The organism is Pseudoalteromonas sp. SR44-2 (assembly GCF_014163745.1).
Lineage (GTDB): Bacteria > Pseudomonadota > Gammaproteobacteria > Enterobacterales > Alteromonadaceae > Pseudoalteromonas > Pseudoalteromonas distincta.
On record NZ_JACJDW010000005.1, the window covers coordinates 1 to 57,671 of the forward strand.

Sequence of the window (57,671 nt, forward strand, 5' to 3'; positions counted from 1 at the left end):
GGTCTTATTTAAGCTTCCAGCTAGACGAGAGGATAGAAGATATCCCCGATGGGTTAAGCCAAAACCATCTAAGTATCCCCATAAAAAGAAAGATGCCAGTCAGCTTAACTGACTGGCATTAGCCTCAAGGCTCCTTTTTTTGTTTTTAATTTTAACTTTTTTGCATCCAGTTTCATTTTATAGCCGTTATTGATATGAGGTTAACATGTAAATAATCGGTGCCGCTTAGTCTATGCCTTATGAGCAAGCGCGTTATTTACCTACATTTGATGGAATATTTAAAAGGTAAAAATGATGAATAAAGCTAATTTAACAACTCATTCAGCACAAAAAAACACACTTAAACACACGCTTAGTTTTTCAGCTTTAACACTTGCAGTATTAATCGGCATTACAGGCTGTAGCTCAGACGATGGTGAAAACGGCGTAGATGGTATTGCAGGCACCGATGGACAAAACGGTACCGACGGTACAAATGGCAACCCTGGCTTTGCATCAGCCACATTAATTTTGGCAAACAATGGCGAGAGCAATACAGGCACTATCGATTTAATTAACCAAAACGCCTCTAAACTAAAAACCTTTAATACAACAGCTAACGAAGGCGTTGCATTTGATAGCTTAGGTAATTTATTGCAAGCAAGCGACAGCGAAAATGGCAGTATTAAAACTATTTGCCAGCTTGCAAATCGTAGTGACGGCGCAACCTATACAGCTAATACAGATCGCGAAATAACAGGTACTAACACAACACTGGTAAACCCTAAAGGAATAGCTGTAGCACAAAAGAGTGGCCTTGTTTTTATTGCTGACTTTGGCGCTATGCAAGTAACGACTTTTGGCGCTACAGCCGCGGGCGATGCAGCGCCTTTAGGCACAACTATTACAGAAGCGGCGCCGTGGGATGTTGATTATGATGAATCTAACGACCGCCTTTATGTAGCACTAACAAATGGTGATGTAGCCGTTTATGATAATTTTGTTGGTGGTGAATTTGCCGCAATGCCAAGCCGCACAATTACTCCAAGTAATAATGATGGCACGCAAATATCTGTAAATATTCACGGCATTGTTTATGACTCAAATACTAATAAACTTGTTTTGTCTGATGTAGGCAGTGCCTCAGACGCAACCGATGGTTCGTTATTTGTAATTAATAATGCTTCAACTGCAGAGGGCTTAGTAAGCGTTGCACGAAGTATTGCCGGTCCAGCAACAATGCTTGGTAACCCAGTTGATATTAGCCTTGAAGGTAGTGACTTACGTGTAGCTGAAAAATCAAATGATGCTGTTCTTGTGTTCAGCAATATATTTTCAGGTGAGAGCGGCAATATCACTCCTGATTTAGTTACCTCAACAATTAAACCTGAGTCAATTACTAAACTGGGTATACAAAATGAGATGGCTGATATTTCAGATAGTGATACCGCTAATATGGCGCTGCTAGGTGTTGCTGTAAGTAGTAATCCGGGCACTGCAGGTGAAACAACTGGGCAAATTAGTCGATTAAGTTCACAACTTAACACAGAAATTGGCAACTATAATGCAAGTCAAACTATCGAAAGTGTAACTTTTGATAAAGCGGGTAATAGTTATACAACGTTCGATAACAGTACAACCTCAATTGGCGGTATTATTATTTCAAATAAAGTGGCAATAAACAGAGATGGGCAAACTTATAATACGAACCAAGACAGCATTATTACTGGTTCGAATACAGGCCTTATATCTCCTAAAGGTCTTGATGTGGCTTCTGATAGCGGTATGATTTTAGTTGCAGAAAATAATGCAGATACTCCAAGTATTTCAATATTTTCAACTTGCACCACAGGGGATGCAAGCCCATTAATGACGCTTACGTTTGCAAACGATGCTCGCCCTTGGGATGTTGATTACGATGCAAACACTGATCGAGCTTTTGTAGCACTAACAAATGGAACCGTTGCTGTATTTGACGAAGTTAAAAGCAAACTAATGGCTGGTAGTACTAATATTGCAGTTGAGGATAGGCTTATAACGCCAGCAAATGCAGGTACAGCAGTAGCAGCACCAAGCAACATGCACGGCATCGACTACGACTCGCTAAGTGGCTCGCTAATACTCTCTGATGTTGGTAGCGCAGCAGTTGCTGACGATGGCAAAATATACGTATTGAATAACGTAGCAACGGCATCGGGCTTGGTAAACATAAGTACCACTATTAGCGGTCCAAATACCCTACTGGGTAACCCTGTTGATATTATGTATACCGGAACAGATTTATACGTAGCTGAGAAGTCAAATAATGTGGTTATGCGATTTAATAATATTTTAAGCAGTGCAGGCGGTGATATAAGCGCCGATACCAGTACGGCATTTACAGCCCCTGAGTCGATTGCAATATTACCAGCTTGGCTTAACAAATAGAGTTAACCTCACCATGCCTGACCAATAACCTTGGTCGGGCATTATCGCATCCACACTTTTATATCTGCCAAGCCATTACTTTGTAAAATACCTAATTGCTGATCAACATTAGAGTTTTGTTCAAACTCGAATGCATCGAGCTGCTCATCAAACGTAATATTAGCCACACCATCACCACCGCGTTTTTTAACTTGATGCAATGCTATATCTGCTAAGTTAATAGAGGTTTCCCAGCTAATTACCTGCCCGCCTAATAAAGGTAATGGATAAAATGACCAACCAATTGATGCCGTGATATTAGTTGTTTTTCCATTTGGTAATTGGAACGAATTAGCCGCTATTACTTTACAAAGTTCTGAAGCATAGCTGTCTATTTTATTGCATTTAAAGTCACGTAATAATAATAAAAACTCATCACCACTCCAACGTGCCACATAGTCAGAGCCCTGCGTACGCGAATTTAACAATGCAGCCATTTGCTGTAAGCAGCTATCACCTGCAATTGGGCCATACGCATCGTTAATACGGCTGAAGTTATCAAAGTTAATAATTACCAGCACCAGTGACTTACCTTGTGCCTGCAGCGACTGTGAATTACGTTGAAAGTGCTCAATATCTTTAGGGAGTTGATCAAACAAAAAGCGGCGACTACGTAGCCCTGTTAGCTCATCTGAGTGACTCACTAATTTAAGCTGTGAATTCACTTGGCCTAATTTATCATTAGCTTGGCGAAGCTCTAAGGTACGCTCAGTGATTAAGCCCTCTAATGCTTCTTGTTTTCTGCGCTCTTGTGCTCTAAACACCCAAAAAATGAGATAAAAAAGCAAAATAAAACCACTGGTAATTAAAAGCCTAAAGTAAATTGTTTCGTCAAAGCGCTCAGGCACTACAAAACCGTATTCTACATCTTGCGCTTTAGCCCAGTCTTCACCTTGGCGCTTAGCTTCTAATTGAAACAAAAACGAGCCAGGAGGCAAGTTAGTATAAATAGCTTCACGTCGCGTATTTGCATAGCGCCAGTCACTATCTAAGCCACTTAGTTTATATCTAAATTCAATGCTGTTTGGTGCATAGTAATCAATAGCTGTGTAAGTTAGCGTTATATCACGCTCGTCTGTTTCTAATGATGGTTTTTTACCAAGCGCAGCGGTAGTTAAATGACGAAGTGGCGTTGTTATTGTCTCTATTGTTGGCTTTAATGCAAGCACACCAAATAGCTCTACATTTTTAGGTATTTCAACAACACCTTGTAAGCTTGGGTACCAAATAGAATTTCCGGTGTCTGCTACCGCATCATGCCCAAGTCCACTACAACATTGATTCGCTTTACCATCAAGTTGACGGTCAAAAGATGAAATTACTTCTTCAACTTTTAAGCTTTTTATTTCTGTTTTAAATTGCTCTACAGGCATTCTGTAAACACCTTTCATGGTGCTTACCCAAACATGCTTTAACTTTTCATCATATTCTAGGCTAAATATAGAACCATACGGTAAACCATTAGCTGCATCGAGCTGACGCCATTGCCCTTGCGTACTTCTGTAAAAAAGCCCGTCGTTAAGAGAGCCGATTAAAATACCCACGCCATCTATATGTAGCACGCTAGTTACGTATGCGCTTTCAAGTGTTGTTTGGTCGCCAATTTTTTCAATGCCACGGTCTGTAAAGTAATATGCGCCCTTACTAGTACCAATCACACCAAAGTTTGTTTTATCTAATACGTAGGTAATAAACTTACTACCTAAAAAAGCGTTATAGGCAAAAGGCGTTAAACCAGCATAATTTAATCGATATAAACCGCGTCCGGTACCAATCCAAAAGCCGCCTTTACTAGAGCGACTTATTGCAAATACCGGATTATCGCGAAGTGCTCGACCAGGGACGGTGTAAAGTGTCTTGTTTTCAAAAACAAATAAGCCGCGCCCTGTGGCTATATATAATCGCTCACCATCAAATTGTAGATCGTGTACTGATGCGTATCCATATTTACTACTTGGGACTAAATTAATAAAACTTTTATCTAAATCAAAATAACCAATGCCGCTTTTATTCGCAACCCACAGTTTACCATCAGGTGCTTGGCTAATAGCCATAACAGATTCGGTCATGTTTGAAACTGCTGAATGTCTTTCTACTCGCCCTTCATGAGCAAGCCACAAGCCTTCACTAAAGCTTGCTAACCAAACGTTATTTTTATCATCTCTAAAAATATCAGCAAACCATATACTTTGATCAAGTTGGCTAGGCTCTACCCATTGCCACTCACCGGTTTTATCTCTGAATAATAAGCGCCCATAGGTCGAAACCCACAAACCACCATCCGTATCACTCATAAACTTATAAACGGCTGAGTTATTTGCATTAGGTAAAGGAAAAGGTCTTAGCTCGTCATCTAAATCTAAAAAGTATGCACCTAGCTCAGAGGCTATGTACAAATTACCATTTAAAAATGATAAATCGTGCACTATGGTTTGCGCTAAGCGCTCTGGTAAAGATATTTTTGCGGTAAGCTCTAAACGTAGTTTAGAAAAGTCTGATGAGTTTTTTGTAAGGCGCAATAAATGACGATCATTAACCAACCAAATGCCTTCAGGAGAGAGTGCCATTTGGCTAACAGAGCCAACTATTTGTGTTATCACCGTAGCATTAACAATAGGTAGAGGACCATTTACTTCAGTGCGTAAATCAACTTGCCCTCTATCTACATAGTATAAGCCGTTGGCCGCAATCCATATGCTACCTTTAGAGTCCTCAAGAATATCTCTTACAGGACCTTTAATATTAAATTCTTGTGCTGCAAATGTGGCTGGGTTAATAACTACCAAGCCACTTTTAGTGCCTACCCATAACAAACCACTAGAATCGACTAAAAGCTTATTAACACCATTACTAGGCAAGAATGGACTATTTTGCGTGTTGTAATTTGTAAATGTTGTACCATCAAAACGGCTTAAACCAAATTGCGTACCAAGCCACATATAGCCTTGCTGATCTTGCACAACACTTTTAAGTGATTGCGACGGTAGGCCATCTTTTATATTCCATTGCTTAACTACGTAATCAGTAATTGAAGCCCAACTTGGCGTCGCGCACAACATAAGTACACAAACCAGTAAAAATCGCATCATATTGCTGCCACCTAGTTAAACAAATCAAATATAAAAATTAAAAGGGCAATAAACCCACTTTTATTAACGCTTGCAAACATATAAGCGAAAAAATACCCGCAAGTATATCGTCGGCCATTATACCTAAACCGCCATGTACTCGTTTGTCTAGCATACGGATTGGGCCGGGTTTTGCTATATCAAAAAAGCGAAATAACAAAAAACCTACGAGTAATGTTTGCCAGCTAAGTGCTGCGCCAATCATGGTGATGTAATAACCCGCCACTTCATCCCATACAATAGCAGGATGATCGTGCACGCCTAGATCATCAGCCGTTTTACCACACGCCCATATACCAAATATACTGATCACTACAGCAAATACAATTTGCAGCCATAGTGGATAATACATGGTCATAAAAATGAATGGCAAGGCAGCAAATGTACCAAATGTACCGGGCGCTTTAGGGGCAAGCCCTGTCCCAAAGCCCAGACCAAAAAACTGATGTGGACGCTTTAAATTAAACTTGCGGTTATTGTTCAAACCAGCTCCTTTGCAAAATGCTCAAAACCCTGCGGTTCAAAATCAAACTTTTCACCGTTGTGTAAAAGCTCAATTTGGCCATCGCCACTTTTAACTTGGCCAATGCATGTTGCATCTACACCATACTGGCGTAGCTTTATTTCTAACATACTTTTATTGCTATCAGGGACCGTAAAAATTAACTCGTAATCATCACCGTAACTAAGAATAAATGGCAGCTGCTGATTAAAATTAAGGCTTGCTTGCATCGCATCTGAAGTTGGAATACTTTCAATATTGACCACTGCACTTACTTGTGACATATCTAGTATATGACTTAAATCAGCGATTAAGCCGTCCGACACATCGATAGCTGATGATGCAAGGCCTCGTAATACCTGTCCTGCAGCAACACGTGGGGTTGGAAAGTTAAAGCGTTTATTTACGTACTTTAAATGTTCTGGATCAATACTTATACCTTGTTTGCGAGACTCAATCGCAAGTCCAGCGTCACCTAGCGGACCCGTAACATAAATCCAATTACCCACTTTTGCGCCACTACGACGAAGTGCAGTACCTTCGGGTACAGTCCCTTTCGCACAAATAGTGATGGTTAATGGGCCCTGAGTTGTATCGCCACCTATAATCTGCACATTAAAATATTCAGCAATTTCATGCATGCCATCAGTAAACTCTTCAATCCACTGTGGGTCAATACTTGGCAAAGTTAACGCAACTGAAACCCAAGTTGGCTCAGCGCCCATGGCCGCTAAATCACTTAAATTAACAGCAAGCGCTCTGTGACCTAATGCACGAGGGGAAATATCATCAAAAAAGTGTACGCCAGCAACAAGAGTGTCTGTTGTAACGGCAAGTTGGCAGTTTTGTGGAACGGTTACTAAAGCGCAATCATCCCCTATACCTAGGTTTACATCACGACGGGTGATACCGCGACCTTTAAAGTAGCGGTTAATTAATTCAAATTCCTTCATACACAAAAAAGCCGGCCTATGCCGGCTCCCCTCTTTAACGGTTTACTTACTTGCGTAAATGCTTAACAGCTTTATCAAGTACACCGTTTACAAATTTATGGCTGTCTTCAGCGCCAAAAATTTTGGCCAGCTCAATACCTTCGTTAATAGCAACTTTATAAGGTACGTCTTCACGGAACTTAAGCTCATAGCTGCTTAAACGTAAAATTGCACGCTCAACCATATCTAAGTCATCAAACGGACGTGTTAAATGTGGTGATACAGCTTCGTCTAGTTGCTTGTAATTTACAGCAACACCTGTCGCTAGATCTTTAAAGTATTCAACATCAATTTTAGTAACGTCTGTTTCGATCAACATTTGTTGTTCGATATCGGCAATTAAATTGCCACTTATTTGCCAAGAATAAACGGCTTGGAGTGCTAAGATACGTGCTTTACGTCTTGCTGCTGGTTTCACAAAAATTCCTTAAACTTAAATTTTATCTAACACATTAACCATTTCAAGCGCGCCTAAAGCAGCTTCGCCGCCTTTATTGCCCATTTTGGTGCCAGCACGCTCAATTGCTTGTTCAATGCTTTCTGTGGTTAATACGCCAAATGCAACCGGGATATCATACTCAAGTGATACTTGCGCAAGACCTTTGTTTGATTCGCCAGCAACTAGGTCAAAGTGTGGTGTACCACCTCTGATCACTACGCCTAATGCGATGATTGCATCATACTCTTTTTTTGCCGCAACGCGTTTAGCCGCTAAAGGTAATTCTACTGCGCCTGGCACATAAATAACGGTAATATCGTCATCTGATACGCCACCTGTGCGTTTTAGCTCATCAACAGCACCTGCAAGGAGGCTGCTACCAATAAAGTCATTAAAACGAGAAATGACAATGGCAAATTTTTTGCCTGGAGCGTACTTATTACCTTCAATAATTTTCATTTGATAACCCTAAAAATAAGTTCAAGCGGTTGCGATTGCGCAAAAATTGCTGCGCATCATACCATAAAAATAAAATAATAGCCTAGTTTAAGCGTGATGCTTATTGTGGCTCAACGTAATCAACAACTTCTAAATGAAAGCCCGAAAGTGCATGGTACTTTTTAGGGCGACTCATTAATCGCATTTGTTTAATTCCAAGATCGGCAAGTATTTGCGAACCTACGCCAACAGTACGAGATGTACCTTTGAATTTACGTGGCGTAACGCTTTCGCCTGCATCAGCTGCTGCAAATGCTTTCACAGTTGCCTCTAACTCTTCAGTGCTTTCTTGCTTACCTAAAATAACTAAAGCACCTTCATTTTTAGCAATATAGGCCATTGCTTCAGAAAGACCCCAGCTACGGTCAGCACTTCTGTCTGAAAGTAGAATATCGTTAAAGGTACTTTGTAAATGTACACGTACATTTGTCGGCTCTTGATCTTTTATATCGCCTTTGAGCAATACGTAATGTAATTGGCCGTCAATTGTGTCTTTGTAAGTAACTAAATCAAATTCACCATGAACAGTTGGTAACTTACATTTTGCTACTTGCTCAATTGTTGTTTCGTTTAAGTTGCGGTATTCGATTAAATCAGCAATGGTGCCAATTTTAATATCGTGCTCTTTCGCAAAAACTTCTAAATCAGGGCGACGTGCCATAGTGCCGTCAGCATTAAGTATTTCAACAATAACAGATGATGCTTCAAGCCCAGCTAAACGCGCTAAATCACAGCCAGCTTCAGTGTGTCCTGCGCGAGTTAATACGCCACCAGGTTGCGCCATAATAGGAAAAATATGACCAGGCTGAACAATATCACTTGGGACTGCGCCTTTAGCTATAGCCGCTTGCACTGTACGCGCTCTATCTGCTGCTGAAATACCGGTTGTAACACCTTTTGATGCTTCTATCGACATTGTAAAGTTAGTCGAAAATGCTGCACCATTGTTTTTAACCATTAACGGTAAATCAAGTTGCTCGCAACGCTCTTGCGTCATGGTTAAACAAATTAAACCACGGCCATGGGTAGCCATGAAATTAATCGCTTCTGCGCTAATATGCTCAGCAGCTATTATTAAATCGCCTTCATTTTCTCTATCTTCATCATCCATTAAAATAACCATTTTACCGGCTTTAATATCGTCGATGATTTCTTGCGCGCTGTGTAAATTCATAAATTTGCTCGTGTAAGTTGTCAGTTTCGTTATTTAATAAAACCCGCTTTAGCGAGTAAGCTCATCGAAATATCAGAGCCCGTTGGTTGCTCTGCACCCTTTATAAGGCGCTCTAAATAACGTGCAATTTGATCTACCTCTAAATTAACTTGAGTACCTACTTTAAAATGAGCAATTGTGGTTTGCTCACTCGTGTGTGGGACAATTGTTAATTTGAATTTATTGCCCTCTACAGCGTTTACTGTCAGGCTTATACCATCAATACATACCGAACCTTTGTACGGAATGTATTTCATTAAATTTTCGTCAGTTGTAAGCCAATATTCTGTTGCTCTGGCGTTTGCTGTAATACTTGTAATTGTTGCGATACCATCAACATGGCCAGATACTAAATGACCGCCTAAACGAGAAACAGGTTGCATGGCTTTTTCAAGATTCACCGTTTGTCCTAAAGCATAGTGAGCAAAACCGGTCAAACTAATCGTCTCATTAGATAAATCCGCACTAAAACCATCAATATGTTTATCAACTACAGTTAAGCAAACACCATTAGTTGCAATGCTGTCACCTAACTTTACGTCTGTCATATCAAGATCAGTACTTTGGATACGAATGGCTAAGTCGCCTTGTTTTTTTTGTAATAAAGCAATTTTGCCTGTGGCTTCTATTATCCCAGTAAACATAGCACTACTCTTTTTATTAAGTGATTTTAATGAGTTTTAACGCGGTGATACGTAAATCGTCACCAATGCGCGCACATTCATTAAATGTTAAATCAACGGTGTTTTGCATACTCGTCAATTCAGGAAAATTAACTAAACTTTTTGCATCATGGCCCATTAGTTTAGGCGCTAAATAAAAAACAAACTCGTCAACTAAATTAAGCTCTGCCATTTTACCAGCAAGTGTTGCGCCAGCTTCAAGCCAAACATTATTAAACTGCAGTTGCCCAAGTTTTTCTAAAACGGCTTGTAAATCAACTTTACCGTTACTTTCACTGACTTCAATATGCTTTACAAAATGCGGCCATTGCAATGATTTATCAACCTTAGTCGTAAATATTATTACATCACTTTGGATTTCAAATAAAGCAAGGTCAGGTGTTAAACGGTTTTGAGAGTCAATTATAACACGCACGGGCTGGCGAAGCGGCAAATCAGTAGGCAGTGTGCAAGGCAGCTCACTTAGTCGCACATTAAGTTTAGCATCATCGACTAACACTGTATCGGCACCGGTTAAAATAGCGCAGCTTTTCGCTCGGTATAATTGTACGTCTTGTCGAGCAGCAGGGCTTGTGATCCACTTACTTTGCCCATTTTTAAGCGCTGTTTTACCATCAATACTCGCTGCCATTTTGCAAATCACATAAGGTAGGCCTTGCTCCATACGCTTAAAAAAGCCAACGTTAAGTGCGCGAGCTTGTGATCCGAGTAACCCGTAAGCAACGTCAATACCCGCGTCGCTCAGTATTTTAAGGCCTTTGCCAGCAACTTGTGGATTTGTATCAACCATAGCAGCAATTACTTTTACCACACCGGCAGCTTTTAAGCCTTCGGCGCACGGTGGCGTACGGCCATAATGACTACACGGTTCAAGCGTTACATAAGCCGTTGCACCTTGTGCATTTTTTCCAGCGACAGCCAGTGCATTTACTTCAGCATGACCTTGACCAGCTAATTGATGGAACCCCTCGCCAATTATTTGATTATTTTTAACTAATACACAGCCAACATTAGGGTTAGGTGTGGTAGTAAACCGACCTTTTTTGGCAAGTTCTATGGCGCGTGCCATATACATTTCATCATGTTCGGTAAAAGTAGTTTGGCTTTGCATTTATTACTCCCCTAAACGGGCAATTTCTTCGCCAAATTCGCGTATATCTTCAAACGATCGATAAACAGAGGCAAATCTTACGTACGCTACTTTATCGAGCTTTTTGAGGGCTTCCATAATGCACTCACCCACCAAATGGCTTGAAATTTCTCGCTCACCCGTTGCACGCAACTGCGATTTTATTATATTCACCACTTCATCTACTTGCTCTGTGCTCACTGGACGTTTTTCGAGTGCGCGATTTAAGCCATTTAATAATTTATCTTCGTTAAATGGTTCGCGGCTGCCATCTTGTTTAATAACACGAGGCATAACCAGTTCAGCGCCTTCAAATGTAGTAAAGCGCTCGTGGCAGTCGTTGCACTCACGGCGCCTGCGAACTTGGTGGCCTCCGCCGACTAGGCGAGAATCAATAACTTTAGTATCTTTTGCGGTACAAAATGGGCAATGCATAGCTTGGTATTTCCGTTTTAAAACAAAAAAGACCGCTAAATAGCGGTCTTTTATCTTAGCAAAAAACTAAACAGTTGTGATCTAAATTACTACTGCTTATGCAATTAAGCGTATACAGGTAATTTTGCACAAATAGCTTTTACTTTTTCTTTAACTTGCGCCTGTACAGATTCATCAGTGATGTTATCTAGTACGTCACAAATCCAGCCAGCAAGCTCTTTTGATTCTTCTTCTTTGAAACCACGACGAGTGATAGCAGGAGAACCAATACGCAAACCAGATGTTACAAACGGAGAACGTGGATCGTTTGGCACTGAGTTTTTATTAACTGTGATGTTAGCGTTACCAAGGGCTGCATCTGCATCTTTACCAGTAATATCTTTATCGATTAAATCGAGTAGGAATAAGTGGTTTTCAGTTTTGTCAGATACGATTTTGTAGCCGCGCTCTTGCATTACAGCAACCATTGCTTTTGCGTTTTTAACAACTTGTGTTTGGTATACTTTAAATTCTGGTTGAAGCGCTTCTTTAAATGCCACTGCTTTTGCTGCAATAACATGACATAAAGGACCACCTTGGCCACCAGGGAAAACTGCGCTGTTAAGCTTTTTATAGATTGCTTCGTCGCCACATGCAGAGATAATTAAACCACCACGAGGACCAGCAAGTGTTTTATGCGTAGTTGTAGTTACAACATGTGCATGGGGAACTGGGCTTGGGTAAACGCCTGCCGCAATTAAACCTGCAACGTGAGCCATATCAACAAACAGGTAAGCACCTACTTTGTCAGCAATTTCACGGAATTTAGCCCAATCAACAATACCTGAGTACGCTGAGAAACCACCAATAATCATTTTTGGTTTATGCTCAAGTGCTAGTGCTTCAACCTGTGCGTAATCAATTTCGCCCGTTGTTTCATCTAGTCCGTATTGAATTGCATTGTAAAGCTTACCAGAAAAGCTTACGTGTGATCCGTGAGTTAAGTGACCACCATGAGCTAAGCTCATACCAAGTACAGTGTCGCCTGCTTCTAATAGCGCTAGAAAAACAGCAGCATTAGCTTGCGAACCAGCATGTGGTTGTACGTTTGCGTAGTCAGAACCAAATAACTCGTTAGCACGGTCAATTGCTAATTGCTCAACAACATCAACGTGCTCACAACCGCCATAATAACGTTTACCAGGGTAACCTTCTGCGTATTTATTTGTAAGCTGTGAACCCTGCGCTTCTAGTACGCGTGGGCTACAGTAGTTTTCTGAAGCGATTAGTTCAATGTGCTCTTCTTGGCGAGCAGTTTCTTTGTTTATCGCGTCAAATAACTCTGGATCAAAATCCGAAATATTCATGCTACGTTCTAACATTGGGGTCTCCTAGGGCAACGTGTATGGTGTTTTTTAGAGGCTTTATTGTACGCTTTAAACGACTCTTTGCCTACGCTCTTAAGTTGAGGATATTTAAACAGGGATTGAAACTATTTCACAGACTTTTTAAGATGATATTTTCTTATAAAACCATAACGATTTTAAATGAATGCTATTTCCTACATTTAATTAGTAAATGCAACTCACTAGATTTAATACCCTAAAGTTATAAAAAAAGGCGGCTTAACCGCCTTTTAAAATTAATTAACCTAGCCAAGTTTAGCAAGTATTTCTGTACGTAATGCGTCGTAATCGGCCTTAATATCGCTTGCTAGGCATGGTTTTGCTAGTGCGTCGCTAAGTGGTTTTGGCATACCTAATTCAATATTTAAAATACCCTCTACGCTTTCTTTAAACTTAGCAGGATGAGCTGTGGCTAAAAAGATACCCGCAGCACCAGGCGCTCGATTTTCAACAAGACCTTGGTACGCAATAGCAGTGTGAGGCTCTGCAACATAACCCGTTTGTTGAATTTTTTTCATCACCGATTGCGTGTCTTCCTCGTTTACGCTAGTTGAATAAAAGTTATCGTAGCTAAACCAGTTATTATCTAACATTGTTTGCACACGCGGCCAGTTGTTTGGCTTACTTACATCCATTGCATTTGAAAGCGACTCAAGTGTTGCGTTTGGCGTCCAGGTTTTATCAAGCATAAAGCGTGGCACAGTATCATTTTGGTTGGTTGTTGCACTTAATTTACCTACAGGTAAGCCAATAACCGCACCAATCATTGCAGCACATACATTACCAAAGTTGCCACTTGGCACTGATATATGCGCTGTTGCGCGTTTTTCTTTTGGTAGTTGTGCAATGGCTTCAAAGTAATAACAAACCTGAGCAACTAAACGGCTAATATTAATTGAATTAGCAGAATTAAGCCCAAGTGTTGATTTAACTTCTTCATCTAAAAAGGCATTTTTAACCAACTCTTGGCAATCATCAAAACTGCCATCAACTGCGTAACAATGAATATTGTTACCTAACGTAGTAAATAGCGTTTGCTGAGCAAGTGAAATTTTGCCTTTAGGATATAAGATGACAACATCGATATTCGGCTTGTTATAAAAAGCATGCGCAACGGCTGCACCAGTATCGCCCGATGTTGCAGTTAAAATAGTTACTTTTTCATCTTTATTAAATTGCGCTAAACACTCAGCCATAAAGCGACCACCAAAGTCTTTAAACGCAAGCGTAGGACCATGAAACAACTCTAAGCAGTATGTATTCTCTTCAACTTCCACCAGCTTAACTGGAAAGTTAAATGCATTTTTAACCATTTGTGCCACAGTGTCGCTTGGTAGCTCATCGCCAATTAGGTGAGATAATATTTTGCCACTGCGTGTAACAAAGTCCATATCAAGCAATGTATCAACATCAGACAGTGGGGCAAGGGATTCAGGGAAAAACACACCTTGATTACGACCTAAACCTGTTTTTACGGCTTCAACGAACGACACTTTTTGTGAGCTATCTTTTAAATTATGTAATTGCATGACTACCTATCCTATAAAACTGTTAATTGACGCGTGCCGTCGTTATCTAATTTACAAATGTGGCAAAAGCCTTGCTCGTTAATGTAATTTGCCTCTAACCACTGCGCGCATTGCTGTGCAGCTTCAAGTGTTTTACATACACTAAACAAGGTGGGTCCTGCGCCCGAAATACTCACTATTTCAGCACCCAGCGCTGGTAAGCTTGCTTTGGCTTCACTAAAACCTTTAATAAGCGGGGCGCGGTAAGGTTCTGCTATTTCATCTTTCATTATGCTCAGCGCATCGTCAAAACGATTAGTTAACAGTAAACTACTAAATGCCGATAAACGCTGTGCAAACTCAACACTTGCATGCATGCTCAACTCTTTTGGTAAAACCGAGCGCGCTTTTGCGGTATTAAGTGAAAAACCTGGGAACGCAGCAACATAATACCAATTGTCATCCACAGGCAGTGCAATCGATTTATCAGGGATTAAATCACCTGTTAATTGCAAACCACCTAAATAACATGGCGTGATGTTGTCGTAATGACGACCACCGCTCACTACTGCTTCAAAGTCAGCCATAAGCTCAATAAGCTCAACCTGACTTAAGTTAGTTTGTGCAAACTTATCAAGGGCAGCAAAGGTAGCCACGACCGAGCATGCACTAGAACCAAGTCCAGAACCAATTGGTAAATTCTTTTTAAGCTCGAGCTTTACGCTTGGCATATCAGGCGCAACATGCGCTCTAAAATGTACTAAACACTGGTATGCTAAGTTTTCATTCGCATCACTTGGTAACTTATGAGCGTAGTCGCCAGTACAAATAAATTCGTCACTTGGTGCTGCACTTACAACGGCTACATCACCTAATAAACTGCCATCAATTGGCGCAAGCGCTGCGCCAAGTGCATCAAAACCCACTGCAAAATTACCAATAGACGCCGGAGCATATACTTCAATCATAACGAGCTCCTAGCGCGATAGTGTTTTTAAAATATCAGCAAATACACCCGCTGCTGTTACTTCAGAGCCGGCACCATAACCACGAATTACAAACGGACGTGGCTGGTAGTATTGGCTTAAAATAGCAAGCGCGTTTTCGCCATCGCGAATTACATTGAGCGCATGTTTTTCATCAACAGCCTCAATACCTACTTTACAGTGACCTTCTTTAATTGTACCTACATAACGAAGTACCTTACCTTCGCTCGCAGCGCTTTGAATACGGTCATTAAAATCAGCATCTAGGCTTGGTAGTTTTGCCATAAACTCATCAACGCTATCACCTTGTGCAAAACCTTGTGGTAATACTGACTCAACTTCGATATCGCTTAGCTCCAACTTCATACCTGCTTCGCGAGCAATGATCAGTAACTTACGTGCTACATCGGTACCCGATAAATCATCACGAGGATCTGGTTCTGTAAAGCCACTTTCTTTAGCTTTAATTGTGGCTTCAGAGAGTGATAAACCATCTTGAAGTGCGCCAAACATATACGAAAGTGAGCCAGATAAAATACCGCTAAACTCTAGTAACTCATCACCGGCACCAAATAATGACTGTAAGTTGTCGATAACTGGTAAGCCTGCACCAACATTTGTTTCGTATAGAAATTTACGATTATTCTTTTGTGTTGCTGCAATTAAATCTTGGTAATACGTGTATGAGCTTGTTGTCGCTTTTTTATTGGCAGCAACTACATGGAAACCTGCATTTAGAAAGTCTACATACTGCGCAGCAAGTGCATCTGAGGATGTACAATCTACTAATACTGGATTCACTAAGTGGTTTTGCTTAACAAACTGCTCCACTAAATTTAAGTCAAATGCTTGCTCAGATGAGGCCAATTTTTGCTGCCAATCACTAAAAGCAATGCCTTCGTTATCAAGGTGTAATTGACGAGAGTTAGCAACACCATACAAGTTGAGTTTTATATTACGCTTTTCAAGCCAAGCTTGTTGACGTTCAAGCTGATTAATAAGCTCCTGCCCTACTAAGCCACAACCTAGTAAAAACACATCAATTGACGGCACATGCGTGAAAAAGTTTTCATGGCAGATTTTTACAGCGTCATTACACAACTCACCATCAATCACCGCAGAAATAGCACTTTCTGTAGAATCCTGTGCAATTGCCACAATATTTACTTGCGCTTGTGCAAGCGATGCAAAAAACTTAGCCGCTAAACCACGGTGTGCGCGCATGTTGTCGCCCACTAAAGTAACAATGGCTAAATTTCGCTGTACTTGTACAGGCTCAATAAGCCCTGCTTGTAATTCAAGCTCAAATGCAGTTTGTAGCGCATCGAGTGCAAGTGCTAGGTCTGTTTCGTGCACACAAAAACTAATGCTAAATTCACATGATGATTGCGTGATCAATACAATTGATACGTTATCGTGAGCAAGCGCATTAAATACCTTAGACGCCATGCCTACTTTACCTTTCATGCCTGGGCCTGAAACAGTTAGCATTGCAAGGTCTTGTAAGCTCGAAAGCGCTTTTACTGGCTCATCAGATGAATAATCGTTACCAATTAATGAGCCTTGTGCGTCTGGGTTATGCGTATTTTTAATTTCGCATGGCACGCCTGCTTTAGCACACGGTAAAATTGTTTTAGGGTGAAGTACTTTTGCACCAAAGTAAGAAAGCTCCATCGCTTCTTTATAAGATAAAAAATCTACTTTAGTGGCTTTTTTAATATAACGAGGATCAGCACTGTATACACCATCAACGTCTGTCCAAATTTGGCAAATTTCAGCTTCTAAACATGCTGCTGCAATTGCTGCTGAGTAGTCTGAGCCATTACGGCCAAGCGTTGTAATCTCGCCCTTGTCATTACTCGCAGTAAAACCAGGCATGATATAAATAGTTGCAGGATTTTCTTTAAGCACAGCTTGAAAGCGCGCTTTACTTATTACTAAATCAGCCTCGGCGTCGATATAACCACCCGTTGAGGCGATACAGCTTGTTGCTTCTAAGTATCTTGCATCGTGCGAGTTCAATAAAGCCTGCATTAAAGAAACGCTAACGCGCTCTCCAAAGCTAATTACAAATGCGCGAACTTGATCAGGGCAACACTGTATAAGCGACACGCCATCTAATTTATTTTTAAGTTCCATTAGATCTGGCCAGCTTGTAACTACTACGCCACTTTTTTCAACGTCAGCTTTTAAGCCTTCACAACGGTTAGCTAAGGCTTGCCATTGCTGCGAAAAATCTAAGCCTTGCTCTGCGGCACTTGCAAGTGCAACTAGCGAATCGGTCATTCCACCTGGAGCAGAAAGCACCAATAACATTTCATCTTTTAACTGTGCTTTAACTAACTGAGCTACCTGTTGTAAGCATGCATAATCGGCAAGTGAAGACCCACCAAATTTTAAAACTCGCATTGTTTATGTTCCTCATCCCATAAAACGAAAAAAGGCCTGTGTTCTAAGTGAACACAGGCCTTTAAATTTGTTGCACCGACCTATGCCACTATCCAGTAAGAATGATGGTTGTAATAATAATGGTCAGTACGCGATTAATTGTTTTCATATGTTAAGACTGCCTTAACAAAGGCTATGCTGTCAACCCTAAATTAAAAGATAAAACAGCCTTTTTTAACATGAAAAAACCTAATGAATGCCAAATTTATGCAATATTTCATTCAAGCTTGATTTATTAATAGGTTTATCAATAAAATCAATTGCGCCAAGCTGAGCGACACGTTGCTTCATTTTTTCCTGTATATCAGCAGAAATAACCAACACAAAGCACTCTATTTTTTCTGTTTTTATAGTTTCAAGTACTTGTATACCATCAACCTCTGGCATGGTGAGGTCTAGGCACAGTAAATCAAAGTTTTGTGCTCTTAAAAGATCGAGGGCGTTTGCTCCATTTATAGCTTGTTGTATATCTGCGTCTATACACTCATTTAAACACCGCACGACTTGTTTACGAGCAACAGCAGAATCATCACAGACTAATATCGAAAATTTCATCATGTTTACTACTACACAACCATCAAAGTTATTAAAAGACCATCTTCCTTTGCACTAAGGACACTTTAACACGCATCTAAATACTTAGCGCATTAATAATTCAATGCAATAATAAATATAGAATTAATTCATTTAAATGTGATTAACGAAACTAAATTCTAATCAAACTTACAAAACTTAACGTCTAACGAATTTACTAATTCATAGCTGAGTTTAATTACATTAATACTACATACCTACTTAATTAGATTTATCTTATTAAATTTTAACTTTTTTATTTATTTTTAGAGGTTTATTGACTAACTTTTAAATTACAATAGTAACGTTACAAAAATAACAAAGGATGAACAAGTCACTCATGTTACAAAAAAGCCTTTCTAAGAAGCTACTAACAAGCGTTTTATCCGTTTATTTTTTGCTTACCTTCGTAGTGACTTGCGGACAGGTGCTTGCTGAATATCTCAATACTAAAGACTATATACGTGATGAATTAAGTACATTACAAAAAACCTTTAGTCGTAGCTTAACACGTGCAATTTGGGAGCTTAATACCAAGCAAACAATTACAACAGCAGAAGGTTTACTCGCCATTCCCATGATTGAAGGGATTATTGTTCGAGATGACAGCGGCGAAATTATTTCACAGTTAGGGCGCTCGCTCGACATACATAAGCTATATAACCAACAGTTAGTACAAGAAGAAGCTATTTTAGAAGACGCGAAATCCGGTCTGTTTGGTTATACCTTTCCACTTATTTTTGAATTTTCTGGCCGTGCTACCCAAGTGGGTGACGTTACCTTATTTTCTAGCCGAGAAGTTGTTTTAAGCCGAATTATGGTATCAATCTACTTTTTGATTGGTAATGCGATGATTAAAACCACCTTTTTAATCATTTTATTTTTAATGGCATTTAGAAAGCTTCTTACAGATCCCTTAGCTGAGCTCACTGAGCAACTAGAAAACCTAGAATTAGATGAGCTAGAAGGACAACACATTGAAATAGAAACAGAGGAGCATAACGAACTAAAAGTAATGGAGCAGTCGTTTAACAAACTAATAGATAAAGTGGTTCAGTATAGGAAAGAGCTTGAGCACACCCAAAAAGAACTCATTATTAGTAACGAAAAACTCGATCATCACAACATACAACTTGAGCAAGACGTAGCCCGTAAAACATCAAACTTAAGCCAAGCAATGATGGAATTACAACAGCAAAAATACGAACTTGAAAAGCAAAAAATTGTGCTCACTGAAGAAATAGACTTGCGCCGCAGCACAGAGCAAGAGCTAATTACAAAACAAACTGAATCCCAACGTTATATAGAAGAATTAAGCCTTGCACAGGAACGTTTATTAGGCACAGAAAAAATGGCCGCACTAGGCGGACTTGTGGCGGGTATTACACATGATATAAACACCCCTATTGGGATAGGTGTAACGGCAATATCGTTTTTGCAAGAACGCTTAAATAAACTCGAAAGTGCTTATAGTGAAAAAACACTTTCACCAAAAGCACTAGAAGAATTTATTAACGAAGCAAAACAAAGTACAAGCTTGTTAACCACTAACTTAGATAGAGCCTCAGAGCTTATTGCTAGCTTTAAGCAAATAGCGGTCGATCAGGCCAGTGAAGCAGTAAGAACTATTAACTTTAAAGATTACACTAACGAAGTAATACGCTCACTGCATCCAAAACTAAAAAAGACATCTCACACAATAAAATTAGAATGCCCTGATGATTTAGTTTTAAATTTACCTGCAGGCGCCATCAGCCAAATTTTTACTAACTTAATAATGAATTCACTCATTCATGGCTTTGAAGGTAAAAGCAACGGTGTGATGGATATCAAAATAAGTGCAGATGACACTAACTTAACGATTGATTACAAAGATGACGGTAACGGTGTTACCAGTGAGCAATTGAAAAAGTTGTTTGACCCATTCTTTACGACTAAGCGCGATGAAGGCGGAAGCGGATTAGGTACCCATATAATGTTTAATTTAGTTAAACAAACTCTTAGCGGATCTATTGATGCAACGAGTGAACCTGGCAAAGGTCTGCGTTACTATATTCAATTTCCAAAGAACATGGCTAAGCCAATGCCTATTTTTTGATAAATATGAATAAAAAAAAGTATATGCATTAAATTTATTAAGGCGTGTTGATCTTTGGTAGTTGAATTTGCAGCAACATGTTTGGTTTTTAGGCAAGGCAGAGCCTATGTAGTGTGGTTACCCCCCATAAATAGGCGATAACGCAGCATAAATACCAAACATGCGCTGCCCTTTGAGCTCGATCTAGGGACGATTAACTCTTTGTTACCTACATGGATGTAGGTAAGGGGCGTGAGCAGGACGCGGAAGCTTTGCTCGGTTTTTACCTATTCTTACATGGATGTAAGCCAGTAGGGTAACGCAGGAGCAGTTACCGAGCCCACTAGATTACAAACCTCGCGCCGCGATTTAATCTTCCTTGGATTGAACAAATTTCAATCCATAAAGTTCAACACGCCCTAGTAACAAATCAGTCATTTCGAGATGCTGTTTTTATTGCTATGATTGGACAAATTTTTCAAATGGATCAATTCCCCTATGTGGTTTAGTAACCTTATTTGTTACCGCTTTAAGCAAGACGTTTCATACACCCAAGAAGATTTTGATAAAGCATTAGAGCAAGATTTATTTCGCCCATGTACTGGTCAAGAGCTTGCAACATTTGGTTGGACGAAAGCGTTTGGAAAGCATGGCGAAACACTATCGCATTTTTCTCAAAAAAGTATTTTAGTTTGCGCAAAACGTGAAGAAAAAGTACTCCCAGCTTCTGTTATCAACGAACTAGTTGCTGAGAAAATTGATCAGATAGAAGCCGAAGAAAACCGCCCTGTTAAAAAGAAAGAAAAAGACGAATTAAAAGAAAACATTCTTCATACTCTTCTACCCCAGGCATTTAAAAAGTCGAGCTTACAATTTGCCTTTATTGACCAAGAAAATGGCTGGGTGGTTGTAAATAGTGGCAGCTTTAATAAAGCTGAAGAGCTACTGGCACTACTTCGTAAATCGTTAGGAACGCTCCCAGTTGTACCTGCGTTTGCTAACTACGACCTAGATGTATTCTTAACTGATTGGTTAACTAACTTTAGTACACCAGAAGGCTTTGCTATTGGCTCTGACGCTGAGCTTGAAGAAGCTGACGACAGCGGTGCACAAGTAAAACTAAAAGGCCATGATCTGGCATGTGATGAGGTTAAATCGCACTTAGAAAGTGGTAAACGCGTAACTAAACTGGCACTTGATTGGCAAGAACGCCTTAAGTTTATGCTGCAAAACGATGGCTCTATCAAGCGTTTAAGCTACTCTGAAACTCTAAAAGAAGAGAACGCAGATATTCCTAAAGAAGATATGGCTTTAAAACTTGATGCTGACTTTATTTTAGCTTCTGAGGAAATAAAGCAATTACTTGAAGAACTAACTGCTGGCTTAGGTGACGTTGAAGATTTAGAAAAAGCGTAAATACCACAACCTACATAAATATTTAAACGCTTTGAAGCATTAAATAGACCCACATATAAGCAGGTTGGTATAACAGATAAAAATCCGATAGCAGTATACTGCTATCGGATTTTTTAGAAGCACTTATTTATATATTTGTTATCCGCGAACAGAATTTAGCTAACGTTCGGCGTATTAAAACCTAAGGTAATCATCTTTCAAGTAAGAGCTTACAGCAAGGTTCAAAGGAAAGTTATGTAGAGTGATATGAGATTATCTGTATTCACTTCAAGCCGGAATGCACAAAAACTGAAGTTTTGATTTTAATTGAAATCATTAACTTATTTGTGCAGATAACTTATTTGTGCAGATAACTTATTTTAGCTTTTAGCGTCTTCAACTTTAGGTTGGCGATATATTTTTATAATGTGGTATAAATTTACAAGCGACAATAAGCCGTTGGTAAAAATAACAGGTACTGCGCCAATGGCAACACCGTATGCAGTAAATACAATACAACCAAACATGTTATACCAACGCAGTTTTACTACATCTGTCATTGTTAACGATGCAACCAATAAAGCTGATGCAATATAGCCTAAATATTCCCAACTCAATTGTTCTCTCCTAGCCTTTAGGTTAGCATTACATGCACTGCTAACTTATGGCACTTATAAGTATTGCAAAGTTACAACAAAATAAAAAAGCTAACTTGCTTAAAAACCTGAAAAAGTTTGCCGGAAAATACCAGCAAATTCTTAAATCATTACACGGGAAATGAAGGTAAAATAATACTATTAGCAAAGCTAATAATATTAGTAGCAAGTTAGCGTAAATTCTTAGTGTCTTAATGCTAACGTCATTAAGATGTAATAAATAGGACAAATGTCCGAAGAGCACATTGATGTTTCAATACCATTTTTCTAGTTACCTTGTTGATCAGCTTTTAACCTTTGCCGGTAGTAGCTATCAACAATCAAAAAAAGAAGTTCTGATCCATCAAGATCAGCCTTTAAGCAAGCTTGTGCTTGTACGCAGTGGCACTGTGTCGTTTAGTTACGACGTAGGTAATGGACGACGCCTGCTGTTAGGACAATTGGATTGTAACAACACCCTTATTGGTGAAATAGAAGCGCTAAATAATAATCCGTGTATTTATACGGTAACGTGCTTTAGCGATGTAACTTATAATCTTATTGAATTAAGACATTGGCGTGCTCTGCTGCTTGAAAAACCAGAATTGAGTTTATACACCGCACAAACTATTGCGGCTAAATTTCAGGAAAACCAAAAAATCAATTTAGATAAGTTATTACTGCCGCTAAGTTACAATATAGCTAAAGATTGCTTGTTAAGAGCTGAGAACAACAACCCTACGCTACTTAGAGCCTATCCAACTGTAAATGCTGAAGCCGAACGCTTTGCTACCACTGAGCGAGCTTACAGACGTGTTGTTACAGAACTTGTCGAAAAAGGATTAGTACTTAGAAGTAACGATGGCTTACAAGCAGTCGATATTCCAAAGCTAAGTGAATATGTAGATAGCTTTGCTCAGCTTTAAGTTATTTAAAATTTACCCATAAAAAAAGGCCTTAACGGCCTTTTTTTATTTATACAAATTACTGATTACTTCTCTAGCAAAATGTCATGAATTTTCACAAGATCAGATTTACCTGCAATAATTTCATCCGGTGTTAAACCCGATAGTTCATGCGGGAACACTAACCACTCTTCAGACTCATGAATATAATAATCTGGAACAGTGTCTACTTTTGAGTTTTTTGGCTTGTAGTACGGACATGCAATACGAATATCACGTGGCAAATTTAAGCGCATAAGCTCTGAAAGCTTTTCTTTTAATGCAACAATACTACGTCCAGAGTCAAATACATCATCAACAATTAACAATGAGTCGCCTGCATTTGCGTTCTCAACAATGTAATGCAAACCGTGGACTTTAATTTCTTTAGATTGTTTACCAATACCGTAATAAGACGATGTACGTACTGCAATGTGGTCAGTCTCAATGCCTTTGTAATCGTAATATTCTTGAACAGCAATACCGATCGGTGCACCACCTCGCCAAATACCAATAATAAAATCAGGACGAAAGCCATCTTGGTATACTTGTGCCGCTACGCGGAACGAATCTTCAAGCAGCTGTTGAGCTGTGATGTAGCACTTATCTGACATAATTAGAAACCCCAGTGGTGGATATAAGATTTGAGCGCAGCTTAGAGTTAAGCAAAAATTAAACTCAAAAAGGTATTGGCGACGGATTTTACCGCAAATGAAATAAAATTGCTTGCCTGTAAATTAAAAAATAGGCACCCAAGGGTGCCTATTTTTAGTGTAAAAAGCGTAATTTAGTAAATATTATGCTTTTTCTTGTAGGGTACGAGCAACCGTACGCATACCTTGAGTTGTTGCGCCCGCTGCCCATTGGCTTGTACTGCCCATGTTAAAAGCAGCAGCTAAATCTATGTGCACCCAGCCTTTGCCATCGTTTGGCACAAAGCGTGATAAAAAGCCTGCAGCATTCGATGCACCGCCGTAACCGCCACCCTTTTGTGCACGGCTATTTGCCGTATCAGCATAAGGAGATGGGCAGTTTTGTTGATGCCATTTTTCAAGAGGAAGTGGCCAAGCAGCTTCCATTTCTTGAGATGCAAAACTTTCAACTTCACGTGCAAGTTCTTTATCAAGTGCAAATAATGCATTGTACTCTTGGCCAACAGCAACAAGCGCTGCTCCAGTTAGTGTTGCTGCATCAATGATAAGTGGAGCGCCAGTCTCTCCTGCTGCCATTAAGCCATCAGCAAGTACTAAGCGACCTTCAGCATCCGTGTTTACAATTTCAACTGTTGTGCCATTTTTGTAAGTAAGAATGTCACCTAATTTGTATGCATGACCCGAAATTAAGTTCTCAGCACAACATAAAAACAGCTTAATACGTTTTTCAATACCACGGTTAATAGCCAATGCTAAACCTGCTGTTACTGTTGCAGCGCCGCCCATGTCGCACTTCATACCAAGCATACCTTCGCTTGATTTGATTGAGTAACCACCTGAGTCAAACGTAATACCTTTACCTACAAGCGCAGCACTTACTGGTGCATTTTCGTCGCCTGTTGGGTTGTAATCAAGCTCAAGCAATACTGGTGGGCGAACACTACCGCGACCAACTGCATGAATACCAATCCACTGTTGCTCTAGTAACGCATCACCTTTAATAATTTGGTAACTCACGTGTTCAGGCGCTAATGATTGAATAAACTCAGCTGCTTTTTCAGCTAGGCTTTCTGGGTAAATGTCATCGGCAGTACCGTTAACCATTTCACGTGCCCATATTGCTGACGTTTTTAAGTGAGCAAGTTCTTTAATATCTGATTGTGCGTTATCAACAAACTCAACACCGTTTAATGATTTTGGTGTTACAAAGCCTTGGTAAAAAGCCCACTGGCTTTCTGTACACCAAGTATCACCTGCTAATTCAACATTTTTAACGCCTTGGCTTGCGATAGTACGGCCTGCTTTTTGAACATTTTTTAATGTGTCTTGCTCAGATAAATGAACAGTTGCACCGCGCTCGTTAAAAGACAATGACGCATTATCGCCCCAATGACTCGCTGCTGCTTGTTCGCTTAGTTGAACAACAAATTTTTCACTCATGTTAGAATTCCCTTGCACTTAAATGTGCCACCGAGTTTACTATAGAGCGCTTAAGTTCCCAACAGCTTGAGATAAATAACATAAATCACACTGCTGAGCAGTGTTTACGCTTTGGAAGTTATTATGAAGTACACGCCAACGCTGCAACCGGCCATATTATTAAAGCGCTATAAACGCTTTTTAGCTGATTTACAATTAAGTGATGGCAGCGAATTTACCGCCCACTGTGCAAATACAGGTAAAATGACGGGATGCGCTGAGCCAGGCTTTACTGCTTTTTATTCAACGAGCGATAACACAAAACGAAAATACCCGCATTCATTAGAGCTTACGCAAAATAACTTATCGCAGCTTATTTGTGTAAATACAGCGGTGGCTAATAAAGTAGTAGAAGAGGCAATAAACAATAATGTGATAAGTGAGCTACTTAATTACAGTCAATTGCAAAGCGAAGTTAAGTACGGCAGCGAAAACAGTCGTATCGACTTTTTACTCACAGACGAAAATAAGCCCGATTGCTATGTAGAAGTTAAATCAGTCACATTATTAAGCGAAGATGCACCACAAAGCGGGCAAGGCTACTTTCCTGATGCGCAAACACTGCGCGGGCAAAAACATATTCGCGAACTAATAGAAATGATCGAACAAGGCCACCGAGCAGTATTACTGTTCGCCGTTTTACATGAAGGAATAAATACCGTAAGTGCAGCTGCGCATATTGATAAAAAATACGCCACGTTATTAAGCCAAGCAATAATAGCCGGTGTTGAAGTATTAGCATACAAAGCCAAAATTTCAGCTAATGGAGTCTTACTTCATAAAAGAATAGCATTTATAGAATAGTGTAATAAACCAAGGGATTGAACTAAGCGTAATTTACAAAGTACTCTAATTATAGAAAGTGGTAAAAAGTGAATTATAAAAATTAACTTGTTTTTAAAGCTTTTGCCCATATAACAAGGCAAGTTTTAGAAAGCGAATATGTGAATTAATTAAAAGTGTAAATAAACTATTAATACACTTTTTACTCAGTAAGCATGGTTGAAGCTAATTCGATTAATTAAAAATAAATTTGCCTAGGGTATAAGATTCTGTTATTTATACCGCCGGCTAATGCTGAGGCATTAAATTAAGGATTTAGGAGAGAGTTATGCCAGACCAAAAGAAACATGGTTTATTGGCTCAAGCCGGTTTAGAACCATATCAAGAAAAACCAGGCGAAGAGTACATGAATGAAGCACAACGTGCTCATTTTAGAGCAATTTTAGAGACTTGGCGTAACGATTTACGTAACGAAGTTGATCGTACTAAATCGCACATGCAAGACGAAGCTGCTAACTTTCCTGACCCAGTTGACCGCGCTGCACAAGAAGAAGAATTCTCTTTAGAACTTCGTACTCGTGATCGCGAACGTAAATTAATCAAAAAAATTGAAAAAACAATTAATTTGATTAAAGAAGATGATTTTGGCTTTTGTGAGTCTTGTGGCATCGAAATTGGCATACGTCGCTTAGAAGCACGTCCTACTGCCGATTTATGCGTAGACTGTAAAACACTTGCAGAAATCAAAGAAAAGCAATCTGGACGCGGCTAATTAAAACTTATTAGTTAGTTATGTCTCCTACAGCCGTTACTGCGCCTATGCGTAAATATCGCGGTCGTTTTGCACCGTCTCCTTCTGGGCCATTACATTTTGGCTCACTTGTAGCGGCTGTGGGTAGCTACCTAGATGCAAAAGCTAACCAAGGAAAATGGTTAGTTCGTATAGAAGACATTGACACTACGCGCGTGGTTAAAAACGCCGACTCCGATATTCTAAATACCTTACAAGCCTACGCCCTTTACTGGGATGAACCTGTTGTATATCAAACGCAGCGTCTGTCTTTATATCAAGATATTACCCAATCACTTTTAGAGCAAAATCTTGTTTATGGTTGTACCTGTACTCGCAAGCAAATAAAGGCCATTGGCGGTATTTATCAGGGGCATTGCAAAGCACTTAATCATCATACTCAATCCGGCGCACTTCGTTTAGTTCAGCAACATCCAACGACCCAATTTAGTGATTTAATTCAAGGTGATATATCGGTAAATAGTGCATTATCCCACGAAGATTACTTAATTAAACGCAGTGACGGTTTATTTGCATATCAACTTGTTGTAGTCGTCGATGATATTGATCAAAAGATTAATCGAATCGTAAGAGGCGCAGATTTAATTGAACCAACAGCACGGCAAATTAGTTTGTTTAAACAACTCGACAGCCCTGTACCTGAATTTGCTCATTTACCTTTAGCGGTTGCCAAACCCGGTTTTAAACTATCTAAACAAAATTATGCCCCCGCCATTTGTAAGCAAAATCCAAAGCCTGCTTTAATTAGCGCTTTTGAATTTTTAGGGCTACCTGTTATAGCTGATTTAAGCGACTTAAATATAGAACAATTAATCGATTGGGGAATTAAAAACTTTAGCTTAAAACAGGTCCCCCAAGTATCCGAAATACAAATTTCTCAACATCCACATAGCCAGAAAGTCCAATTTACACATTTAAGTAAATAAAATAGCTAAAAACGGCTTAATTTCAACACATCAACTTAATTTTTAAACCCTGCTGGTATATGATAGCCGCCTAAATATATGCTAATTACGTCAAACAGCTTGTACTGGGTTATAACCGCCCTATTTGCTGTAACTTTTGATTGCGATGCAGAGTCAATCACACCTTCTAGGAGACAGACTATTATTTCCAAGCTTTTTCAATTTTGCCGACAAATAATCGGCCCGAATACAAGTGCACAAAGCGCTTCTGTAAGCAGTGAACCTATTGTTGTCACTCGTGGTGAGCATGGTATTTCTCGCAAACAATTTAGCCCAAATGCAATCAAAGTATTATACCGCTTAAAAGACGGTGGCTACGATGCCTACCTTGTTGGTGGTTGTATTCGCGATATATTGTTAGGCCAACAGCCAAAAGATTTTGACGTAGTTACTAATGCAACTCCAGATCAGGTAAAAAAACTATTTAGAAACTGTCGCCTGATAGGTCGTCGCTTTCGTCTAGCACACATTGTATTTGGCCGTGAAATTATCGAAGTGGCAACAATGCGTGGCCACCACGAAGCGCAAGAAGACAAAAATCAAATAAGCCAATCAAGCAATGAAGGTCAATTACTACGTGATAACGTATTTGGCAGTATTGAAGAAGATGCAGAGCGCCGCGACTTTTCAATCAACGCACTTTATTACTCAATTAAAGATTTTAGTATTCACGACTACGCTAACGGTTTAGCGGCAATTAAAGCTAAACAAATCGAGCTTATTGGCGACCCTGAAACGCGTTACCGCGAAGACCCTGTTCGTATGTTACGTGCAGTACGTTTTGCCACTAAGCTTGATATGAGCATTGCGCCTAAAAGTGAAAAGCCAATTAGCGAGCTTGCAAGCTTGCTTGACAACATTCCGCCAGCACGTTTATTTGAAGAAATTCTTAAGCTATTTTTAAACGGCAAGGCCGAAGCTAACTTTTTAATGCTGCGTAAATACGGCTTATTCCGCTCACTTTTTCCTGAACTTGATAAAATTTTAGATAAAAACCCAAGTGGCTTAGAGCACACGCTTATTCAGCAAATGTTTCAAAATACCGACAAGCGTATTAATGCCGATAAAAAAGTAACACCGGCGTTTATTTTTGCTGCCCTACTTTGGTTCCCACTGCTTGAGCGCACTAAAAAAATTCAAAGCCAAGAGCAACTATCTGAATACGATGCTTTCGCACAAGCAATGAATAAAGTACTAAGCGATAATTCACAGCATATAGCTGTTCCTAAGCGCTTTACTTTAGGTGCTCGCGATATTTGGCATATTCAGCACCGCTTAGATAAACGTGCTGGCCAACGTGCATACAGGCTAACGCAACAGCCTCGCTTTAAAGCCGCTTACGACTTTTTATTATTACGCGTAGATGCAGGCGAAACTCAGCATACAGAGCTTGCTCAGTGGTGGACACAATACTTAAGTAAAGATATAAACGGCCAAAAAGAGATGGTTAAAAGCTTAGGTCATCAAGGTGGTCCTAAGCCGCGAAAGCGCCGTCGCCCTACTAAAAAGCCAACTGAGTAATAACATGCATTGTGTTTATTTGGGTTTAGGTGCCAACCTAAACTCACCAAAAGAGCAGCTTGATAACGCGATAATTGCGCTTAAAAAGCTGCCTAATTGTGAATTTGTAAACGTATCGCATTACTATGCAAGTAAGCCTATGGGCCCACAAGATCAACCAGACTATATCAATGCCGTAGCCTGTATTAAAACGACCCTTGATCCAGAGCAATTACTTGATTTAACACAAAGTATTGAGCTTGAGCATGGTCGAGTAAGAAAAGCTGAGCGTTGGGGTCCACGCACACTTGATATCGATACCCTATTATTTGATGATCAAATTATAAATACGGCGCGCTTAACCGTGCCTCATTATGGTTTGAGTGATCGCGAGTTTGTGGTTTACCCACTATTAGAGCTTGCACCTGAACTTATTTTACCTAGCGGCATTGCATTAAAAACCATTGCAAATAACTTACCGCTCAACGACTTACAACAATTACCTCTGTAATTAACCTAGGCTTTTGCCTGCGAGGATATTATGTCTAAAATAACCGTTTCTACTTTAAATAAAATGAAAGCAGAAAATAACAAAATTACTGCATTAACAGCCTACGACGCTAGTTTTGCAAAGTTATTTCATGATAACGGCGTTGAAGTTATTTTAGTGGGCGACTCATTGGGCATGGTACTACAAGGCGGCGATGACACCCTTGGCGTAACAAATCAAGATATTGCATATCATACCCGCTGTGTACGCGCTGGTAGCCGCGAATTATTTGTAATTGCTGACTTACCTTTTATGACCTACTCAAGCGTTAGTGATACCTGTAAAAATGCAGCTGAGCTTATGCGCGCTGGCGCAAACATGATTAAACTTGAAGGCGGAGAGTGGCTTTACGAGAGCATTAAAACACTCACTCAACAAGGTATTCCAGTTTGCGGGCATTTAGGCCTTACACCACAGTCAGTACATGTATTTGGTGGCTTTAAAATACAAGGTCGCGAAGAAGATAAAGCACAAAAAATGATTGATGACGCAAAAGCACTTGAAGCTGCTGGAGCGCAATTATTAGTACTTGAGTGTATTCCAAGTGCACTGGCAAAACGCATTACAGAAGCTCTAAGTATCCCAACTATTGGTATTGGTGCAGGCAGCTTAACTGACGGCCAAATACTTGTAATGCATGACCTGGTTGGTATTTCGGCAGGTTACATTCCTAAATTTTCTAAAAACTTTTTGCTCGAAACAGGCAATATGCCTGAAGCCGTTCAAAAATATTGTACAGATGTTAAAAGTGGCGCATTTCCAAGCGCTGAACATGAGTTTAAATAATGCAATCAATAACTGAAATCAGATCGTTACGTAGTCAAATTAAAGCATGGCGCCAAGCAGGTCTTAGCGTGGCACTTGTGCCAACAATGGGCAACTTGCACCGTGGGCATTTTTCGCTAGTAGAGAAAGCAAAAAACTTGGCCGACAAAGTCGTTGTAAGTATTTTTGTAAATCCAATGCAATTTGGTGCTAACGAAGATTTAGATAACTATCCTCGTACGCTAAACGAAGACAAACAAGGCCTTGCTGAATTAGGCACTGATATTGTATTTACCCCAAGCGTAGAAACAATCTATCCTAACGGACTAGGTGCACAAAGCTTTGTAGATGTGCCTGACATTTCATTAGGCTATTGCGGCGGCTCACGTCCAGGTCACTTTAGAGGCGTTGCAACAATCGTGACTAAGTTATTTAACTTAGTGCAACCAGATTACGCCTGCTTTGGTGAAAAAGATTTTCAGCAATTACAAGTAATCAAAACTATGGCACGCGACTTATCAATTCCGGTTGAAGTTATTGGTGTACCTACAATGCGAGAAGTTTCTGGCCTTGCTATGAGCTCACGTAATGGTTACTTATCTGATGATCAAAAAGCGACTGCAACCGTATTATTTAAAGCCCTTAATACGTGCGCTGAGCAACTTAAAAGTGGCGAGAAAGACTTTGTAAAACTTGAAAGCTTAGCTAAACAAAGTTTAGAGCAAGCAGGCCTAAAACCAGACTATTTTGAGATTGCTCAACGAGATACATTAAAAACTGCTACAATCGAAGATACTCAATTTGTTATTTTAGCCGCAGCCTATTTTGGTGGTGTTAGATTGATCGACAATATCCAAGTCGAAATTTAATATTATTGCGACTCCATTTTAAGGATAAGAAGCATGCACACTTTAATAAAAACAAGCGTAGTCGCCCTTACTTTTGCACTATTGGCAGGTTGTCAAAACCAAGTTGAAAACCCTGAAATGAATCAGTGTGCTCAACAAAACTACCAGTGTGAAAGTAGTTGTGAACAGCAAACAACTGCTGAGGGCTTAAAGCAACAAGTATGCTCTGCAAAGTGTGTTGAGAGCTATAATCAATGTAAAGCACAAGCCGAAAAATTAGGTAATATTTAATTCCTAAAAGTTTTTAGTTTTAGGCACAAAAAAACCGCTCAATGAGCGGTTTTTTATTGCTTATAGTTTATCATACCAATTTTATTAAAAACATGACCATCCTAGCGTATTAAATAACTCACTAACTACGTTAAAAATTATTTATATAGAACAACTATGTATCATAATTTTAGCCTTGTTATTGCGCTATTTTCTTATCGCTATAATAACTCACTAATTTAATGCAATTGGTATTAGTTCAAACCAAGCTTCTTAAGTTCTGTTTCTACTAGCTTTGCAGAAAGTGGTACATAACCATCTTTTTCTACAATTTGCTGACCATCTTTTGAAAGTACCATTTTTAAGAATTGCGCTTCCATTGGAGACAACGGCTTGTTTGGGTGCTTATTCACATAAAGGTATAAAAAGCGAGATAATGGATATTTGCCTTGTGCAACGTTATCAAGTGTTGCATCAACAAAGTTATCGCCTTTTTTAGCTAGCGGTACTGTACGGACGCCCGATGTTTTATAACCTATACCTGAGTAACCAATTGCATTTAATGAAGATGAAATTGACTGTACTACTGATGCAGAACCCGGTTGCTCATTTACGTTATTACGGAAATCACCTTTACAAAGTGCTTTCTTTTTAAAGTAACCATACGTACCTGATACTGAGTTGCGTCCGTAAAGTTGCACATCTTTAGCTGACCAATCACCTGTTAGACCAACATCGCTCCAGCGGTTAACTTGCTCTGGTGCGCCACATTTTCGAGTAGATGAAAAGATAGCATCTACTTGGTCAATACGAAGACCTTCAATTGGGTTATCTTTATGTACAAATACAGCAAGTGCATCAATAGCTACGCGAACTTCAGTTGGCTTATAACCGTAACGTTTTTCGAATGCTTCGATTTCTTTAGATTTCATTTTACGGCTCATTGGACCTAGGTTAGCTGTACCTTCGGTAAGTGCCGGTGGAGCAGTAGAAGAACCTGCTGCTTGAATCTGAATATTTACATTTGGGTAAATACGTTTGTACTCTTCAGCCCAAAACGTCATCATGTTGGCTAAAGTGTCAGAACCTACTGATGAAAAGTTGCCTGAAACACCACTAATTTTTTGATACTCAGGAATATTTTGGTCTAGAGCAACTGCTTGTGCAGATACGAAAGTTGTAACAGCCACACCCATTGCGGCAACTAAGTTTTTAAATTTCATGTAGAGTTCTCCGGTTTGTTCGTTCCATTTTCTAACTGCTGCCCACTCTAATGTGAGTACATGACAGTTACATTACTCTTAAATGACACTTTTATGACTTGACCTATTAGCTTAATTATTTAGTCAGCGAAACTATTTTATCTATTGAAAATTCAAAAGAAAAACATGATCCTTTGTTAACTTCACTGCGAATATTTAATTTACTATCATGGCGAGTTAACACATGTTTTGTTATAGCGAGCCCTAAGCCTGAGCCACCTGTTGTTCTACTGCGAGCTTTATCTACACGATAAAAACGCTCAGTTAATCGGTTAATATGCTCAGGCGCAATACCATCACCATTATCGGTAACACTAAAACACGCTTTATTGTTTTTGCGCTGCCAGCATACTTCTACTTTACCGCCTGGTTTTGTGTAATGAATCGCGTTGAATACTAAATTAGAAAACGCACTACGCAGTTCATCCTCAGAGCCTTTAATATCAAGGGTTTTATCAATATCAAAAATAAGTTCGTGGCCTTTGTCTTGATTAATTGAGTTTGCTTCAGTGTGAATATAACCAAGTAATTGCGGCACATTTATAGCTTTATCGTTGTCTTGGCGACGAGCACCTTCAATACGCGAAAGCGATAGTAATTGGCTGACTAAGCTATCCATGCGCTTGCATTGTTCAAGCATAGTATTTTGCGCTTTGTTCCACATTGCTGGCGGCGGCATCATGTCGCCATCCATCATCTCAAGATACCCTGTAACCACTGTAAGCGGTGTACGTAGTTCATGCGACACATTCGCTACAAAGTCTTTACGCATCTGTTCAAGCTGTTTTAAGCGCGTTACATCACGTACCACAACCATAAGTTGCGTACTTGCATATGGCATTACCCTAAACTCCAGCACCTGCTCAATACTGTGACCGTTATCCAGCTCAAGCGCATCGTCAAATTCGCCTTTGTGCATGTATTTAGCAAACTTAGGTTCGCGAATTAAATTATCAAGGCGCTGACCATGATCGGTAGGCCACTGCAAACCAAGCACTTTAAGGGCTAATTGATTACACCACACAATACTTAAATCGTTTTGTAATACCACAACCGCATCAGGTACCGCTTCAGCCCCATCGCGAAAGCGACGAATTAAATCTGCAAGCTCATTACGTTTTTTACGATTACGATGCTGGAGATGATAAATACCTTCGAACACTTGCTCCCATGCACCCTCACCCTCTGGCGGATTAAAGCTGCGTTGATTAAGTAGCCAATCGCTCAAACGATAAAGTTGATGGTAGTGCCAAATAAGGAGGGAAAAAGATCCTAAAAATAAAAGCAAAAATGGCGCGCCAACCAGCACACCAATTAATAGTAAGGGTAAAAAATAGATAAACAGGCGCTTTACTAACGCCTGCTTATTAACAACTCGATACATACACTCACTTTACCTTAGAGTAGTAATACATGCGTATTTTACACATTAGCTAAGCTTTAAGCTGATCACAGCTTACTTGAAAAACGATACCCAGCGCCACGTACTGTTTGCACCAAACGGTCATGTCCAAGTGGGCCAATTGCTTTACGCAGGCGACGAATGTGAACATCAACAGTGCGATCTTCTACGTAAACGTTAGTTCCCCACACATGATCAAGCAGTTGTTCACGGCTATAAACACGCTCTGGGTGAGTCATAAAAAAGTGCAGTAATCTAAATTCGGTTGGCCCCATATCAAGCTCGTTACCTTCTGAGGTAACACGATGAGAAATAGGGTCTAAACGCAGGCCATGTACTTCAATAGCTTCTTCTAATGAGGTTGGCGATACACGGCGAATAACCGCTTTAATACGTGCCATAAGCTCTTTAGGAGAAAACGGCTTGGTGACGTAATCATCTGCACCTACTTCAAGGCCGCGTACTTTGTCTTCTTCTTCGCCGCGAGCTGTAAGCATAATAATTGGGATTTGGCGGGTGTGTTCGTTTTGCTTAAACTTTTTAGCAATTTGAATACCGCTTCCACCTGGTAACATCCAATCAAGTAAAACCATATCTGGGTAAGGTTCAACCATAGCTGCAATAGCAGAGTCGTAATCTTCTGCTTCAATTGCTTGAAATCCATTTTGCTCTAAAACAAAAACCAACATCTCCCTGATAGGAGCTTCGTCATCTACGACTAGTACTTTACGTGACATTCCAATTTATCTCTTACGCTATCGAATTAGTTTTCATTATTATGACTAAGTATGACATTTTTATGAAAGTGTAACGTGTAAATTAAAATGGTGGTAAAAAAAACACAAATTAGTGACAAAAAACCTCATTAACGTCATATTTTTAAAACCTTTTTAATATTTAACGTAATAAAAAGAGATTTACGATAAATTTATGTAATAGCTAACTTTTTAAAATTATCTTTTTTGTATCGCTATTTAAACCACTAAACAATATTAAACTAGCTGGGATCATTGTTTTACTAACCAAGACATTTTTACAGATCGATCGTTTAAAAGTAGCTTTAAAGCCCTTTTAAAATCAACAAACCCGCCTGTGTAACAAACAATACGCTCAAAAATAGATCTAAATTTTACTAAGCTCCAAATAAAGGATCAGATTTTTACCAAGCCGATCAACCCTCAGATCAGAGTTGTACCTAGTCAAAGCCATAAGTTGTTGATTGTTTATACAAATAAATAACGATCAAATTATCTCAGAACCTATATATAGCATTAAAGTGTATTTGGCTTAGTAAAGTAATGATCCGAAAAAGGCTGTGTTAGTAAATGCGTGATCCCAAAATTCCGCGTTGGTAATGCAGTGATCTGATCAAAAAACCGTAATCTGTAATATAAAAAGGGCTGACATTAAAAAAGCCAGTAACAAAGTTACTGGCTTAAATGATCAATTATAAATTGATCTATTATCTAATTTTAGGGTCTAGTTCGCCGCTTAAGTATTTAAGGTGCATTTCATCAAGTGAAATTGGCTTAATTTTACTAGCCTGACCAGAAGTACCAAACGAGTTATAGCGTGCAACGCAAATCTCTGTCATTGCTTTTGTAGCTTCAGCTAGGTATTTACGTGGATCAAAGTTAGATGGGTTAAGCGCCATATGACGGCGAATTGCACCGGTAGATGCTAAACGCAAATCGGTATCAATATTTACCTTGCGAACACCAAACTTAATGCCTTCAACAATCTGCTCAACTGGCACACCATAAGTTTCTGGAATTTCGCCACCGTACTGATTAATAATTTCTAACCATTCTTGAGGAACTGAAGATGAGCCATGCATCACTAAGTGCGTGTTAGGAATACGGGCATGAATCGCTTTAATGCGATCAATCGCTAAAATGTCATCTGTTGGTGGGCGAGTAAATTTATAAGCACCGTGTGAAGTACCGCAAGCAATTGCAAGTGCATCAACGTGTGTTTTATTTACAAAATCAGCCGCTTCTTCAGGGTCTGTTAGCATTTGATCAGTTGTTAATAACCCTTCTGCGCCAACGCCATCTTCTTCGCCAGCTTCACCTGTTTCAAGTGAACCAAGTACACCTAGCTCGCCTTCAACCGATACGCCACAGGCATGCGCCATAGCAACAGTTTCGCGCGTTACTTCTACATTGTATTCGTAGCTTGAAGGGGTTTTTCCGTCGCTCATTAACGAGCCATCCATCATTACTGATGAAAAACCAAGCTGAATTGAACGCTGACACACACCTGGCGATGTGCCGTGATCTTGATGCATTACAACTGGGATATGTGGCCATTCTTCAACGGCTGCTAAAATCATATGACGAATAAATGGAGCACCAGCATAAGCACGTGCACCAGCTGATCCCTGAACGATTACTGGGCTGTTTGTTTTGTCAGCCGCTTCCATTATTGCGCGCATTTGCTCTTGATTGTTAACATTAAAAGCAGGTACGCCGTAACCATGCTCTGCTGCATGATCTAAAAGTTGTCGCATACTGATTAAAGCCATTGGGTATTCTCCAATTTATCGACAGTAGTTCCCTACCATCTAGTTTGAACGGATGTGTTAGTTTGGCGTTATAACAACGCCACGAAAAACCACTGCTTTGCAGTAATATTCCGTCTAAATTAACGACTAAATTAGGGTGAGAGGTATTTAGTAATTAATTGTCGGTGAGGGCTATTACCCCCTCACCTTACGCCACTAAAATTACTTAGCGCGCGACTCTAGCATTTCAACTGCTGGAAGTATTTTGCCTTCTAAAAACTCTAAGAACGCACCACCACCAGTAGAAATATAAGATACTTTATCGGCAATGCCGTATTTATCGATTGCGGCTAAGGTATCACCACCACCGGCGATTGAAAACGCATTTGAGTTAGCAATTGCTTGTGCAATAGCACGAGTACCATTACCAAACTGGTCAAACTCGAACACGCCAACAGGGCCATTCCATACAACAGTGCCTGCATTTGCAATAATTTTTGCAAGCTTGCTCGCTGTATCAGGGCCAATATCAAAAATCATATCATTGCTTGTTACTTCGCTTACATCTTTAAGCGTAGCTACAGCAGATTCAGAAAACTCATTACCAACCACTACGTCAGTCGGTACCGGAATTTCACCATTATTAGCAATCGCTGCTGCACATAAACGATTCGCTTCATCCATTAAATCAGGTTCGTAAAGCGACTTACCAACGGGGCTACCTGATGCAGCAATAAAGGTATTTGCAATACCGCCGCCGGTAACTAATTGGTCAACAATTTTAGAAAGTGAATCTAAAACGGTGAGCTTAGTAGATACTTTAGAACCACCAACAATCGCCACTAATGGACGAGCTGGATTATCAAGTGCTTTGCCTAACGCTTCGAGCTCAGCCGATAACAGCGGACCTGCACATGCAACATCGGCAAATAAGCCAACGCCATGGGTAGATGCTTGTGCACGGTGAGCCGTACCAAATGCATCCATTACATATACATCACACAGTGCAGCTAGTTGCTTAGATAACGCTTCGTCGTTTTTCTTCTCGCCTTTGTTAAAGCGCACATTTTCAAAAACAACCACTTCGTTATCAGCAATATCAGCACCGTTTAGGTAATCTTTTTCTAAACGTACAGTTTGCTCTAGGGCATCATTTAAGTAATTAGCTACAGGTGCAAGCGAAAACGCTTCATCGTATTCCCCTTCCGTAGGACGGCCAAGGTGTGACATAACCATTACTTTAGCGCCTTTTTCAAGGGCTAGTTTAATAGTAGGTAGTGCTGCACGAATACGCGCATCTGACGTCACTTTACCTGCTTTAACTGGTACATTTAAATCTTCACGAATTAATACGCGTTTGCCGTTTAAATCTAAATCTGCCATTTTTATGACCGACATGAACATCTCCTTAGTTAACGATACTGAACCTGAAAAATACGTTTAAAATTATTATATTAATAAATTACTTATTCACTGCCATCATAGCACGCGCTGTGTCGAGCATACGATTAGCAAAACCCCATTCGTTATCACACCATACTAATAACTTTATCAGTCGTTTGTGACTAACACGTGTTTGTGTGCCATCAATAATACAAGAATGTGGGTCGTGATTAAAATCAACCGATACAAGCGGCTCTTCGGTATAACTTAAAATACCTTCTAAGCGGTCTTTTGCTTGTGCTTTAAGTGCATTATTTACTGCATTTAAATCTACATCGGTATTAACCGTTACACTTAAATCCATTGCCGTGACATTTATAGTAGGTACACGTACGGCGATGGCTTCAAAACGGCCTTTAAATTTAGGTAAAATACGGTCTATACCACGAGCGAGCTTTGTATCAACTGGAATAATTGATTGGCTTGCAGCGCGAGTACGGCGTAAATCATGATGATAACCATCAATCACTTGTTGATCGTTCATCGACGCATGAATCGTTGTAATAGCACCTGACTCAATACCAAATGCATCATCTAATACTTTAATAACCGGCACAACACAGTTAGTTGTACACGATCCGTTAGAAACAATTGTGTGCTCGCTTTTAAGCTCATCGTCGTTAATGCCATACACAATCGTAGCATCAACATCGTTATCGGCCGGATGCGAAAACAACACCTTTTTAGCGCCTGCGGTAATATGTAACTGCGCATGTTCACGCGAGTGATAAACACCCGTACATTCAAGTACAACGTCTACATCGAGCGTTTGCCAAGGTAATTCAATTGGGTTTTCTTCACAAAAAAGTGCAATGGTATCGCCTGCAACACTAATGGTGTCTTCACCAAGTTTTACAGGAAAAGAAAAACGACCGTGGGATGTGTCGTATTTTAATAAATGAGCAATAGCTTCAGGATCAGCAAGTTCGTTAATCGCAACAATTTTTATATCGTCGCTCAAACCAGACTCGTATAACGCGCGGACAATATTTCGACCAATACGACCAAAACCATTAATTGCAAGTTTGATTGCCATGAAATATAAAATCCACTCTTTTAGCGTGCAGATAAAGGCAATACGCCTTTTAGATGTCTGTATTGTAATCGACCTTGCATCTGATTATAAGAGGGAAGCATTAGAAACTTTAAATTAAGAGCAAAGAGCTTAGGCATTGCAAGCTCTTCGAGGGGTCTGACTTTTTAAATTAAGTTTTTTATACTAAATTTTTCAAAGCGTTAATTATATCTTCTGGCTCAGAACGAGTACGATAATCAACATCAACATACCGCCAAGTCACTTTACCTTGTTTATCTAAAACAAAGGTGGCAGGGATCGGTAAAACACTACTATTGCCATTGTTCACCGACTCTAAATCTAGGCCTCGGTCTACTCGCATATGCTCGAGTAAAAATGTGGGTACTTGCCATGCTACTCCGTAGCTTGCTGCTACATCGGCATTTTGATCACTCAGCACTAAAAAATCCATGTTAATTATATCGCTTTCGCTCATTGAGCCATCGGGTACTTGCGGGCTAATAGCCACCAGCTGCGCACCTAAAGCATGAATTTCAGGTAAACGTGACTGCAGTGCTTTCAGTTGTAAATTACAGTACGGACACCAACTACCTCGATAAAAAGTAACAACCACAGGCCCTTTAGCAAGTAACTCAGTTAACTGCACCGATTGACCATGTTGATTTGGTAACTCAAAACTTGGTGCAATTTGGTTTAAATCAAGTGCATTAGCACCTTGTTGAAACGCTTTTGCTTATGCAATCGTTTCATCAACACCTTTAATAAAATCAGGATTACCTTTGCGCCCTGCTGCTACTTTTGCCTCAGTTTGTGCTTTTAACGTGTTGGTTTCATCGCTCATAATATGGCTACCTTCAAATTAATCAAAAACTTAAAGCCAGCTTACATTATGAAAATGTATTTGAAATGAAAATTTTAACTTAATCATTTACCTCTAAATCAAACACCACGTTTATTGATGATTTAAATGTAATAGTTTCTTGTAAATAACTGCCTTGCTCGAATGGATTTCTAGTAACTTTAGAGCCGGTCACAACTATTCTCTCAAAATCATCTACGCCATAACCATAACTTGAACGGTTAGAATTTGAATTAATACTGTAAATTTTTCCAATCTCTGCGCCAAATGCTTTGGCAAGCTTACCCCCTTTAACTATAGCGTTATCTATTGCGCCTTGTGTTGCTTCAGCTTCTAACTGCGAGGCTTTTGAAGACATAAGCTCAATATTCGTCAGTTCATTAATTTTTACACTTAGTGCAAAATCGATAAAATCATTCACTTTTTCAATATTTCTTAATGTTACTTTAAGTGTTCGTGTTGCTACATATCCTGCATTAATTGCTGTACCGCTCTCGACATTAAACATATCGTCATCATTATGAGTTAACAGGCTTGTAGCAGAAACATCAGTCTCCTTAACACCATACTTGCTTAAACCTTTAAGTAACAAATTTACTCGGTCATCAACATCACGTTTAGCATCAAGTGATTTGTCTTTAAAGCTTATTACTTCAAAAGAAATCTTAGCCATATCGGGCTTTGCTAATACCTCAGCAGTACCCTGCACTGCAATATGGCGATTAGCAGGTAAGCTTGAATTAGCAAAAGTGATAAGTGGGAATAATGTTAGAAAAATAGTAGTGATGAGTTTCATATTCGTTCCTTGAGGTAATTAGTTAAATAATGATTATGTAACCGTACTTATAGTCATACGGATAACAATAAAAGTAAACTGCTCTTTATTGTAGGCGGGAGTTTATCTCGCGCGGCATAAAGCCCCGCCTACAGCCAACCTACGTCAACTCGCCTACTTTTAACTCTTTGCCGCGGCTTATTTGATGGCACTGGGCTAGCAGTAACTCGGCGGTCGCTTGTGCATCGGTTAATGCGTGGTGGCAATGATAGCCTGGTAGCTCATAACGTGTGCGGCAAGCATTAAGGGTTAAATCATCTTGTTTTATTTCAGTTGAATGATGGAGTAAGCGCTTTTGTTCAATATGGAGTGTGTCGATTATAAGTTTAGGACGTATAGTTATATTGGCATTTTTAAGCGCTATTTTTAAAAACCCCCAATCGAGCATGGCATTATGAAACACTAGAATACAATCACTAAAGTGGCTGCTTAGTTGCGTTAATATACTGCACAAGCTCTGTCCTTTTGTTATAGCATCGTCGCTAATCCCATGAAAAACAGGGCTTTGCTCAAGGCTTTTTACGTTTTTATTTATAAGGTGCTGCGACTCGCTCATTTTTATACATTGGTTATCTATTATCACCCACGCTACCGATACAATTTCGTGCTGTTTTGCATCAAGCCCAGTGAGCTCTAAATCAATCACTAAGTAACGTTGTTGTAAGGCATTTTTACCTAGTAATTTACGGCGCTTTAAATACCGAGTGAGCAGCTTTTTTACCATGTTAGTAATCCATCATTATAAACTGCCACGAGCAAACTTAAACGCGGCGGCTTGCTGCGCTTGTTTAACAAGGTAAAACGCTTCTTTTAGCTGATGGCGCTCTAGTGAGTTTAATTTATTAGGATTAATACAATTACTCGGTAAGCCCTCTTCGTTTATTTGTGTACTCAAGCGCAACTGCGTTAAGAACCGCCAGCAGTCTTTTAGGTTGTATATATCTTCTTTGCTGATCAGTTTATGTTTTAGTAGTGCGTCCAACCGCTCTTGCGTGTTGGCGCGCCTAATACCCGCTTTTAAAGCGTATAACCGCACTATGTCATTTATAATTACTACACCGCGTTTTTTTAAATCTATGTATTTATTATTTTGATCTGTTTTTTCTGTTTTAAATTTATTAAATAAACCAATTGGCACGCTGTTGCTGCTTATGTCGGTTGCCATTGCGGCATAGAATAAGTCGTTACGCGATATACGAATTAGTTGCTCGCAAAAAGCCGTGTATAAAGCGTTTGAACCTTCAATAAATCGCAGGTCAAAAAATATCTTACAGTTAAGCATTGCATTTGGAGTAGGGCTTTTTATCCATTTAAAAAAGCGCTCGCTCCAGTCGTTTACGCTCATACGGCACTCATCGCTGCTTGCCATAATATTACCTGGGCAACGCCTAATGCCGCACTCAACTAAGTTTTCACATACAAACTCTCCCATACTTTTAAAGTAAGCGTGTTGTTCGGTGGTTAAGTCGTTAGGGAGTAATAAGCCGTTATCTTGATCTGAATGCAGGGTTTGTTCTTCGCGTGCTTGCGAGCCAAAGCAAATAAAACTAAAGCTGGTTGGCGCTGCGCCATGCTCTTCTTGAAATAAGTGAATCAGGCGCGATGTAAGCGCATCGGTTAAACCACTGAGTAATTTACCAATTAGCGATATGTCGTCAATGTTGTACGAAAAACCACGCAAAAGTTCAGGGATTTCTTTTGCGTAGCGTTTTAAATCAGTAACAGTATGCGCTTTATATATGCGCCCAATAAGCTGTACGGGGTCGCTTTTTTGTTGGCGTAGTAAATCGGTGCTGGTTATCATCCCTATCGGGTTATGGTTTTCGTCAAGCACGGGCAAATGGTGAATATTGTATTTAAGCATTAAGTGCAGCGCTGAAAACACTCGGTTATTTTCAAATATAAACTTAGGTTTGGCGGTCATAATACTGCTTACTGCGTCTTGTGGATCTACCTCGTCGGCAAGTACTCGGTTGCGTAAGTCGCGGTCGGTTACCACCCCTACTAAGTGCGCGTGCTGCGTTATCATTATTGACGACACACCATGCTCTTTCATTTTTTTAGCGCTTTGCCTAATACTTGCATCGGGCATAAGCGTAATTGCTGTGCGCGTCATCAGCTCTGATATTTTACGTTCCGACCAGCTATCGTTTTTACTTTTATAATGCGATGACAACAACCGGTTAGCATGAGCGCGTACAAAGTATTGCTCAAACGATTTATATTCTCTGCGTAAAAAATCAAAATGCGTTTGAGAGAGCATATACACTATGCCCTCTTTTTGTACTTCTAACCTATTTTGAATTGCCTCACCGGTTAACAGCGACGGAAAACCAAAATAGTCACCTTGCGCTAAGCGCGTAACAACATCGCCCTTGCCATCAACTAGGTCGTACAAACCAGAGCGAATTAAAAATAGTTTAGGGTTTTCACTTTGTAACCACTGAGTCTGGTTTTCGCGGGTAAGGTAAATAATATCAAGATGATTTACAAAGTATTCGCATGCGCTGCTATCAAGCATAGTAAAAGGCGCTTGCAAACAAACGTATTGGGCTATTTCTTGTTGTTCTACACTCATTGTATTCGCTCTTTAAATGGTGATGTACCAATCTAATGTACTTATTTATTAAACAAATAAAAAGCCCGACTAAAGTCGGGCTTTGGGTGCTTTATATTTTGTAAACTATACCTATAAATGTTGCCTAGTGATCGTGCGCTTCAGCTGACCCTTTAGGGTTACGAATACCTTCTACCATTTCTTGAATTTCAATAGGTGTAGCTTGAGTAAATTTAAGAACAACTGCAGCTACTGCAAAGTTAATAATCATACCCACCAAGCCAATACCTTCAGGCGAAATACCTAAAAACCAATGTTCAGGATTGTTAAGCTCAGGGCTTACAAACTTGAAGAAGATAATATAAGCAGCGGTAAAGCCAATACCCGTTACCATGCCTGCAATTGCGCCCTCTCGGTTCATTGTTTTAGAGAATATACCCATAATAATTGCTGGGAAGAAACTCGCTGCCGCCAAGCCGAATGCAAATGCCACTACCGATGCCACAAATCCAGGTGGGTTAATACCAAAGTACGCGGAGATAACAATAGCGACCATGGCTGCCAACCTCGCTGCAAGTAACTCTTGCTTGTCGGTAATATCGGGCTTGAGGGTTCGCTTGAGTAAATCGTGCGAAACGGAGGTCGAAATAACCAGTAGTAAACCTGCTGTTGTAGACAATGCAGCGGCAATACCACCGGCAGCTACAAGTGCGATTACCCATGCTGGTAAATTAGCAATTTCTGGATTTGCTAATACCATAATGTCGCGGTCTACATTTACTTCGTTAGCACTGTTCGGATCGGTGATTTTACCCGCCGTGTAGAACATTTTGCCATCGCCGTTTTTATCATCAAATGTAATTAAACCTGTGCGTTCCCAGTTTTTAATCCATCCTGGTGCTTCTGCGTAAGCTGTACCGCTACCGTCTTTACCATTAATAGTATCAACCATGTTTACGCGAGCAAAGGCTGCAACCGCAGGTGCTGTAGTATAAACAATCGCGATGAACACAAGTGTCCATGCTGCAGAAATACGCGTGTCTTTTACGCGAGGTACAGTGAAAAAGCGTACAATTACATGTGGTAAACCAGCAGTACCTACCATTAACGCACCCGTAATAGCGAATACGTCAATCATGCTCTTAGAGCCTTCGGTATATTGCGCAAAACCAAGTTCAGCGCTTAAGCCGTCTAGTTTATCAAGTACGTACACGCCATCGCTGCCAATTAATGTGGCACCAAAACCGGTTTGTGGGAAGAAATGACCCGTCATCATCATCGAGATAAAAATGGCTGGTACAAGGTATGCAAATACAAGTACACAATACTGCGCTACTTGTGTGTAGGTAATGCCTTTCATGCCGCCAAGTACCGCATAAAAGAATACAATCACCATACCAATGTAAACACCGGTTTCAATTTCTACTTCTAAAAAGCGTGAAAATACCACGCCTACGCCACGCATTTGCCCTGCTATATAAGTGAAACAAATAAATATGGCACAAAAAATAGCAACTAAACGCGCGGTACGTGAATAGTAACGGTCGCCAATAAAGTCTGGCACAGTAAACTTGCCGAATTTACGTAAGTAAGGCGCTAAACACATGGCTAATAGTACATAACCACCTGTCCACCCCATTAAGTAAACACTGCCATCGTAACCTGCAAACGAAATAATACCCGCCATTGAAATAAACGACGCGGCGCTCATCCAATCGGCAGCTGTTGCCATACCATTAGCAAGAGGAGGTACGCCGCCGCCCGCTACATAAAACTCTTTGGTTGAACCCGCTCGGGCCCATATTGCTATGCCGATATAAAGCGCAAAGCTTAAACCAACAATTAAAAACGTGAGTGTTTGAACATCCATTGCTTAGCTCCTATTCGTCTACGCCGTATTTTTTATCTAACGTATTCATTTTGAAAACGTACACAAAAATCAAAGCAACAAAGGTATAAATCGCGCCTTGCTGGGCGAACCAGAAGCCAAGTTTAAACCCAAAAAAACGTACTTCATTAAGTACATCAACCAGTAATATGCCAAAGCCAAAAGACACGACAAACCACACTGCTAACAGTTTAAATAACAGCGAAATGTTTTCTGCCCAATAAGCTTTTGCTTGTTCTTCATCTTTAAAAGCCATTTTTGTTTTCCCCTTTAAGCACCGCAATATCGCGATGAGTGGTTTTTTATCTTCGCTTACCAATTTAGCAACGCTGGTTAAATATTGAATTGAGACCATAGTCGTAACAGCTTGTTAACGTTTACGTAAACTGCAGATTGGGTTTTATTTAAAACATCAAAAACCCTTTAATTACATAAAGTTAATTATGTATGGATATTTAAAATACAGAAAATATTACAAATTAGTTAATACTGCGACATTAGTCTAATACAATTACAAATTTAAATTTAAACCTTTAAATTCATAAACTTAAAAAATAAATGCCATTTATAAATAAAAATCTGCACGCACACTCGCTAGGAGTTCTGGTATTGTGTTAATTCCTCATAGGGTTGAGGAACTATTTAAAATAATAAGGTTTAATAACAACATGACTGCCGTACTCATTATTGTTGCTTTAAGTTATATAGGTGTGCTGTTTTGGCTCGCCAATTGGGGCGATAAAACAACCCCTTTGGCAAAGCGTATTAGCCATCACCCTTTTGTGTATTCACTCTCACTTGGGATTTACTGTACCTCTTGGACTTATTACGGTTCCGTGGGAACAGCCGCCACCAGCAGTTGGAGTTACTTGCCAATATTATTAGGCCCTGCGCTGCTGTTTTTATTCGGCCAAGGATTTTTACGTAAGCTGGTACTGGTAAGTAAAAAACAAAATATAACGACTATTGCTGACTTTATTTCAGCTCGTTACGGCAAACGTCAAACTACAGCAATAATGGTTACTGTAATCGCATTACTGGCAACCATTCCCTACATTGCACTGCAATTAAAAGCGCTTAGTACAAGCTTTTTACTTTTGCAAAACAGTAATAAAATATCCGGCGATATGCTCGCGCTTTCTGCCACACTAATTATGGCTTTATTTGCTATATTTTTTGGTACTCGCAAAGTTGATGTAACTGAATATCGCTCTGGCTTAATGCTCGCTGTTGCATTTGAATCTATGATCAAACTTATTGCTCTTATTGCCGTTGCGGGGCTTGCAGTATTTACACTTTTTAATTTACCTGAAGCCACCACGAACAAAGTAACTGAGTCTATTTGGGGTCACTGGAGCGATTTTAACTTTTTTAGCTTTAACTTTATTGGCCAGTCTTTAATGGCTGCAGCGGCTATTATATGTTTGCCTCGCCAGTTTCATGTAACCGTGGTCGACAACCAAAATAAACGCCACTTACTTACCGCTCGCTGGGCTTTTCCGCTGTATTTACTACTAACAGCCGCAATGATTTTACCTATCGCGACTGCGGCCATTCATCCTGAAATTGGCAGCGGCTATTCACCCGACAGCTTTGTACTGGCGCTACCGCTAATTAACGACAACGCTTTTTTAACCACCTTTGTATTTATAGGTGGACTATCGGCCGCCACCGCAATGATAGTGGTAGCAACGCTTACATTAAGCACGATGATTTCAAACGATGTGGTACTGCCGTTAATGCTGCGTAGAAAGTTTAAACGTAACTTAATTACCAGCAGTTATAAGTCTCGTATTTTACTAGTAAGGCGCTTTGCTATTGCGGGAATATTAATTTTGGCTTATTTCTATCAACAATGGTTTGGCCACAGCAGTGCACTGGCAAGTATGGGCTTGGTGGCTTTTTCACTTGTTACACAATTACTGCCCTCTATTGTGGGTGGTTTATATTGGCGAAAAGGTCATGCTTATGGGGTTTATGCAGGTTTAGTGGCTGGCTTTATTTGCTGGATACTATTTCTAATGCTGCCAATACTCGATGCCGGCACAACCCTTGATAGCGAGCTACAACAAACACTTATCACGCGTGGAACCTTAATAGCTTTGTTTGCCAATATTGGTTGTTATATTAGTTTTTCACTTGGGGCTGAGGAACGCTTAATTGATAAAATTCAGGCCGCTGCTTTTGTTAACCCTAAAGATCAGGCTATTTTATCAAGGCGCTTAAATAAAGACGTAAAAGCCACCGTTTACGACTTTAAAATACTACTGCAAACATTTCTAGGTATTCAGCGCAGCCAACAAGTGTTGGCCCATTACGCACTCGCCCATCATTTAAGCGATAACAACGCACACCCAGAGCCTGAATTTATAGCTTACTGCGAACGCGCATTAACGGGCGTGCTTGGTGCATCGTCAGCGCAAGCATTAATACATACGGTATCGTCGGGTAAACGTATGGCGTTTGAAGAAGTAGTAAACTTTTTTGACGAAACCACACAAGCGCTGCAATTTAATCAAAACCTGTTATTTACCTCACTCGAAAATTTAAGCCACGGTATTTCAGTTGTTGATAAAGATTTAAAACTCGTTGCATGGAACAAACGCTACAATGAAATGTTTGGCTACCCTGAAGGCTTTTTAGAAGTAGGCCAACCCATAGAAGACATTATTAGATACAACGCTAACCGTGGTGAATGTGGCCCCGGTGAAATAGAACGCCAAGTAGAAAAACGTGTACAGCATTTAAAATATGGCAGCTCGCATCATTTTATTCGCCACCGTCGTAATGGCCAAGTATACGAAATGATTGGTAATCCGCTGCCCGATGGCGGATTTGTTACCAGCTTTTCAGATATTACAAACCACATAAGTACGCAAAATGCGCTTGAAGAAGTAAACATGGATCTTGAAAACCGCATAGAAGCACGTACTCAAGAAGTACAAACTATTAATAAAGACTTACAAGCTCAAATAGATAGTCGTGTACAAACCGAGCAAGCACTTACTTTAGCTAAACGAGAAGCAGAGCAAGCCAACGACAGTAAAACGCGCTTTTTAGCACTGGCGAGCCACGACATTTTACAGCCATTAAATGCAGCACGTTTATACCTTGCCGCCATTGACGAAAAACAGCTCGACAGCACTAACCAAAACAGCTTTGAAAAATTAGGCGACAGTCTCGATTCAACCGTACATTTAATGTCGGCATTGCTTGAAATAGCTAAGCTTGAGCAAGGCGCTATGACCCCTACCCCTCGCCACTTTTATATTGAAGATATTTTAGCCCCACTGCAAAGTGAATACGCTATTTTATCAAGTGATAAAGGCCTTAAGCTTAGTGTGCGTTCAAACCAGCAAATTGTGCACAGCGATATAACCTATTTGCGCCGAATTATTCAAAACTTGGTCTCTAATGCAGTTAAATACACCGATAATGGCCGTGTATTAATTGCCTGCAGGAACCGAAAGCATAATTTACGAATAGAAGTATGGGATACAGGCCCAGGTATTAGCGAAGTAGAGCAAGCTAAAATATTTAACGACTTTTACCGTGTTGAGTCGGGCGACAACAAAGGCGTAGGCTTAGGCCTCGGTGTAGTAAAACGTATGGCTGACTTACTAAGTTTGCCTCTTGATGTGCATTCTGAGCCAAATAAAGGTAGCCGTTTTAGCATTGAGGTGCCTTATGGCGAAGAGCAGTTTGTGCAACAAAAACCAACCGCTAGCAGCCTAATAGAAAACCGCGCAGCAATTAATATTGTTGCCGTAGACGACGACCCTGAAAATTTAGCAGCAATGGCAAGCTTACTTAAAAAGTGGCAAGCTAATTACACCCTTTTTGATAACGTAGATAATGTACTGGCGCACGCTAAGCAAAACGCTTCACCCGATGTTATTTTAATGGACTACCAATTAGGCAATGACTGCGATGGGATAACGCTCATTAAAACCCTGCGCGAAATTTGGCAAAGCCAAGTCCCTGCTATTTTAATTACCGCAGTGCGCGACACAGAGCTTAAACAAGAAACCAAAGCCGCTAATATTCATTATTTAAGTAAACCAATAAAACCGGGCAAACTAAAAGCACTGCTTAATCACAGTACTTAATTTTGTACTTTAGTTACCTAGCCTTAGCTAAATAAACAAAAAGCCCAGTATGTTTACTGGGCTTTGCTTTATAAAGTGTCCGTATATTTTATATGTCTTTTGAGCGGCTTCGAAGCTTTTGAAACAACCAACTTAACCCCACTAACGAAAGCCCTAAACCAATAAACGAAAGCGCTTTAAGTAAGCCCTCCAAGTTAGCCATATCAATTAAAAACACTTTAACAATAACTGCAGCTAGTATGCCTAGGCCTACTTTTTGTATTAATAATTGATTTTTTAAATGACCAAAAATAACAGTACCCGCACCCAATACTAACCAAATAACAGAGTAGCTATAGAGCTCTGCATTGCTCGCCCCTTTTGATAAGTAAATGTAAGGACCTTGCCAGTACTGACGAATAAAGCTGTTTATTGCCAATAATATAAAGCCACCTGCAACGGCCAATATAAATGGCGTAGCTTTAGCATTTATTGGTTTTACAAGCTTGGCCAGCCAAAACGTTAATCCTGCAGGTACTAACCACAATAGTAATAACCAGTTAAATATTGGCAGCTCACCTATGTAAAGTGATTCAAATAATGGGTTATCGTCAAGCAGTGTTTTAATAGCAAAAAGCCCTGCTAACCCAGCAAGTGCAAAACCCGCCACTTGGTATAACTTAGCTAAAGTACCAGCAAGTTTTGCTCTGTGTAAATACACACACCCTAAAGCCAGCCAGTTACAAGTAAGGAGTATTTGTTCGTAAAAGTTAAGTGAATCAAATTGCGGATAATGCCCTACTAACTGATAACTTGTTTCGGTAGTAATAAAAAGCGCTAAACAATGAAGGGCTGCACCTTCGAGCCATATTTTTAGTTTTGATGAGTCAAAGCACTTAGCTGCGGCAAAAAATAACGCAATACATATCGGATAAACCACAATACTCCAATGCAAACCAAATACCGTAAGTGCATCGTAACTTGGCGTCCAAGGCGCAAGCGTTAAGCGCATTAATAACGCAGCAACCAAGGCTTTTATAGGCCAATGCGGCATAGGCACGCTATAGCGTTTAATAAGTACGCTTATAAGTAATACTTGTACAGCAAGTGCAATGGTTAGGCCGCTGTCACTTAGTAGCATGGTAATTGCTAACGTAATATTGGCATTAGCGCCTACCCAATAAGTAAAACGCTGAAATAGCGTTGTGCTATGTTGCGCGAGATGCTGCGCACACTTTATTAAAATAGCGGCCACTACAAACAATACAACGGCCCAAAGTGGATATGCAGTACTTAACGCAGAATTAGGAATAAGCGTATATAAAGTAGCTATTATTACAAATACACTAAACGCCCCCGTTACATGAAATGCCAAACGCTTACTCTGTTTTTTACCGTAATAAAGCCCGTATCCCGTAAGTAACAATCCGAGTAATAAACCCAAACCGTATTCATTTTTGAATATAAAGAGGGCGTCATCAAATAGGTTTGGCGAAAGATGCGTGCGCTGAGCGCCTAATACTAATAGCGTTGAAATAACTAACGCTACGCCCTGCCAAATATCCCAACGGCTATTTTTAAGGACTAAAAACAACACCAATACAATACTCAACACACCGATTGTTTGCCACTGCATATCAAAGTGACTTATTAGCATAGTAAATATTAAGGGCGCTATAAAAGCGAGTAGTAATGCATGATCTGGAAGCACTTTAAGTAAACTTTTTAAACTGTGCGGGCGATGTTCAATAACATTAAGTTTTAGACCTAAGCGCGGTATAGCAATTAACCCTACAATACTAAGTAAAGCAAGTGCCCCCATTAACCAAACGGTATTAGCTTTAAGTAGCGTAAAACCAACTAAATACCAGCCAATGTGCCCAGCCCATAGTAAATACCACAACCAAGCTCGCTGTACTTTATGTGCAACTAACGCAGCCGACAAACTTACAAAGCCAATATACATTAACAGCGCAAATAAGTTACCACTGCCAGTGCTAACCCATATTGGTACGCTGTAAGCGCCAATAATACCAAGCACGGCCAATAGCGGGCCTAACCTAAGCGCCATCGCGCTTGCACTAATTGCTATAATAGCTAACGCAAAAAATGCCACGGTAGGGCTCAGCATGTCGTAACTGCTGTAAGCTAAAAGCGTTAAAGCAAAACAGGTAATAAACCCGCCGCTTGCAAGCGCTGCGGGTATGTAATTATTAAAGCCTTCAAATACAATGCGTTTATGGTGTAAATAAGCTGCGGCTGCAATTAGGCCAAGCCCAAATAAGCCACCTAAACTCAACCTCATTACAGGCGATAATAATCCAGCTTCTAGGCTGTATTTAGCTAAAAATATGCCCCCAAACGCAAGCGCTATTGCGCCTATCCAGGTCATCCAGTTCTCTTCAAACCCTGCGCGTAATTTATTAAATAGCAATTCTATGGCTGATGTTTCAGCTGGTTTGGCTTTTTTAGGAGGCGCTGATGGCTGATTTATTACAGGTGGCGACGCGTTTTGGGACGTTAAGTTTGGCTGTGCTTTATGAGCAATAGGCTCTGATCTTGAAAGCGCTGCCTGAGCCGTAGATGCTTCACTTTGAGGTTCACTTTGCGATATCGATTTATGTGTTTGTAGATGTGTTATTTTGGCCCTTAAAACAGCAACTTCTTGTTTTAATCCATTTAACTGCACTAGCGCTATTAAGCCGCAAATAGCACCGGCAACTACAACCAGTATTACTATGACGGCTAACCCAACTAAATCATCCATGGCACACTCTTATTAATTATTATGCCCTGAGTGTACCTAATTATTAATGAGTAGGTAAATTTTGTTCAACAAAAAAGCCTAAGTACTTAAAGTGCTTAGGCTTTATGCTACTTAATATGCTTAGGTTTATTCAACACTATCGGTAATAGTGCGCTCTAGGGTCATCTTATAACCTGAGCTTGTTGTTTCATCATGCTCTAAAATCAATATGTAGTTACCCTCTTGTGTAAAGTCCATATCGCTTTGTTGAATAAGCACAATTTGCTGGCCGTTGTCTTCATATACAACATAAACCGTGTAAATTTCGTTATCTACAACCTGCTCTTCTTGGTCATACTTATCAAGCCCGTCAACCACGTTAGTTGTATCGTCTACTGTTTCGCCATTAAGTGTAAAGTACACATCAACATCTGAAACCGACTGCCCTGCGTAGCTTTCAATTAGGTTTACAACCGATACCGTGTGGCTGTAACTACTTGGTGTTAGGCTTTCTTCAACGCTCATCATACGCAAACCGTTATCAACGTCGTTATAAAAAATACCCACCGCACTTTGCTCACGCTCTAGCGTCATTAAAAAGTTATCAGCTAGTTTTGTCCCTTCTTCGTCGTACATCGCCACGCTGTAACTATTAGGCGAAAGCTCAACGTAATCAGTATACGTATCGCTTGCCACGGTATTTGTATTGTTAACAGTTGTACCGCGTGTAGTACTAAAGCTCACTGGCGAATAATCATCAACTGTATTTATAAAGCGTAATTGCCCCAAGGCAGATTGGTGTTTAAGCTCAGTAACGTAGTTATTATCGGTTACTACATCAAGCGTAATACCGCCTTCTTCCGTTGCATAACTTGGGCGGATCATTGCTACATAGCTTGCTTCGTCGTATAAATAAACAGATGACGACTCGTACACAACATCACTGCTGCCCGCTTCTGTTATGTAAATAGTGTAATAACCTTCATCAACGCTTTGCAGATCTAACTCACTTAAATATTGAGCTGATGAGAAAAGTGTCGCGCTTTCAAATACACCATCATCAGTTGCTAAGTAAATATCGTAGTTAGTGTCCTCTCCTGCAATATTATAAAACCCTAAGTTAAACTCACCCGTATCGCTTGTAATAGGTACGCTAAGCTCTGTAAATGTAGGCTCATCAAAGTTACCACTCATTACTATTAACTGTGTTTTGTCACCCTTAATAGAAATTTCTTGATCGCTAATTGTTATATAGCTGTCGTTAGCATCTAGATACTCAAAACTTACATCATAAGTACTTGTGCTGTAGTTATGGCGAGTAGTTACATCAGCAAAATCAGCGCCTGAGCGCTCTGTTTCTTCAACAAACAAACGTGTATATGGGCTATTGTAAGAGCCGTTATACAATTGGATGTAACCTGTAGAGCTTGAGCTATCGTCAGAGCCGCAGCCCGACAAAATAGTAATTAGACTTAAGGGTAATGCAGCTTTTAAAAGGGAGTTGGTCATTAAGGTTATTCCTTATTATTAATATCCCCATTATGACCCAAACATTCTATTTTAATTTCATGATTTACAAAGCATTACCCTCACTGACACTTCCTTACGAAAACGTTAAAAAGTGTAGTAAATGTGCAAACAATAAGGACGTGTTTTTATATAATTAAAAACGCTTACGGGGCAACTTCAAAACGATCCCGACCTGTTTTTTTAGCTACGTATAGGGCTTGATCGGCACGCTTCATGACTTTATCGAGGGGCTCGTTAGGGGTTTGTTTTGCTACGCCAATACTTACTGTTAAATGGCGCGTATTTTTAACATTGATAGTGTGCGCAAGGTCTATTAATTGCTGACAAAACTCACTAACTTGCTCTATATTACTTGTTGGTAAATAACCTCCAAACTCCTCACCGCCCAAGCGAGCAAACTGCGCGTTTCCTTCAAATGCATTATTGTATGTAGTTGCTAACTGCTGAAGAATTAAGTCGCCCACATCATGGCCAAACTCATCATTAATATACTTAAAATGGTCTATATCAATAATTAAAATAACATAAGATACAATGTTTGCACTTTTAACATGTCGATAAAAATAGCGCCTATTATGCACTTTAGTTAAGTCATCTATTATTAACTCTGCGGCTAACCTATTATTAATACTTTGTACAAAGCGCATAGTTTTAAATAAACCATAAGAAGTTAAAAGCATGCCGCTGGTTCTACATAAGTCTTCAAAATAAACACTTACCCAGTAAGGCTGTACAACTAACTCATCAAGCACATCTGCCGTGGTGCCAATGCTCCATAGTAATAAACCGAAACTTGAAAAAATATATGCCTGTTTAGATAGCTCAGAGCATTGAACCATCCAAAACAGAAATATAATGACAATTAAATTAATAAAATCGGTAGTAAAACCGTACACATTGTTTTGAACTTGTAAGGGAGGAAAGTTCGTTAAGGAGTAGGCTGAAAAAATAGCAATATAGATCAATAAAGCTAAACTTAAAACTTTATTGATCAAAGGCATTTTATAAAAGTTAGAAAGTTTAACGGTAAGTTTTACTGTTTCAATCATATTAATTGCTAGGTTTTTCAGTACTTCATTTGAAAACTATAGCACAATAATAAAAACCACCACGAAGATGAAACCCGTAATAACTCCCAAATTTAAACTTAAACTACGGTACTAAGTCCCCACAACCCCAAAACTAAAATAGTAATGCCAATCATTGCCTTAGTTTTATGTTTACTAATGATTCGCTCAGCTTCATTACCGGCATAATAAACAATAATAGCCAAACCAAAGTAACGAATAGACCGCGCAATACCCGAGGCTAATAAAAATAGCCAAATAGAGTACTTAGTCGCGCCCGCTGCAAGCATCGCTATTTGAAACGGAATGGGCACAATGCCCAGTGTTATTACAAACCAAAAACCTTGATTTTGCATTTTTTGTTTAACGTTTTCAAATTGCTCAGGGCTCGAAAGTGTATTAATAATCCAATCGCCGACTGCATCAAATAAATAGTAACCCAATGCATAACCAAACAATGCGCCCACTACACAGCCCAAGGTCGCCATTAATGCTATAAGCCATAGCTTTTCTCGACGAGCTTGCATAAGAGGCACAAGCACTGCTTCAAGTGGAATAGGAACTATGGTTGACTCTAAAAACGACGCCACTGTAATACCGCTAAGCATATGCTTAGAGTCAATAAAATTACGCGTTTTTTCTTTTAACTTTTTTTGAATTGCCATATAAACTTCCTTTTATATTGCCAAAAATGAAGTGATTAATTTATTTTGACACATCCACGTTAATATAAGCTTAAGCAGTAAAAAAGCCCGTATAAAACGGGCTTTTAAAACTGTTTTTATATAATTATTTAAAAACCTGCGTTATATAAATCAAACTGCTTTTCCATTTCAATAGAGCTTTCTCCATCAACTAATGCTATAACTCGTGCTTTTCTGCCAGCTAATACTTTAGGAATGTTTTTTGAGTCAATAAATGTTTGCTCAGTTATTTCTATATTTTTAACACCTTGCGTTAGCAAAGCTGCTTTAACTGTTTCAACACGTTTTAAAGCAAGCTTACGGTTATATTCTAATGAGCCTTCTGAGCTAGTATCACCAATTAATAAAATAGTAATTCCAGGTAGATCAGCAACGCTATTAGCAAAGCTTATTACTTTAGCTTTCGCATTATCCGTTAGTGTTGACTTATCATAACCGAATTCAATAACAACGTTTCTTGATGTTGTTATTTTTTGCTCTTTAGGGCAACCATCATTGTTTGTTTTAGCTCTTAACGGTGTTTCAGCACACTTGTCTCTTGCGTTAATAACACCGTCTTGGTCTTGGTCAAATAAATCTTTTGATTGGACCTGATACTCATATTTTTTTGCATCACTAGCACAGCCAGACAGTAATAATATTAGACTTAAAAATATAATGCTTTTCATATTACTTATCTCCTAGTAGCCATGCTTCAGGTTTATCAACCCTAAGAGCTCTAACTAAGCGCCCTGTTGCATTTACAAGCCTAAAGCTTGCTTTGCGTTGATCATAAGCCGATTCAATATAGTTACGACGGGCAGTAAATAACTCAATTTGCGAATCAAGTACATCTAATAACGAACGACGTCCTAATGAAAATTGACGCTCATAACCTTTTTGAGCAACTTCAGCATAACCAACGTTTTCTTCATAAAAGCCTTTTTGCTCAGCTAAAAACATATTTGCATTCCACGCAAAGGTTGTCGCTTCTTCAACCTGACGATGAGTCGTGTCTTTAACTGCTACGGCTTCTTGGTAGCGCCATTTTGCAGCTTCAGTGTCTGCATTTGTTTTACCACCGTTGTATAAATCATAACTCATAGAAAGCATTACTCGCCCGTTATCATCACGACCAGGAGAGCCCGAAATATTATCGTTATCAGCTATATCAAACTCTAAACTAAGTTTTGGCCAATAGCCGCTTTTCTCTCTCTCTATTTGTTTATTTGCAGCTTCTATATCAAAAACAGCAGCCATAATTTCTGGATGAGATTTTTTAGCGACTGCTATAGCATCTTCTAGAGTGGCAGGTATATATGTTTCATCCACTTTAGGAATCATTAAATCATTAGGATACTGGCCCACTAAATCATAGTAATTTGCTTTAATATCTTGAAGATTATTTTTAGCAGCTAAAAAACCTGATTGTGAAGTAGCAAGTCTAGACTGTACTTGAGCTACATCGGCATCACTCGATAAACCGCGTTGGCGTCGTTGCTCAATATCACTCAATATTTTTTTATGTATGCTGATATTTTTCTCTGACAACTCAACTAATTCAATTGATTTAAGTAAATCTAAATATACCTGCACAACCTCTAAACTAATATTCTCAGCAGCCGATATTAAGCCTAATTGGTCAGCTTTGGCCTCATTGTCTAACCGTGCAACTTCAGATGATGTTCTAAAGCCATCAAATAACATTTGTGTAATTTTCAAACCGATTT

47 protein-coding genes and 1 pseudogene (1 of these 48 running past the window's edge) are annotated in these 57,671 nt (G+C 39.7%); 13 read left to right on the forward strand and 35 right to left on the reverse strand.

The annotated features are described in order from the left end of the window. Positions 1-294: 294 nt before the first annotated feature. Complete coding sequence (locus tag H5115_RS04270) at positions 295-2,406, forward strand: hypothetical protein (RefSeq protein WP_182753828.1); 2,112 nt, start codon at positions 295-297, stop codon at positions 2,404-2,406. A gap of 41 nt (positions 2,407-2,447) precedes the next feature. Here the strand turns inward: H5115_RS04270 and H5115_RS04275 are convergent, their stop codons facing one another. The 14 genes from H5115_RS04275 to H5115_RS04340 form a co-directional block, all read right to left on the reverse strand. Next, entirely contained in the window at positions 2,448-5,534 is a 3,087-nt protein-coding gene (locus H5115_RS04275) for a ligand-binding sensor domain-containing diguanylate cyclase (RefSeq protein ID WP_182672770.1), read from the reverse strand. Positions 5,535-5,571: 37 nt separating this feature from the next. Continuing rightward, on the reverse strand, positions 5,572-6,057 hold the full coding sequence (locus H5115_RS04280; RefSeq protein ID WP_024596288.1) for a phosphatidylglycerophosphatase A: 486 nt from the start codon (positions 6,055-6,057) through the stop codon (positions 5,572-5,574). Next, a complete protein-coding gene (gene thiL, locus H5115_RS04285; protein ID WP_182753830.1) occupies positions 6,054-7,028 on the reverse strand; it encodes a thiamine-phosphate kinase in 975 nt (324 codons plus the stop codon). The genes H5115_RS04280 and thiL overlap by 4 nt, the downstream gene beginning before the upstream one ends. A gap of 46 nt (positions 7,029-7,074) precedes the next feature. Further along, entirely contained in the window at positions 7,075-7,485 is a 411-nt protein-coding gene (nusB, locus tag H5115_RS04290) for a transcription antitermination factor NusB (protein WP_002961751.1), read from the reverse strand. Positions 7,486-7,500: 15 nt separating this feature from the next. Then, positions 7,501-7,965, reverse strand: a complete 465-nt coding sequence (gene ribE, locus H5115_RS04295; RefSeq protein WP_002961753.1) for a 6,7-dimethyl-8-ribityllumazine synthase — start codon at positions 7,963-7,965, stop codon at positions 7,501-7,503. Positions 7,966-8,065: 100 nt separating this feature from the next. Beyond that, positions 8,066-9,178, reverse strand: coding sequence for a bifunctional 3,4-dihydroxy-2-butanone-4-phosphate synthase/GTP cyclohydrolase II (gene ribBA, locus H5115_RS04300; RefSeq protein ID WP_024603846.1), 1,113 nt, complete (start codon positions 9,176-9,178; stop codon positions 8,066-8,068). A gap of 29 nt (positions 9,179-9,207) precedes the next feature. Then, positions 9,208-9,861 carry a riboflavin synthase gene (locus tag H5115_RS04305; RefSeq protein ID WP_024596291.1) on the reverse strand — a complete coding sequence of 218 codons (654 nt, stop codon included), beginning with the start codon at positions 9,859-9,861 and terminating at the stop codon, positions 9,208-9,210. 16 nt (positions 9,862-9,877) lie between these two features. Next, the gene (gene ribD / locus H5115_RS04310; protein WP_182753832.1) at positions 9,878-11,011 is read right to left on the reverse strand and encodes a bifunctional diaminohydroxyphosphoribosylaminopyrimidine deaminase/5-amino-6-(5-phosphoribosylamino)uracil reductase RibD; all 1,134 of its coding nucleotides are present in this window, start codon (positions 11,009-11,011) and stop codon (positions 9,878-9,880) included. Positions 11,012-11,014: 3 nt separating this feature from the next. Beyond that, positions 11,015-11,464, reverse strand: a complete 450-nt coding sequence (gene nrdR / locus H5115_RS04315) for a transcriptional regulator NrdR (RefSeq protein WP_002961761.1) — start codon at positions 11,462-11,464, stop codon at positions 11,015-11,017. A 104-nt stretch (positions 11,465-11,568) separates the two neighbouring features. Next, positions 11,569-12,825, reverse strand: a complete 1,257-nt coding sequence (gene glyA / locus H5115_RS04320; protein WP_002961763.1) for a serine hydroxymethyltransferase — start codon at positions 12,823-12,825, stop codon at positions 11,569-11,571. Between the two features lie 269 nt (positions 12,826-13,094). After that, positions 13,095-14,378 carry a threonine synthase gene (gene thrC / locus H5115_RS04325; RefSeq protein WP_182753834.1) on the reverse strand — a complete coding sequence of 428 codons (1,284 nt, stop codon included), beginning with the start codon at positions 14,376-14,378 and terminating at the stop codon, positions 13,095-13,097. Between the two features lie 11 nt (positions 14,379-14,389). Then, entirely contained in the window at positions 14,390-15,325 is a 936-nt protein-coding gene (gene thrB, locus H5115_RS04330; protein ID WP_149606433.1) for a homoserine kinase, read from the reverse strand. Between the two features lie 9 nt (positions 15,326-15,334). Beyond that, entirely contained in the window at positions 15,335-17,752 is a 2,418-nt protein-coding gene (gene thrA, locus H5115_RS04335) for a bifunctional aspartate kinase/homoserine dehydrogenase I (RefSeq protein WP_182753836.1), read from the reverse strand. A gap of 228 nt (positions 17,753-17,980) precedes the next feature. Then, on the reverse strand, positions 17,981-18,349 hold the full coding sequence (locus H5115_RS04340; protein ID WP_024596295.1) for a response regulator: 369 nt from the start codon (positions 18,347-18,349) through the stop codon (positions 17,981-17,983). Between the two features lie 355 nt (positions 18,350-18,704). Here H5115_RS04340 and H5115_RS04345 point away from each other — a divergent pair, with 355 nt between their 5' ends. Together H5115_RS04345 and rdgC are read left to right on the forward strand one after the other, a co-directional pair. Next, positions 18,705-20,462, forward strand: coding sequence for a sensor histidine kinase (locus H5115_RS04345; protein ID WP_182753838.1), 1,758 nt, complete (start codon positions 18,705-18,707; stop codon positions 20,460-20,462). A gap of 477 nt (positions 20,463-20,939) precedes the next feature. After that, entirely contained in the window at positions 20,940-21,857 is a 918-nt protein-coding gene (rdgC, locus tag H5115_RS04350) for a recombination-associated protein RdgC (protein ID WP_002962662.1), read from the forward strand. Positions 21,858-22,216: 359 nt separating this feature from the next. Here the strand turns inward: rdgC and H5115_RS04355 are convergent, their stop codons facing one another. Continuing rightward, entirely contained in the window at positions 22,217-22,453 is a 237-nt protein-coding gene (locus H5115_RS04355) for a YgjV family protein (RefSeq protein ID WP_002962663.1), read from the reverse strand. A gap of 287 nt (positions 22,454-22,740) precedes the next feature. Between H5115_RS04355 and H5115_RS04360 the strand changes: the two genes are divergently transcribed. Further along, a complete protein-coding gene (locus tag H5115_RS04360; protein WP_002962665.1) occupies positions 22,741-23,397 on the forward strand; it encodes a Crp/Fnr family transcriptional regulator in 657 nt (218 codons plus the stop codon). 65 nt (positions 23,398-23,462) lie between these two features. Here the strand turns inward: H5115_RS04360 and H5115_RS04365 are convergent, their stop codons facing one another. Next, positions 23,463-24,029 (reverse strand): phosphoribosyltransferase, encoded by a 567-nt coding sequence (locus H5115_RS04365; RefSeq protein ID WP_002962666.1) that lies wholly within the window; start codon positions 24,027-24,029, stop codon positions 23,463-23,465. Positions 24,030-24,212: 183 nt separating this feature from the next. Beyond that, positions 24,213-25,508, reverse strand: a complete 1,296-nt coding sequence (pepB, locus tag H5115_RS04370; RefSeq protein ID WP_002962668.1) for an aminopeptidase PepB — start codon at positions 25,506-25,508, stop codon at positions 24,213-24,215. A gap of 123 nt (positions 25,509-25,631) precedes the next feature. Between pepB and sfsA the strand changes: the two genes are divergently transcribed. From sfsA to H5115_RS04410, 8 genes are all read left to right on the forward strand, one after another. Continuing rightward, on the forward strand, positions 25,632-26,351 hold the full coding sequence (gene sfsA, locus H5115_RS04375) for a DNA/RNA nuclease SfsA (RefSeq protein WP_182673946.1): 720 nt from the start codon (positions 25,632-25,634) through the stop codon (positions 26,349-26,351). 307 nt (positions 26,352-26,658) lie between these two features. Continuing rightward, positions 26,659-27,102, forward strand: a complete 444-nt coding sequence (gene dksA / locus H5115_RS04380) for an RNA polymerase-binding protein DksA (protein WP_149594063.1) — start codon at positions 26,659-26,661, stop codon at positions 27,100-27,102. 20 nt (positions 27,103-27,122) lie between these two features. Next, the gene (gene gluQRS / locus H5115_RS04385; RefSeq protein ID WP_182753840.1) at positions 27,123-28,067 is read left to right on the forward strand and encodes a tRNA glutamyl-Q(34) synthetase GluQRS; all 945 of its coding nucleotides are present in this window, start codon (positions 27,123-27,125) and stop codon (positions 28,065-28,067) included. 78 nt (positions 28,068-28,145) lie between these two features. Beyond that, positions 28,146-29,627 carry a polynucleotide adenylyltransferase PcnB gene (gene pcnB, locus H5115_RS04390; protein WP_206013271.1) on the forward strand — a complete coding sequence of 494 codons (1,482 nt, stop codon included), beginning with the start codon at positions 28,146-28,148 and terminating at the stop codon, positions 29,625-29,627. Positions 29,628-29,631: 4 nt separating this feature from the next. Further along, the gene (gene folK / locus H5115_RS04395) at positions 29,632-30,117 is read left to right on the forward strand and encodes a 2-amino-4-hydroxy-6-hydroxymethyldihydropteridine diphosphokinase (protein ID WP_002962677.1); all 486 of its coding nucleotides are present in this window, start codon (positions 29,632-29,634) and stop codon (positions 30,115-30,117) included. A 30-nt stretch (positions 30,118-30,147) separates the two neighbouring features. After that, positions 30,148-30,942, forward strand: coding sequence for a 3-methyl-2-oxobutanoate hydroxymethyltransferase (gene panB, locus H5115_RS04400; RefSeq protein ID WP_182753842.1), 795 nt, complete (start codon positions 30,148-30,150; stop codon positions 30,940-30,942). Then, positions 30,942-31,790: a pantoate--beta-alanine ligase gene (gene panC, locus H5115_RS04405; protein WP_138489570.1), complete on the forward strand. Its 849-nt coding sequence runs from the start codon at positions 30,942-30,944 to the stop codon at positions 31,788-31,790. Before panB ends, panC begins: the two co-directional genes overlap by 1 nt. Positions 31,791-31,823: 33 nt before the next feature. Then, positions 31,824-32,060: a hypothetical protein gene (locus tag H5115_RS04410; protein WP_182753844.1), complete on the forward strand. Its 237-nt coding sequence runs from the start codon at positions 31,824-31,826 to the stop codon at positions 32,058-32,060. Positions 32,061-32,293: 233 nt separating this feature from the next. Here the strand turns inward: H5115_RS04410 and H5115_RS04415 are convergent, their stop codons facing one another. The 12 genes and pseudogenes from H5115_RS04415 to H5115_RS04470 all read right to left on the reverse strand — a co-directional run bounded on the left by H5115_RS04415 (position 32,294) and on the right by H5115_RS04470 (position 46,083). Further along, the gene (locus H5115_RS04415) at positions 32,294-33,262 is read right to left on the reverse strand and encodes a PstS family phosphate ABC transporter substrate-binding protein (protein ID WP_182753846.1); all 969 of its coding nucleotides are present in this window, start codon (positions 33,260-33,262) and stop codon (positions 32,294-32,296) included. A 115-nt stretch (positions 33,263-33,377) separates the two neighbouring features. Continuing rightward, the gene (phoR, locus tag H5115_RS04420; RefSeq protein WP_002962688.1) at positions 33,378-34,685 is read right to left on the reverse strand and encodes a phosphate regulon sensor histidine kinase PhoR; all 1,308 of its coding nucleotides are present in this window, start codon (positions 34,683-34,685) and stop codon (positions 33,378-33,380) included. A gap of 65 nt (positions 34,686-34,750) precedes the next feature. Continuing rightward, entirely contained in the window at positions 34,751-35,440 is a 690-nt protein-coding gene (phoB, locus tag H5115_RS04425) for a phosphate regulon transcriptional regulator PhoB (RefSeq protein WP_006791869.1), read from the reverse strand. 725 nt (positions 35,441-36,165) lie between these two features. Beyond that, positions 36,166-37,230, reverse strand: a complete 1,065-nt coding sequence (gene fba / locus H5115_RS04430) for a class II fructose-bisphosphate aldolase (protein WP_002961523.1) — start codon at positions 37,228-37,230, stop codon at positions 36,166-36,168. 201 nt (positions 37,231-37,431) lie between these two features. Further along, on the reverse strand, positions 37,432-38,607 hold the full coding sequence (locus tag H5115_RS04435) for a phosphoglycerate kinase (protein WP_182753848.1): 1,176 nt from the start codon (positions 38,605-38,607) through the stop codon (positions 37,432-37,434). A gap of 64 nt (positions 38,608-38,671) precedes the next feature. Next, the gene (epd, locus tag H5115_RS04440) at positions 38,672-39,688 is read right to left on the reverse strand and encodes an erythrose-4-phosphate dehydrogenase (protein ID WP_002961528.1); all 1,017 of its coding nucleotides are present in this window, start codon (positions 39,686-39,688) and stop codon (positions 38,672-38,674) included. Between the two features lie 178 nt (positions 39,689-39,866). Then, positions 39,867-40,529 (reverse strand): annotated as a pseudogene (locus H5115_RS04445) (peroxiredoxin-like family protein). Between the two features lie 79 nt (positions 40,530-40,608). Beyond that, entirely contained in the window at positions 40,609-41,343 is a 735-nt protein-coding gene (locus tag H5115_RS04450; RefSeq protein WP_182753850.1) for an SIMPL domain-containing protein, read from the reverse strand. Between the two features lie 139 nt (positions 41,344-41,482). Continuing rightward, positions 41,483-42,106, reverse strand: coding sequence for a 3'-5' exonuclease (locus H5115_RS04455; RefSeq protein WP_182673952.1), 624 nt, complete (start codon positions 42,104-42,106; stop codon positions 41,483-41,485). Positions 42,107-42,121: 15 nt separating this feature from the next. Then, positions 42,122-43,960 (reverse strand): DUF294 nucleotidyltransferase-like domain-containing protein, encoded by a 1,839-nt coding sequence (locus tag H5115_RS04460; RefSeq protein ID WP_182753852.1) that lies wholly within the window; start codon positions 43,958-43,960, stop codon positions 42,122-42,124. Positions 43,961-44,084: 124 nt separating this feature from the next. Then, entirely contained in the window at positions 44,085-45,809 is a 1,725-nt protein-coding gene (locus H5115_RS04465) for a sodium:solute symporter family protein (protein WP_182672782.1), read from the reverse strand. Positions 45,810-45,819: 10 nt separating this feature from the next. Next, positions 45,820-46,083: a DUF4212 domain-containing protein gene (locus H5115_RS04470; protein ID WP_002961535.1), complete on the reverse strand. Its 264-nt coding sequence runs from the start codon at positions 46,081-46,083 to the stop codon at positions 45,820-45,822. 412 nt (positions 46,084-46,495) lie between these two features. Here H5115_RS04470 and H5115_RS04475 point away from each other — a divergent pair, with 412 nt between their 5' ends. After that, positions 46,496-49,936, forward strand: a complete 3,441-nt coding sequence (locus H5115_RS04475) for a PAS-domain containing protein (protein ID WP_182753854.1) — start codon at positions 46,496-46,498, stop codon at positions 49,934-49,936. 88 nt (positions 49,937-50,024) lie between these two features. Here the strand turns inward: H5115_RS04475 and H5115_RS04480 are convergent, their stop codons facing one another. The 6 genes from H5115_RS04480 to H5115_RS04505 all read right to left on the reverse strand — a co-directional run. Further along, on the reverse strand, positions 50,025-52,682 hold the full coding sequence (locus H5115_RS04480; RefSeq protein ID WP_182753855.1) for a DUF2339 domain-containing protein: 2,658 nt from the start codon (positions 52,680-52,682) through the stop codon (positions 50,025-50,027). A gap of 126 nt (positions 52,683-52,808) precedes the next feature. Next, positions 52,809-54,170 (reverse strand): hypothetical protein, encoded by a 1,362-nt coding sequence (locus tag H5115_RS04485; RefSeq protein WP_182753857.1) that lies wholly within the window; start codon positions 54,168-54,170, stop codon positions 52,809-52,811. Between the two features lie 164 nt (positions 54,171-54,334). Next, a complete protein-coding gene (locus H5115_RS04490) occupies positions 54,335-55,240 on the reverse strand; it encodes a GGDEF domain-containing protein (RefSeq protein WP_182753859.1) in 906 nt (301 codons plus the stop codon). 98 nt (positions 55,241-55,338) lie between these two features. After that, positions 55,339-55,923, reverse strand: a complete 585-nt coding sequence (locus H5115_RS04495; protein ID WP_182753861.1) for a YqaA family protein — start codon at positions 55,921-55,923, stop codon at positions 55,339-55,341. Between the two features lie 128 nt (positions 55,924-56,051). Beyond that, complete coding sequence (locus tag H5115_RS04500; protein ID WP_182753863.1) at positions 56,052-56,630, reverse strand: OmpA family protein; 579 nt, start codon at positions 56,628-56,630, stop codon at positions 56,052-56,054. Position 56,631: 1 nt separating this feature from the next. Next, positions 56,632-57,671: the 3' portion of a TolC family outer membrane protein gene (locus tag H5115_RS04505; protein WP_182753865.1), read on the reverse strand. It continues 262 nt past the right edge of the window; only the last 1,040 of its 1,302 coding nucleotides appear in the window; its start codon lies off the right edge, out of view; the stop codon is at positions 56,632-56,634.

What these genes read in the sequence shown, in the direction of transcription:
- H5115_RS04270 (WP_182753828.1), top strand. Translation starts at nt 295, where the DNA reads ATGAATAAAGCTAATTTAACAACTCATTCAGCACAAAAAAACACACTT.
- H5115_RS04275 (WP_182672770.1), bottom strand. Translation starts at nt 5,534, where the DNA reads ATGATGCGATTTTTACTGGTTTGTGTACTTATGTTGTGCGCGACGCCA.
- thiL (WP_182753830.1), bottom strand. Translation starts at nt 7,028, where the DNA reads ATGAAGGAATTTGAATTAATTAACCGCTACTTTAAAGGTCGCGGTATC.
- ribE (WP_002961753.1), bottom strand. Translation starts at nt 7,965, where the DNA reads ATGAAAATTATTGAAGGTAATAAGTACGCTCCAGGCAAAAAATTTGCC.
- ribBA (WP_024603846.1), bottom strand. Translation starts at nt 9,178, where the DNA reads ATGAATTTACACAGCGCGCAAGAAATCATCGACGATATTAAAGCCGGT.
- H5115_RS04305 (WP_024596291.1), bottom strand. Translation starts at nt 9,861, where the DNA reads ATGTTTACTGGGATAATAGAAGCCACAGGCAAAATTGCTTTATTACAA.
- ribD (WP_182753832.1), bottom strand. Translation starts at nt 11,011, where the DNA reads ATGCAAAGCCAAACTACTTTTACCGAACATGATGAAATGTATATGGCA.
- nrdR (WP_002961761.1), bottom strand. Translation starts at nt 11,464, where the DNA reads ATGCATTGCCCATTTTGTACCGCAAAAGATACTAAAGTTATTGATTCT.
- glyA (WP_002961763.1), bottom strand. Translation starts at nt 12,825, where the DNA reads ATGTTAGAACGTAGCATGAATATTTCGGATTTTGATCCAGAGTTATTT.
- thrC (WP_182753834.1), bottom strand. Translation starts at nt 14,378, where the DNA reads ATGCAATTACATAATTTAAAAGATAGCTCACAAAAAGTGTCGTTCGTT.
- thrB (WP_149606433.1), bottom strand. Translation starts at nt 15,325, where the DNA reads ATGATTGAAGTATATGCTCCGGCGTCTATTGGTAATTTTGCAGTGGGT.
- thrA (WP_182753836.1), bottom strand. Translation starts at nt 17,752, where the DNA reads ATGCGAGTTTTAAAATTTGGTGGGTCTTCACTTGCCGATTATGCATGC.
- H5115_RS04340 (WP_024596295.1), bottom strand. Translation starts at nt 18,349, where the DNA reads ATGATGAAATTTTCGATATTAGTCTGTGATGATTCTGCTGTTGCTCGT.
- H5115_RS04345 (WP_182753838.1), top strand. Translation starts at nt 18,705, where the DNA reads ATGTTACAAAAAAGCCTTTCTAAGAAGCTACTAACAAGCGTTTTATCC.
- rdgC (WP_002962662.1), top strand. Translation starts at nt 20,940, where the DNA reads ATGTGGTTTAGTAACCTTATTTGTTACCGCTTTAAGCAAGACGTTTCA.
- H5115_RS04360 (WP_002962665.1), top strand. Translation starts at nt 22,741, where the DNA reads ATGTTTCAATACCATTTTTCTAGTTACCTTGTTGATCAGCTTTTAACC.
- H5115_RS04365 (WP_002962666.1), bottom strand. Translation starts at nt 24,029, where the DNA reads ATGTCAGATAAGTGCTACATCACAGCTCAACAGCTGCTTGAAGATTCG.
- pepB (WP_002962668.1), bottom strand. Translation starts at nt 25,508, where the DNA reads ATGAGTGAAAAATTTGTTGTTCAACTAAGCGAACAAGCAGCAGCGAGT.
- sfsA (WP_182673946.1), top strand. Translation starts at nt 25,632, where the DNA reads ATGAAGTACACGCCAACGCTGCAACCGGCCATATTATTAAAGCGCTAT.
- dksA (WP_149594063.1), top strand. Translation starts at nt 26,659, where the DNA reads ATGCCAGACCAAAAGAAACATGGTTTATTGGCTCAAGCCGGTTTAGAA.
- gluQRS (WP_182753840.1), top strand. Translation starts at nt 27,123, where the DNA reads ATGTCTCCTACAGCCGTTACTGCGCCTATGCGTAAATATCGCGGTCGT.
- pcnB (WP_206013271.1), top strand. Translation starts at nt 28,146, where the DNA reads ATGCTAATTACGTCAAACAGCTTGTACTGGGTTATAACCGCCCTATTT.
- folK (WP_002962677.1), top strand. Translation starts at nt 29,632, where the DNA reads ATGCATTGTGTTTATTTGGGTTTAGGTGCCAACCTAAACTCACCAAAA.
- panB (WP_182753842.1), top strand. Translation starts at nt 30,148, where the DNA reads ATGTCTAAAATAACCGTTTCTACTTTAAATAAAATGAAAGCAGAAAAT.
- panC (WP_138489570.1), top strand. Translation starts at nt 30,942, where the DNA reads ATGCAATCAATAACTGAAATCAGATCGTTACGTAGTCAAATTAAAGCA.
- H5115_RS04410 (WP_182753844.1), top strand. Translation starts at nt 31,824, where the DNA reads ATGCACACTTTAATAAAAACAAGCGTAGTCGCCCTTACTTTTGCACTA.
- H5115_RS04415 (WP_182753846.1), bottom strand. Translation starts at nt 33,262, where the DNA reads ATGAAATTTAAAAACTTAGTTGCCGCAATGGGTGTGGCTGTTACAACT.
- phoR (WP_002962688.1), bottom strand. Translation starts at nt 34,685, where the DNA reads ATGTATCGAGTTGTTAATAAGCAGGCGTTAGTAAAGCGCCTGTTTATC.
- phoB (WP_006791869.1), bottom strand. Translation starts at nt 35,440, where the DNA reads ATGTCACGTAAAGTACTAGTCGTAGATGACGAAGCTCCTATCAGGGAG.
- fba (WP_002961523.1), bottom strand. Translation starts at nt 37,230, where the DNA reads ATGGCTTTAATCAGTATGCGACAACTTTTAGATCATGCAGCAGAGCAT.
- H5115_RS04435 (WP_182753848.1), bottom strand. Translation starts at nt 38,607, where the DNA reads ATGTCGGTCATAAAAATGGCAGATTTAGATTTAAACGGCAAACGCGTA.
- epd (WP_002961528.1), bottom strand. Translation starts at nt 39,688, where the DNA reads ATGGCAATCAAACTTGCAATTAATGGTTTTGGTCGTATTGGTCGAAAT.
- H5115_RS04450 (WP_182753850.1), bottom strand. Translation starts at nt 41,343, where the DNA reads ATGAAACTCATCACTACTATTTTTCTAACATTATTCCCACTTATCACT.
- H5115_RS04455 (WP_182673952.1), bottom strand. Translation starts at nt 42,106, where the DNA reads ATGGTAAAAAAGCTGCTCACTCGGTATTTAAAGCGCCGTAAATTACTA.
- H5115_RS04460 (WP_182753852.1), bottom strand. Translation starts at nt 43,960, where the DNA reads ATGAGTGTAGAACAACAAGAAATAGCCCAATACGTTTGTTTGCAAGCG.
- H5115_RS04465 (WP_182672782.1), bottom strand. Translation starts at nt 45,809, where the DNA reads ATGGATGTTCAAACACTCACGTTTTTAATTGTTGGTTTAAGCTTTGCG.
- H5115_RS04470 (WP_002961535.1), bottom strand. Translation starts at nt 46,083, where the DNA reads ATGGCTTTTAAAGATGAAGAACAAGCAAAAGCTTATTGGGCAGAAAAC.
- H5115_RS04475 (WP_182753854.1), top strand. Translation starts at nt 46,496, where the DNA reads ATGACTGCCGTACTCATTATTGTTGCTTTAAGTTATATAGGTGTGCTG.
- H5115_RS04480 (WP_182753855.1), bottom strand. Translation starts at nt 52,682, where the DNA reads ATGGATGATTTAGTTGGGTTAGCCGTCATAGTAATACTGGTTGTAGTT.
- H5115_RS04485 (WP_182753857.1), bottom strand. Translation starts at nt 54,170, where the DNA reads ATGACCAACTCCCTTTTAAAAGCTGCATTACCCTTAAGTCTAATTACT.
- H5115_RS04490 (WP_182753859.1), bottom strand. Translation starts at nt 55,240, where the DNA reads ATGATTGAAACAGTAAAACTTACCGTTAAACTTTCTAACTTTTATAAA.
- H5115_RS04495 (WP_182753861.1), bottom strand. Translation starts at nt 55,923, where the DNA reads ATGGCAATTCAAAAAAAGTTAAAAGAAAAAACGCGTAATTTTATTGAC.
- H5115_RS04500 (WP_182753863.1), bottom strand. Translation starts at nt 56,630, where the DNA reads ATGAAAAGCATTATATTTTTAAGTCTAATATTATTACTGTCTGGCTGT.